Raw genomic sequence first — 50,546 nt, 5'->3', positions numbered from 1 at the left:
AGCCGTGCAGTTCGCCTCAATCATCATCCTGCTTAACTGACGACACGCTGTAAAGCTTGAGGAAATTTTTTAGCAGGCATATGGATAGATGAGTTCTTAATTATTTTCAGATTAATACACCTAGATCTTTACGATGAGATTACGCTGATATAGCCTGAAACTTTCTTTATTTTTAGGTTTTAATATGGCAAATTATATTTATATTGATAATTTTTCAACGACACCGTTGTCGCCATATGCGTTGTCGCAAATGAAGGACGCGTTCTCTTTAACGGGAAATGCGGCATCTCCACATATCGCGGGTGCCCAAGCTTTATTCCGTATCAATGAGGCGCGGGAAAATATCTCGAATTTAATCGGTGCGCTTTCTTCTGAAATTTTTTTTACATCAGGTGCGACAGAAGCAAATAATCTCGCATTGCGAGGTATTGGGCAGTGGGGAATATTGAACGCAAAAGAACGTAATCGTATAATTATCAGTGATATTGAACATAAATCTGTTATTGAAACTGCGCTTTCTTTGACTGATATAGGTTTTGATGTAGTAAAAGCGCCAGTTCTACATGACGGCACGATTGATCTTGTTCAACTTAATGAGCTCATTAATGATCAGACATTACTCGTTTCGCTCATGTACGTTAACAATGAAACTGGAGTTATCCAACCTGTCTGGGATGCGGTGAGGATGACACACCAGCATGGTGCACTCTTCCATTGTGATGCTGCTCAGGCACTTGGAAAATTGTCGATTGACGTGCTTGAGCTCGAGGTCGATTATTTAAGTTTATCGGCGCATAAATGTTACGGACCAATGGGGATCGGGGCATTATATATTGCAGCTGATGCACCTAAGCCGTTAGCTCAGAATGTTGGCGGCGGACAGGAGCGCGGCCTGCGATCTGGTACTGAACCTGTGCCCCTTATTGTTGGATTTGGGGCGGCGGCGCAAGAAGCTGCCGGGAAATTGGTAGATGATGCTGTGCATAGCGCGCGTTTATCGGCGCATTTCCTCGCTAAGCTTGATGCAGCTCAAGTTGAATATAGGCGTATTTCAGGGGATGCTCCTACAATACCGGGGGGATTTGCATTGATCTTTCCCAATATATCTGCAGATGAAATTATCAGTAAGGTATCAAAAACGCTATGCATTTCTTCCGGATCTGCATGTAATAAAGGCGCAGTAGTGCCATCTTATGTTTTTAAATCAATGGGATTTTCAGATGAAGAAGCACGTAGTATTGTGCGGTTCAGTTTTTCAAGATTTAATACTTTAGAAGAGGCTGAACAGGCGTCTTTGATCCTTATAGAAGCCATTTCGGCGCTTAGATCGTGACTGGACGCCTTTACCAGTAAGCGTTAATCTGTGTTGCATGAAGCATGCGTTTAATAATCCTGAGGTGCGTGGTCAGTTTGCCGGACACGAGACCTTTCCTTTACGCTTGTTGTGGCTAAAGAAGGTTTACGATGCAGTCGCACCTTCTGCGCCGGCAGGAATATTTACGGAACAATCGGCTATTGCACGTTTTGGTGTCGGTCGTAATATGGCAGTTTCCATGAGATATTGGGGGCTGGCAACAGGATTTATATCCGAAGCGGAACGCATGCTTGCTCCCACTCCTCTTGGCGAGGCTATTTTAGCGGACGATGGTTTCGATCCATTTTTGGAGCATGCGGCAACGATCTGGCTGGCTCATTGGGGTATTGCTAGTACTCCGCAGTGGACTAGTACGGCCTACTTTGCTTTCAATATTCTGAATTCCATAGAATTTGATCCTGCCATGCTGGGACAGGATATTATGGAACTAGTGCGTGAACGCGGCTGGCGCGTATCCGCCAATACACTCAAACGCGATATCGAAGTGTTTTTGCGCAGTTATGTGCGCCGTGACGGAATGGCTAGTGACGACGCAGCAGAACCCTTGTTGGCGGAGCTGCATTTGGTGCGAGAGGCTCGTCTAGGCGGATGGTATGAATTTGTGCGTGGTCCGAAATCCGATCTGCCTAATGGCATTTTTGCTTATGCCCTGAACGAATATTGGGAACGTATGGGGGCAGCAACAATAGTTACGGTTGAACAGGCCTGTTATGCCCCTGGTTCGCCTGGGCGTGTTTTTAAGCTTGATGAGGGTAGTGTTGTTACTCGGCTCATGCAAATGGAAGGTCTTACAAAAGGTTGCTGGCGCTGGACAGATACGGCGGGGTTGCGACAGTTGCAGAAAATCCGGGCTGTTGACCCTATGGCCCTGCTTGATGCGGGGTATGGCACGCATCAAGCAATAAAAGGGGTGGAGGCATGAGTCTATTGAAGAAACAGGTTACGATTCATCGTCGTTTTGCCCGTTCCGCTCGGATTGATACAGACCTACATGAGACGGATTCTCTCAAGGGTTACGTCTTACAGGCAGGGGTCGCCTATGCTCTGGCTACCATGGCACGTAGTCAGGCTGAAACTACGCAGGGTGCATTTACCTGGACCGGCCCATATGGTGGTGGCAAATCTAGTGCAGCTTTACTTGTTGCTAGCCTAATTAGTGGCAATGCCAAGAATCGAAAACAAGCGAGTCAGATTGTTGGGAAGGAATTACAAGATTTATATGATCTGGCGTTCCCTACCATTAAAGGTCCATGGTCCGTTATTGCCGTTACAGGCAACCGAACTGGATTACGTGAAGCAATTATCGATGCAGCTGCATCGACACTGAACTGGAACCAGTCCACTCGTAAGCGTGCACGCCAGAGTGATGATGAGCTGCTTGCATGTCTTATGAGCTCGGCGGAGGAAGAACAGAGCGGCATTGTCCTGATACTGGATGAATTAGGCAAACTTCTGGAACATGAAGCTGCTTCGGGTGGAGATATTCATCTGCTACAAGATCTGGCGGAATGCTGTGCGCGCAGTAAAGGCCGTCTGGTAGTTATCGGGATTTTGCATCAGGCATTTGAACAATATGCCGCGCGCATGTCGCGTGATGGACGACAGGAATGGGCAAAAGTTCAGGGTCGTTTCCAGGATATTCCTTTTCTTGCGGGTGCGGATGAGACGGTCACCCTGCTTGGGCAAGCTATCAATTGTGAACATCGTCCCCGTTCGGCAAGTCAACAAGCTAATGTTGTTGCGGCTGCTGTTGCAAAACGTAAGCCTACGGACAAAGTTGTGCTGGCACGTGCGCTGGCTCGTACATGGCCACTTAATCCAGTAACATCACTTTTACTTGGCCCCATATCGCGTCAACGTTTTGCACAGAATGAACGTTCGGTTTTTGGATTTTTGAGTTCAGCTGAGCCCGGCGGTTTCCAGGAGTTTCTTAGGCACTCTAAAGGTGACCAGACCTATGGACCGGATAGATTATGGGATTACTTAGTTGCTAATTTTGGTATGGCATTGGTGGCAGATAATGACGGAGGTCGCTTCAGTCTGGCGTTTGAGGCGATTGAACGTGCAGGAGTAAAGGGAGACGACTTACATGTACGTCTGACAAAAATAGCTGCAATTATCGAATTTTTTCGCAATACCTCTGGTTTAGCCATAACAGATGATTTCTTGATCGCGGCTATTCCTGAAGAAAGTTCCAAGGCAATCACCAACGCTATTGCTGATTTGGTTGATTGGGCGGTTCTGATCCATCAACCTCGTCTAGGCAGTTACGCGCTATTCGCTGGCAGCGATTTTGATCTGGAAGATGCGATTAGCCGGGCGTTTAATACGCTTTCTTCTGATGAATTAACGATTTTACCTCAACGTGTTGGATTAGGGTTTGTCACGGCAAAGCGACATTATTTTCGCACAGGTACGCTGCGCACATTCGAAATACTTCTGCAGGCAATTGGTGCGGAAGATGATGTGAACAACATAGTTTCACGTTTGACATCATATAAGACAAAGGGTGCGGGCCTATTAGTACTGACTATCAGCGATGGTACAATCACTTCTGAAGAACTAGACGTTTATTGTCAGCAGATTGCGCGGATTCTGAAAGATACAGATGTCGTTGCTGCAATTGGCGCCGTAAAAGATAGCTTTACACTTCGTAACGACGCTATGGAAATGTTCGCCATCGAGCGAATATTGCGTGAATATCCACAACTCGAAGGAGACCGGATCGCTCGTCGTGAGCTTGCTGCTCGACAGGCCAGAAATATTAATGCTGTCTATCACGAACTCCGGACGGCGCTTGACAATGCTTGTTGGTGGATGACTGCAGTTCCCCTATCATCAATCACAGCGTCGTCTCCGACCGTTATCGCTAGCACGCTGTCGGATACTGCTTATCCTTATGCACCTATCCTGAAAAGTGAACTACTTCAGCGTGAACGTCCATCTTCGAGTGCGATGGCCGCAATGCGCGAGTTATGTTACGCCATGGTTCGTAATGGATCGCAGGAAAATTTGGGGTTTATCGATTATCCAGCAGAGATGGGGCTATATATTACCATTTTGGCGACAGCGGGCCTGCATGGTGCCAATGATGATGGTACATTTGGTTTTCATCCTCCTGATGTAAAAACTGAAGTCGGTTGTAGCCTAATGGCAAGTTGGGCGGTATTAGGGGATATTAGCGAAGCACAATTGGCCGACATCTATACCTGCTGGGCTAGGCCGCCCTTCGGGATCAAAGGCGGAATTATGCCAGTACTGGCATTAGCCATTATTCTGGCACAGCGCGGTCATTTTGCAGTTTATTTGGATGGGGTATTTCAGACTGCCCTTGATGATATTTTTGTTGATAAACTTCTTAAGCATCCGGCGAAAATCCGTATTAAACGGGTTACGCGTGACGTGCAGCAAAAAGCTTTTCTACTGGAACTTGGGCATCAATTCGGCGTGGAAAGTGAGATTACATCGCTTTCAGTTGCGCAAGCCATTTTTCAGCGTTTTGAAGCCTTGCCACCTTATGCGCAGCGCACGAACCACCTGAGTGATCAAGCTCGCGTTATCAGAAACATTGTACTGAAAGCAAATGATCCAGAAGCGCTATTGTTTGAGCAACTGCCTGCGGCATTGAATGGTAACCTCGATGTGCGAGCGATTGCCGATGCGGTTACAGAAGTCGAAAATACTTATCCAGCATTGCTAGAAACTCTCCGTCTTGCACTGGCGCAGGGGCTGGCCGTTGATTCAGATACATTTCACGGTTTACAGGAACGGACAGCCACAATTACGGGCCTGACGAATGATTTTTCCTTTGAAGGGTTTGCCATGCGTGCGGCTGCTTTTGACGGAGGGGCCGGTGATATTGAAGGGGTGGCGAGTGTTTTGTTGCATAAACCATCCCGGAACTGGTCCGATAGAGATCAGGAACAGGCATTAGTGCAGATGGCGCGATATGGTCAGTATTTTCGTGAACTAGAGGCCCTGGCAACAGTAAGGAACAGGCAATCGAATACCGAAGCTCTTGCCTTGGTTGTTGGTGTTGACCCCAATACACCGCCGATGCGCGCATCCTTTACATTGACTGACACGGAAAAACAGGCAGCAAGCGCATTAGCGGATCGGCTCCGCGAAACTTTAGGCTCTAATATAGGACATGAACGTGTGCGTTTGGCAGCTTTAGCGCGTGTCGTTGCGGGGCTGATTGATATGCATGAAGATGAGGTGCCCTGATGACTGAACGACACATCCTGGGACTGTCGGGAGGACGAGACAGTGCAGCGCTGGCCATCTATATGCGCGCGAACCATCCTAATCTTCCAATCGAGTATTTTTTTACTGATACAGGTAAGGAATTGCCCGAGGTCTATACATTTTTGGACCGACTAGAAGGTTTTTTAGGTAAGCCGATTTTGCGTCTTAATCCAGACCGCGGTTTCGATTTTTGGCTGGAAGAATATGGAAATTTTCTGCCTTCGCCGCGAACGCGTTGGTGTACGCGACAGCTTAAGCTACGACCACTTGAACAGTGGATACGTCCCGCATTGAAGGAAGGAACGATCATTCATTCCTATGTTGCAATTCGTGCTGATGAACCGACGCGGGAAGGGTACCAAGCAACGCATCAGAATATGCGCGTTCATTTACCCTTGCGGGATGCTGGAATTGATCGGGCAGGGGTAATTGATATATTACAACAGGCGGATGTGGGAGAGCCAGGTTATTATGAATGGCGGTCACGTTCGGGATGTACATTTTGCTTTTTTCAACAAAAGATAGAATGGGTGCGTCTTGCCGAACGTCATCCCGCAGCATTTGAAGAAGCTATCCGTTATGAAAAAACCGCATTAGAGGATGGTAGCCCCTTTACCTGGAGCCAAGGTGAAAGCCTGACGGAACTTATCCAGCCAGAACGTGTGGCTGCAATCAAAGCAGATTATGCCAAACGGATGGAACGTCTAAGACAGCGTAGGCGACGCAATCCACTTTCTGCGCGTACACTAGATGAATCGGTTGATGATGTTTATGGCATAGAAGAAGCAGAAGGTGGCTGTGTTATCTGTCATAAATAAATTATCTTTTTGGAATAAGATGCCCGATTTTCTAACGTAAAATCGGGCATCTATTATGTTTATTCTGCTGTGCTGATAGCTTGGGCAGCGGCTTCCATATCTTGATCTGAGAGAAAAGGTGCTTGAGCATAAATAATGCATGGTTCACCGCTTAAGCGTGCGGCAAGGTGTCCATGACCCAGTAATTGTTCTGCCCCTTTTATTCCCAATGCGATTTCGGACGTTCCAGCACTAGCCACCTTCAGGATGAGGCGGTTGCCGAGATTATCGCGTAACTGCACCGGCATGACATCTTTATCGGGGCGTTGCGCCGCAAAAATTAGATGAATACCTGCTGCGCGAGCTTTAACACCAAGCCGCGAAACACTTGTGGTCACGGCAGTCTTATATTCATCTATTAACATCCACTCAGCAAATTCATCATGCACCAAAAAAATACAGGGCAGTCGTTCCGCGACAGGAGCCTTGACGTTAAATGTCTGGATGTCACGAGCACGATGAGTCTGGAATAGTTTATAGCGCCGTTCCATTTCCGCAATCAGCTCTTCCATGACTTTAATGGCCTCTGTCTGATCCGTTACAATACCTCCTTGAAGATGAGGCAGTTGCGTAATGGCTGCATAATCTACCCCATTTTTGGGGTCGATCAGATAAATATGAGCTAGGTTACTTGTGTTTGTTGCAGCAATATCCAGAAGCAATGTCTGAATCAGCACAGACTTGCCTGATCCCGTGGCGCCCGCAATAAGGGTATGCGGGTCATGGCGTTGTTCGCCAGCAAATGCGCTGCCAAGGTTGAGGTACAGGATATCTCCATCTAGTTCTTTTAAACCAAGAACAAACGACGTATTCATGCCTGTTTCATTTCGGTTCAATTGCCGTCTGGCCCATATATCCCACAATGATACGATCTGTCGTTCTGGCCGCGCGACGCTAACTACAATTTCTCCTGGCATTGGGGAAACCGCTATAAGACGTAATCCGTGTGTGGTCAGCAGAGCAGACTGTTTAGCTTCAATATCACTGACATGAAGCCGGTCACTGCCACGAAAGCGGATGAGTGCAGCGTTGGGTGTCAGGCGCGTGCCAATAATATTAGCCTGTAGATTATATCCTAGTAATGCGGTGCGTAGTTGTTGCGCAGTTGTTTCTAGCCACAACTGTTCTTCTGCCGAATTGCTATGCATGTGTTCGGTATGAGAACAGATGAGAACATTCAGCGCATTATCTGCTGTAGGAGTAGTAGTCGTTAATATCTGTTCAATATGCTGCGTTGCCGGTACCACAGATGTTGCTGCTTCATGCAATAAGGAATGTGCATCATCTTTCCGCAGCAATGCATCAAGTGTAGGTATCGGTTCAACGGTAGAAGAGGCTTTAGTCGGCATGTCGGATGTATCAACCGTCTTCATTGTCGGAGCGGTTAGGTCTTCAAGGCCGACCGTACTTATCCATTCAACTCGACTGGCAGGTTTATGATAAACCGTCTTTTCCCATACATGATGTTCCCCCAGTGTTTTTCTAACCGTGCTTAAAGGGGTCCCGGCTTCATAAGCTGTGATAAGTTGGCGCAGCCCGCTTCGTGTAAAGGTTTCCTGCAAGCTGTCTGGGATTTCGAGAATGAGTTCCTGGTTTCCAGGTGACTGGTCATTGGAGGGATCAGTAGACGTGAAAACATGTGAATATCCCCGTAGGTCAATAGCAATCTGACCTTGCCGGATACTATTGCGTACATTTTCCAGAAGATTGGTGTGACCTAAGGTTGTATCGCCATCCAATAGCATATCCGCAATCCGTGATAACCACAGGTCTCGATCAAGTCGTCCAGGAGCGCCGAATAGCGCGTCCTTTATCCGGATAACAGTTTGACGTAACTGCTGACGGGATTTACGGGTTGCATCTGCAACACCAGATACATCAACATACTTGGCTTCGGTTACAATTGCACGCAGTTTAGGTGTTTCGTCAATATTGTTCTGTACTACGCTGAGAGCTAGGATGTCAGCAATCCCTTCTTCACGTTGCCCTAGCCATGTTGCATAATCATCCAGCAGGAACCAGGCTGTAGCGGGCGCATTATGCAATTCTTCTGCAACCAGTGCACGGCTTAGAACCAGTCCGATCAACTCTCCGGCTGAAATGCCGCGTTTGGCTGCACGTAGACTGATATCGCCCGAAATTGTATTGGCGTCATCGATCATACGTTTTGCCAGCGCGGACAAGCGTTCATCATCAAGACCCAGAGACAGTTCACTTAGACGACGCTTAACCAGGACATGAAGAGTACGCAGTTCAGAAGTTGATGAGATGACCATATTGCGGCCATTCGTATGCTGGCGGCGATAGCGGATGACTTTAATGCCCATGGCCTCAAGTTGCCGTTTGTCCAACAGGTCATCATAGGTCGCAACCCATTCAGCCAGTTTATGCACTTCATCAAACATCGTTTTCAGTCCGCTGTTCTGAAAGGATATCTGACGTGCAGGCAGATAATGTTCTTCTGCGCTATGTGTCTGCTGGCGAATGATCTGTGCTGCTGCGTCAATGTAAGCCCAGCATGCATCAGGTTGACGCGGACAAGTTAAATAACTACTTGCCTGCAGTTCGTCTTCCGCAGTGACGCGTCGATAGGACCATCGTGCAGGTACATGATCTAGCAGGGTCGGATTATCTGCCATAGCTGGCACACGGAACCATTGTTCGCGTGCCTGGTGGGAAACAACATCATGCAAAAATGCAATATCGACTTCACGCGCGGTTCCCGCAGGGATTGTGGATTCACCTTCCAACATCATGCTGATACGTAGTTTAGACATAAAGTTGCGCGATGTTTCACTAATAACGACCGCATCTCCATCGTTGCCGGAACGTTCGAGGAGATCAGAATAAACGTCAGACAAAGCATCACGTGAACGATGACAAACTAGAATATTACACTGAACCTCTTCTTGTTCGTCTTGTACTGAATTTAAGGCATTGACGGTCGCTAATGGGAGACCAGCTGTGTCGCAATTATATAGCATGATACTGAGATTGGAACATTCATGCGGTTGCAACTCAAGGTATCTATCTAGAAGGCCGCGGATCTGACGTGCGGCTTCGGTCGGATCAACATCTGTTGTAGTGTCAAGTGGAGTAAGCACAGGACGTTCAAACAGGCTGTATTCGTTTAATGTTCCAGTTTCAGTTAAAAGGACGGGTTCATCTTTATTGTAGCCAACTGCGATTTCGGGATAAAGCGGATGAGCTAGTTCATCGCGCAAATCAGAGAAAAATAGTCGCGAGTCACCAAAGTTTATGTCTACATCAGACAGAAGATAATTGGTTAGACCTGCTAAGGAACGCATCTTGGCGGCCGATGCAGCAAGCCGTAGTGGCTGCCATGGCGCTACAATAGCGGATGGAGCTCCACCTGATATACTTACAATCCCTAGTTCAAGTAGGGGAAACCACAGATCGCGGCGGTTGATATCGCCTGTTGCATGCTGACTCATTACCTTAAGCAATCGACCATAGGCTTCAGCCTGCTTGATTATTTTAGGTGATGCATATCCAGTTTTTTGCCATGCTTGTAGAGCTTGCGTATAAAGATTTGAAAATTCGCCCCACGTTTCTGTAATCGCCCTGTAGTTTGCTTGGGTAAGGCGTCCCGTATCTATACTTTTCTTGAGATTTTTTTTGAACTGGGCTTCAATGTTGCTGCTGTTACTGACACGGGAAACTAATGTACCCGAATTTTGTCCAAAAGCTGGCTGAAGTGTACCGACATCTGCCAATGAAACGGATTGAAGTGCCCCTTTGCGGCTGACGGGCAGGCGAGCCACTTTGCAACGTACGAAGGGCCGTTCAATCAGGCGTGATATATCTTCTGGTAATTCGGAGCCAATAGCATTAGGTTGCCCGATCCAGATCAGCTGAACAGTTTCCTGTTCTGATCCAGCAGATAAAGTAACATCGAATTTGATCTGTAAGGCAGCTCTAGCAGTAGAAACATTCGTACGATATTTTTTTGATTTCTTTGCTTTTTCAAGAAGTTTTTCATATTCAAAAATATAATCTATACTTTTATCCCATATGACATTTGGTCCCATTAACGCGGGTAGTCCACGATAACGCTGAGCAAAGGCTAGGCCAATATCGGCATTCAGTGACAACCATTTTGAAGGAGTCCTGTTTATTGGTTTGATTGTAAGCTTACGCGGACCAATTGTTAGATTAACCTGTCCGAATAGACGTTCGATCGCGGATAGCAATCCTTCGAGGAAATCAGTGCAATCAATAGGGCGCCCAAAAATAAAGCGTTCCCACTGAACCCGCAGTTTTTTATCCTGACTTAGATTATCACGATGGGATTCAAAAAAATCACGATCTTCATCTTGCGCTTCTCGGGGCTTACGCCTTTCCAATGTCTGTAAATAGTCGATATCGGATTCAGTAAGTTGTCCGGGTAATGTAAATTCAAAGAAGTTTAAGGTGTCTTGAGCTAAAGTCTGTTTCTGGCGCCGGATGTTTGAGAATAACTGTAATACACCATCTTTTTCCCACTCAAATTGCGATAGTGCGGATGCGGCCTCATTCCATCCTGATGGCGCGTTTATGAAGGCTTCAATCGTTGGGTAAACGGCGGAATCTATATCATCTTTTACAGATTCAAAATGCGTTTGTAATTCCGCACTTTCAATTATTTGTCGATTGGGGCGATATTTATGCAATAACGGCTTACGCTCGGTAATAAGCTTTTCAAACAATTTGCGCCAGCGCGATGCATGACCCATATCCTTTTCACGGACACAGCAAAAATATCCGCTATCGCGGGGCAAATGCAGCGCTGGTAACGCCCATCCTAATGCAAGAGGCACAGGAACGGATTTCTCTGCGATCAATGTACGGGTCAGAGCTACATAATTCGCAATCTGATATAATGTCCATCCATCAGCCTCATTTAAACCTTTCAAAGCAGCGTTCCATGCCTTGAGTTGGTTTTCTGGTAGGCCAAGACCTGCTGATGCGGCTTCAACCCACGGGGCAGATGTTTGCGTTAACTGCTTTGCCCCAATCAAGGTTACATCACTGAGAGATGCGCCCTGATCCTCATCGGTATTAGCCAGAAGTAACGCAGGCCGGTCACATTCGGCATGGCGAACGGCTACAGTACGCTCATCAGTTACGACACTTTCAGGTAACCCATGGCCCGCTACCAGTGAACGTGGCAACGCAATTTTTAGCTGATTTGCTGTATGAGGATCCTTTAACAGTGCGCGAGCGATTGCCACCACCTGTTCACCCGTTAACCGGTCGAGCAGATATCGCGCAACTCCATCGCCTTTGATCAGTTTGTTGAGGTGCATGCGTAAGAAAGCGGCACCTGCGGCGCCGATCAAATCAGTAGGGGTCACGCGTCTTGATCTCGCTGAAAAGGGTTTTCGACATAGGCGCACGAATCAGATAACCGCTTGAGCAATCCAAGACTGGCCAGCCGATCTTCCAGCCTCTGGGCATTGTTCGAGAAATCTTCCTGATCCGCATCGCCTTTTGCAATGATATCATGTGCCTGCGCATCTCCGATTACCAGGCCATAACGCATATGGAGGTAAGCGAGAAATTCTCTGAACTCCATACGTTTTTTTACACAACAGACCACGAGTGTCTTAAGTAGACGATCATTTGGTGCATAGCGTGTACGGCGGCTTGAACGACGTGATGACAGACCAATAGCTCGGGACCATGCAGCATGAATTTTACCCACATGCTGCCGGTGTCGGATGATTGCACGTTCTTCCAGTTGTAAAACTAGTCTATGGGGAGAAGTTATATGATCTTCTTCATTATCTTCCGCCCAATCAAAGGTTTTATGCAGAAGATCTGCAACGCTTAGTCTAGGGTCTGGTGCCGCCATGGCTGTTACCCAGGCGGGTGTATGTGTAATTTGATTGATAAAATGACGAATAGCTTGTTGCGGCAACAGATTATTATGTTGATAGGAATCTCCTGATAGGTCGCGGATAACAGTTTTTCTTGGGGACACGATTTCGCATATCAAACGAACCCGATCGACGCCCAGAACTTCCTGTGCGCGATACAGTAGATAGAGCAGAAGATTAAGACCCGTCATCGTGACTAGATGTGGGATCTTGTCATATGTCGGTACAGGACAAGAAAGAATAGAAATCCAGTCTTCAGCTATTTTATCAAAAACTGGATGAGATGAGCAAGGTAGAAACGCGCCACCATGTTCAGAATTTGCGTATTGTGTCTCTCCTTGCAGGGCATGGGCCATGCTGTCATAAGGTGAAGATGCTTGTATAAAGTGTTCGTCTAATAATGTACGCAGTTTATCTACTTGTCGACTTCGGCAGAGCATAAGATAAAGAATTTCGCCTGTACGGGCAAAGAACCGACGATCATTGGTTAGTGTACCATTCTGTTTGATATTCAGATCTTCATACAATGCATGCGGACCAAAAGGGAAAACGAATTTTGAACTCCATCGTTTATTGCTTGTGCCTTCGATTGCTGATTTTTGCAAAAAATTTATGACTGAAGCGAAATCCTTGAAACTATCAAAATTCTGGCGAAGATAAGAAAAGTCCGGTTTCGTTAGGCCGCCTGCTGTTTCGTTCATACATACAAGCCAATCGTTCCAGGCAGTTTCATCTCCTGTTTTTTGTGCAAGTTTAGTGACGATATAAGGGTTATTAAAAACCAGATTACGTAAACGTAGTTGGATCTGTGGTTTATAGGAAAGGGTATTAAACCCGTTTTCAGACAACAACCGGCCAGCGTTATTTTCTGCTAGCAATACATTGAGGAATTCAAGAACAATAAGCCAGGGAGATTGCTCGTCATGCAAACGGTGTCCCCATATCGCTTCATCAACCCAGAAAGCGGGGCCATTACGTTCCTGTATATGGTGGGGGCGGTCTAGAATTTCCATTGTCACACCCGCACCACAACACGGCGTTCAACCGCTAGTCCGTCGTTATTGAGATCTATAAAACGCAAGACTAGTTCTCCATCTATCATCTGGTCCTCTCCATCAATCTCCCGCCGTTTTTGTGTTTCGCCTAAAAGGCGAGCCTTGAACGCCAGAAAATCCTCGTGGCATTCAAGTGAAAAACTGCTGGGAAGTGCACCTTCAGAAACGCGGCCAAGGAATTCAAATCGTGTTGGAGTTAGCTCAAGAGTAATAGGAGGGATCTGGTCGCCATACATAAGGCGGACAACTATATTAACACCATGAGTTTCATCTGCGCCGAGACTTACGCTTTCTCCTCCATGACGGGGAACGGAGATCAGTTCATCAAGCAATGGACTGCGGGTGGACTGTGAGTAACTACCAGATGAAGCAAGGACAAGTTTATCGTGATTTTGTACGAGCATGCCGGTAAAAATACGATTGAGACCACGCACAATCATATTTAACGCTCGGCGAGGGACAGCTTGCCCCTGTATGATCTTTTCTACAACATCTAGATAAATACCCGCATAATGAAAAACTGTCAGATGCCATAGACTGTATTTTTTCTCCATGTCGTTTGGCATGGTAAAGAACAAGCGCTGCCGTTGTGCACGTAGTTCCGACAGGAAATTATTCTGATTTGTGTTGCTGGTTCCTTCTAGGTAAGCATGCTGAGCAGAAACATAGGCTGGGGTCGCACCATAGATTTTGTCAGATAATAGAAGGGTTTCGTAATCCGTGTGATAACCTGGGTCATCGGCACCATAGACAAGAAGATTATCTACCTGATTACTTGTTTCAAATCCAATTCCAAAAGCATTGAGTTTTCTGAAGAGTTCCGTTTTTTCCACTTTCCTGCGACTTAAATTATCACCAAAAATATTGCGATATATACTAGCTAGATAGGTTTTATAATTTTTCTGTATATCTGGAACATCATCGCAGGTCATAAGGCGATCACGAACATCTGGATGTCCGAGAATGCTGTTGGCGACTAGCGCTAATAGCTGGCGTACGGGAAAATGATTGCTATTGTATTCACTTAGTTCAATGAGAGCGGTTAAGCGGCTACGAAAAGGATGTTCCGGTCCATTGGCCATGAGTCTTCGCCGGTTTTCCAATATAGGGCAGGGATCAGTATCATTATTGGCGCTACAATCTTTGCAACCTTGCCATCCATCATGATGTGTAATTGTATCAATAATTTGATTTAGTAGCTTTGCAGCAGGTGAACGTCCAAGATCAGTCAGCTTTACATGCACATCGCGGTTTGGGTTAATACCTGTGACGAGCATTTCTTCAATTGCTTTACTGACCTCTATGACTTCTTCTGTCTGCTTAGCCGACTTTAGTTTTTCTAATAATTGTCCGTGATTCGCGGCAAGTAGATAATTAGTTGTTGCGGATGGGTTCATTACATCGTGGGCGAAGCGCGCAATTAAAGAAGCACTTTCCTCTTGCTGTAGTTCACTAAGATCTTTGACGATCACTAAAGATCGAACACCAATCGGCAATGTCTGAATCTTGCCCCCTTTATCCCATAATGCGGGATCACCACCAAGAGACATCCAAACTTCGCGACAGTGATAGGTTTTACCATCTCCTGCTGTTCCTGTGACAATTTGTGATATGGGGGCAGGGCTTTTGAAATTATCGACTAATTTATCAATGAGCGGTGCAGGAAGTTTAATAGGCGTAATTGCGTGGCGTTTCAGTGCGCGCTGGATGGATTCGTCATACATGTTGTCATTTGTGGGAATAGGACCGTAATTCCGTAGGAAGCGTATCCATGCTGCTGTAGACGAATTAATTGTCAATTTATTATCCTTCCTTTCATCTCGATAAAGTTTCATAATAAGTATCTTGTCAATACATCATCTGATACATAGTGTAAAATTGACCTTCTGCTACCAATATTAATTCATTTTATTTTTTTATTTACATAAATAATTCGAAAATTTTATAAAATTTTGATTTTCGTTAGGAGGTTGTTGTTAAATTTATGTTTTTTTGGATATTGTAAGAAAATAGAGTGTTTTTTTAAGATGAGGAATTTATACATCTTCTTTTTATAATATTTATTTATAAAATTTAAATAAATTAGGAGAATATATTTTTCATGTTTCAATTTATTTCATCGGTAAGCAATTCTTCATCATGTAGAGGGGGCATGCCTGGTAATGCCGAGCGATCATCGGCTACGAGGGGAGAGTATCCGTAGCATCATGATTTCATTCCAATAGATGAGGAGAATGGGATTATAGCTCGCGCCGCTGAGACCATTTGCGACAAAGTATATCCGTAATAGCCTCATGGAGCACTGCCGGGCTTTTTCACGGAGGTGTGTATCACTCCTGTGTTTGCTGTGTGATTGGAATAGTCGATAATGTTTCTGAATAATCTCTAAATTGCTCTAGATCTTCTTGGTTTATTCCGGAGCGGCAGAGGTGGACTGTTCCGCTTGCTATCCCCCTGATGGTTCCTCTGTGGTGGTGTTTGGCTTCTTTTCTGTGTAACGACATTTTCTATGTGTTGATCGTAGTTGAGTTTAGTGTCGATATAGGTGGCCCGGCATATCTCTTCTACTTCTAAGCCGCGTGCCACTTAGCTTTTGTGTTGGTAAAGGTGAGCATCTTAGGGCGCAGGCGGGACTGAGCTGTTGTTCCAAGTGCTACAGCAGGTCCAGGCTTGCCGGATTGGTTGGGAAATGGAGCCTAGTATAAGCCTCAAGGAAATCTTAATGGGATAGTTATCATTGTAGATTTTATATAGTATTTTTACAAATAAAAAATTATTTGACTTTTCATAAATGATGGTTGAGTTATTCAATTTTTACTTATATTGTTATAAATACATCAAAGGTTTTCAAGAAGGATTTCGGGGAAATAGAAAGGAGAGTGAGCTTTGGTGCTTAAAATAAGTATAACCTGACTGGAAGTTTGCGAATTAATTTATATTTCTGACTAGATAGACACATCTCTTATTTGCGCTGTTTAGCAAGAGTAGTTACAAACCTAGGGGCTGAGCGAGGCAGGTTATGTAAAGCTACATTTAACGCAATATTGGCGTCCCGTACGGGATTCGAACCCGTGTTGCCGCCGTGAAAGGGCGGTGTCCTAGGCCTCTAGACGAACGGGACAAGAGGCTGTGTTGAGGCGCTTTGTAGAGATAATGCTGGGGGGCGTCAAGGCTGGAAATGGACTTTTGTGGAGGTTTTTGAAAAAATAATTTCCAGAATATGCCAACTGATTGTTCTGGTTAAAATGGCATGATGAATCCTGATTAAGGCCAGCAAACGCACATGCCAATCAAGCATTTCATAAAAGGCCTAACGGTTTGTTACTTTGTCTGCGCAGTTACGGTAGCAGCATCTGCGCAAAGCAGCTTGCATAATATTGCAGTCTGTCAGCTTACGGCTGGGCATCCTGTATTTTGCAGTAAGCCTTTTACGGGAAAGGCCGTAATGCCGTTACCATTGGGAAGCGATGCATATTATACATGTTCAATTACAGCAGGAAATATCACATTCTGCGCTGCACCTTATACAGGTAGGACGGTCATTCAGCAGCTCAATGGTGTGTATGCATCATGTTTGATTGAGCTTGGACAGGTAAAGTTTTGTAATCTTCCTTATACCGGCCGCGCTGTTATTCCCGCATGGTAGGGAAGGTTTTACAGGCCAAGTTCTAACAATTTTTTCTGCAGAGAAAGGGGCAAGCCTGTTGGTTGCGTTTCGGTTCCCTGTAAATCAGTGGGTGCATCTTGGCTTTGTAGGTACCGCCATCCTTGAAATGGCCGCATGGCGCGGGGTTCTACGGGAATAATCTTGGGGGAAAGCAAGATAAGTGTGCCCTGTGTACCATCAGCCCGTGTTGTGGTTTGAATATCCAGAATAGGTTGTCGGCACAAAATAAGCCCGTTGATAACGCGATAAAGCGAACCACCATCCAGAAGGGCATCTTTCTGCTTGGGAAAAGAACGCGTATGCACCACAGGTAGGGGCGTATCATAATCAGGGTGGCTGCGCGTATTGAATGGCTGTTTTAACCGTTCACTCAGATCTTCGAGTGATTCAACGCCGACAGCCAGCTTGATCAGATTAAGCATTTTTTCAATGTAGTGTGCTCCTTACGCCAGACAAGGCTCTATTTTTAAAGCACCAACGCGTGCAATAGGGCTTCTAGCCGCAATCGGCCTTCTTCTGTCGCGTATAAATGGGTAGGAGTATGCACAAGGTAGCCTTCTTCCACCGCAGCCGCCAGAATAACCGGGTCTAGGGTTTCGGTTAGTTGCAGGCCTGTGCGGGCCTGGAAGTGGCTAAGAGCAATGCCTTCCTGTAAACGCAGGCCCATGAGCAACATTTCTCGCGCACGTTCCTGCGGTACAAGCGGCTCCTGAGATGTCTGGCCAGAACCCGTGCGTTCTACAAGCTCGGCCCACGGTTCGGGTGCACGGTGCCTGCGTGTGGCATAAAGCTGGCCATCTAGCGTAATGCGCCCATGCGCACCCGGGCCAAGGCCTAGATAATCACCATAATGCCAGTATGTCAGGTTATGGCGGCTTTCACTGCCCGGTTTGGCGTAGTTGGAAACCTCATACGCATTCAGCCCATGTGCATGCGTAATGGCCGTTGTTGTTTCATAAAGTGCGGCGGCTGTTTCCTCATCCGGTAGGCTGAAACTGCCTTGCCGGTAAAGGGCTTCAAACTTGGTGCCGGGTTCAATGGTTAACTGATAGAGCGAGACATGATCTGCCACCAGTTGTAGCGCTGTCTCTAGCTCCGTTTTCCATGCTGCCACGCTCTGGTTGGGGCGGGCGTAAATCAGGTCAAACGTAATGCGGGGGAACAATGAACGTGCAAGTTCCAGCGCAGCCAGTGCCTGTGTGGCGGAGTGCTGACGGCCCAAAAAATGCAAAGTCTCATCATTCAGGGCCTGAATACCGAGGGAAACACGGTTGATTCCGGCCTGCCTGAAATCTTTCAACCTTTCAGCTTCTACGCTGGTTGGGTTAGCTTCCAGCGTAATTTCAAGGTTGGGAGCCGCATCGAATAGAGATGTGGCATCATCTATCAGGTTCGCGACCGTTTGCGGGGCCATGAGAGAAGGTGTACCGCCCCCAAAAAAGATGGATGTCAGGCGGCGGCGGCCCAAACGGTTTGCCTCGTGCGCAAGCTCTGTGCGGAGGGCTTGCGCAAAGCGCGCCTGTGGAATTTCTGCCCGTACGTGTGAGTTGAAGTCACAGTACGGGCATTTGGCCAAACAGAATGGCCAGTGGATGTAAAGGGCGAGTGCGTCCTGTTCCACAGTGTTAGATAGCCACTTTCACGCCCAGTTCCACAACACGATCCGGCGGAATACGGAAGAATTCCATGCTGGAGGTAGAGTTGCGGAGCATGAACAGGAAGATGGACATTCTCCAGCGCGACATGCGCGGCACAGAAGACCGGGTAATCAGTTCGCGGGATGTGAAATAGGATGCCTGAAGGGCATCAAAATCCACACCGTTGGCTTTCAGTTCTTCCAGCGCGCGGGGGATGTTGGGCATTTCCATAAACCCGTAGCGCAGCACAATGCGGTAGATATCTGGGGCCAGTTCTTCCACAGCCACGCGGTGTCCACGTTCTGCTTCTGGTTGATCAAGGTTCTGCACGGTTACGAACAGCACATGATCATGCAGGATCTTGTTATGGCGTAGATTATGCAGCAGGCACGGAGGCACAAAGTCTGGTGTGCTGGTCATGAACACAGCCATGCCGGGCACACGGATGATGCGGGACTGCGGAAGCCGGGCAATAAAGGACCCCATAGGCAGACTATCTTGCCGCTGGCGTGCAATAATAAGGCTGCGGCCTTTTTTCCATGTGGTCATCATCAGGGTCAGCACACAGCCAAGCAGTACTGGCACCCAACCGCCATCAGGAATTTTAAGGGCGTTGGCAGCGAAGAAGGTGCTGTCCAGCAGCAGGAAGCCACCAAATATGGCTCCCACTTTCCATGCAGGCCAGTTGAAGTGGCGATGGAAAACGACAATGGCCAGAATAGAGGTGCAGATGAACGTGCCCGTAACCGCAATACCATAGGCGGAGGCCAACGCATCTGAGCTACGGAAAGCCACCACCAGCAGCACGGCCCCAACAGCAAGGAAGCGGTTGAAGTCTGGTAGATAAATCTGGCCTTCTTCTTCTGCATTTGTGTGGGTAATGCGCAGCCGGGGCATATAGCCTAGCTGGATTAACTGGCGACAGATGGAAAAGCCGCCGGAAATACCGGCCTGACTGGCAATAACAGTGGCAAAGGTAGAAAGCACCACCATTGGCCCCTGCATCCAATGTGGACACAGCAGGAAGAAGGGGTTTGCCAAGGCTTTGGGGTCAGCAATAACCAGTGCGGCCTGCCCAAAATAGTTGAGCACCAACATGGGCAGCACAAAGAAAAGCCACGCATAGCGGATAGGGGCACGGCCAAAATGGCCCATATCAGCATACAGAGCTTCCGCCCCGGTAACGCACAATACGACAGAGCCGAGAGCCAGGAAGGAAAGCTTGCCGTGGTAGAAGATGAATTCCAGCGCATAGGTGGGTGAAAGCGCCATGAGAATAGCTGGGTGGTGCAGAATTTCCATCAGCCCCAGCACACCCAATGTGCCAAACCACAACAGCATGATTGGCCCAAATATGGTGCCCACCTTGCCTGTGCCAATCCACTGCACGCTGAACAGGCTGATGATCACCAATATGGCTACGGGTATCACAAAATCATGCGCCGCAGGCACGCTCACTTCCACGCCTTCAATGGCGGAAAGCACGGAAATGGCAGGGGTAATAATGCCATCACCAAAAAACAGACAGGCCCCAACAATACCAACCAGCCCTAATATCCATCGGGTTCTTTGGTTGATAACCACGCGTTGGGCGAGGGACATAATGGCAAGGATACCGCCCTCACCATTATGGTCCGCCCGCATGATCAGGATGACGTATTTAACCGTGACAATCAGGATCAGCGTCCAGAAAATCAGGCTGGCAACGCCCAGAATTTCCCACGGGGCTACCTGATGATGTCCCGAAATAACCTCGACCGTAGAGCGGAAGGCATAAAGTGGGCTGGTGCCGATATCACCATATACAACGCCCAACACACCCAGCAGAGCGGCAAAGCCAACAGGGGCGGCAGCGTGCTGCGGTTGGTCGGCGTCAAATTCCGTAATGCGCCGCGGTTCCGGCGCTGAAGCCACATGCGGCTGATCTCCTGTAGGGGGAGAACCAGCCGATTTGTTGGCGGGGTCAGTCATGGTGTCTCTGGCTCCACGTCAGTCTTGCAGGGGCACGTTGCCCCGTTCGCCCTGCATAAAGGGCGCAGATAGGTGGAAGCAAGGCATACTGGCCTCCACCCACAAAATGAAAATCAGGGAGAAGGTGGCCGCGGACCAAAAATTGCGGTGCCAACACGCACAAGAGTTGCCCCTTCGGCAATGGCCTGCGGGTAATCGGCAGACATTCCCATGGAAATAACAGGAAGCCCATGTTCCTGCGCCATGCTGCGCAAAAGCCTGAAATGCGGCACAGGGTCTTGCATGGCGGGCGGAATGCACATCAGGCCTTGCAGTTTGTCCCCAAACTGTTGGCGGCAGGTGCGGATAAAGCTATCTGCTTTTTCACGCGGGACACCAAATTTCTGGGGTTCATCACCTGTGTTGACCTCAATCAACAGCTTAGGCAGGCGGCCTTCTTTATCCGCTGCTTTGAGCAGGGCTTCTGCCAGTTCTGGCCGATCCAAGCTTTCTATCACGTCTGCAATGCGCACCGCATCACGCGCTTTGTTTGTTTGCAGGCCGCCAATTAGGTGCAATCGGAGGTCAGGATAAGTTGCCCGCAGGGCGGGAAACTTGCTGGCGGCTTCCTGCACCCGGTTTTCTCCAAACACACGCTGGCCTGCGGCAAGGGCTTCCTGCACGCTTTCAAGCGGATGGAATTTGGAAACGGCAACCAGCGTAACAGAGGCGGGATCCCGGCCTGCTGCGTGTGCTGATGCGTCAATATTCTGGCGAACGGCAGCAAGCCGGTCCGCCAGAACAGATGAGGGAAGGGTGGATGGTGTTTCCATGAGGCGTCAAAATTCTTGAAGATGCGCACTTGGTCAAGTGCCGCAAACGCCGCATACCTATGTTGAGGTGGGAAGATAGTCTTTTCAGGCGTCTAGAAGGTCTTGGTCTAAAGCGCCTGAAGAATGCCTAGTATAAAAGCAATTTTATACTGCAAGAGAATCGACTGTTAAGATAATTTTACCCAAATGGTGCCCATCTTCCATGGCCTGATGCGCAGCCGCAGCCTGTGCCAATGGGAAAGTTTGATGGATAAGTGGGCGTATTGTGCGGTTGGTCAGCAAAGGCCAGACTTTTGCTTTCAGGTCTTGTGCAATGCGGGCTTTGCTGGCGCTGTCACGTGGGCGCAACGTGCTGCCTGTTACAATAAGCCGGTGCGTCATAATCCGCACCAGATTGGCCTGTTCGGCCTTTGCGCCACCTTGCAGTGCGATAATGATGAGCTTGCCATCGAAGGCAAGGCTTTTGAGATTTCGCTCAAAATAAGGGCCACCCACCATATCAAGAATAACGTTTACGCCTTCGCCTTTGGTGTGCTCCGCAATGCGTTCGGCAAAATCTTCCGTCTTGTAGTTAATGGCCTGCGCACCCAGTTGTTCGCACAGAGCGCATTTTTCATCCGTTCCGGCCGTTGCAAAAGGCGTGCCACCAAAAGCTTTAACAAGCTGAATAGCAGTTGTGCCAATGCCGCTACTGCCACCATGGATCAATACCCGTGCATTTTTAGGCAGCATGGTGGGCATGAAAAGATTGGACCACACGGTAAAAAAGGTTTCCGGCAGGGCCGCGGCCTCTATGGCGTTAAAGCCCTCTGGCCAAGGTAGACACTGCCCGGCAGGCACAAGGCAATATTCTGCATATCCGCCCCCATTGGCCAAAGCGCATATGCGGCTCCCTATAGCGGGCATTGTAACGCCTTCTTGCGGCAGACCGTGTGCAATAACTTCTCCAGCTATTTCCAGCCCCAACCTTGGGCTGGCTCCGGGCGGAGGTGGATAAAGCCCTTTGCGCTGCATGATATCCGGCCGGTTTACGCCAGCAGCCATCACGCGTACCAGCACTTCTCCTCGGCCGGGTTGCGGAACCTGAATGGTTTCCAGGTGCAGGACATCGGGTGCGCCTGCCTGCGTAAAGCAGATGGCTTTCATGGTGGAAGGCAGAAGGGTGGGAGCAGGCATAGATAATTCCGCCGTCTGTAGTGGTTAACCAAAAGCATTTAACGTGGCTGCATACCGTATGGATAACGTATGCGACTTCACGTCCACGCTATAATTAACAGTTTTCTCTGGTTTGTGATGTGCTAGCGCCGGTGTTTTTCTCCGGCGAGCTCTCGGCGGGTGCGTTCCAGTTCTTCTGCATAGCGGCGCAAAACATAGCGTTCACTCAGTATGCCAAGCACATTGTGGTCTGTGTCTGTCACAGCCAAAGCGGGCAAGCCTGTGCGTTCAAATGCAGCCAAAGCGCGGGAGAGACTGTCTTCCGGCGCCAGAACCATGCTGTCTGGCGGTAGCAGGTTTTGTAAGGGCTGATTGGCTGGTGTTATCATGGACTGGACTTGCGCATACTCAACCAACCCCATGCAATGGTGCTGTCTATCCAGCACAACAATGTAACGGGGTGCGCGGCCCGTAAACGCAGTGCGCGCTTGGGCCACGGGGGTTTCAGCCAGTAGGGTATCGACTTGCGTGCGCATCATTTGCCCCACGGTGAGCGTGCGCATCCAGCCAACATCTACGCCAGAGCGAATGTTTTCTCCACGTAGGTGAAAGCGCCATGTGGTGAAGGAGTAACCAAAAATACGCCGTGTGGTGAGGGAGGATGTAATGGCTGCCAGCGCTACTGCTGCTGTCATGTTGGCGCTGTGAGTTGTTTCCAGCGCCAACAGAATCATGGTGAAGGGGCCACCAATAATGGTTGTTGCCAGCGCACACATGCCAGCAACGGTGCAAAGCGTAATGGGCAGAGAAAGAAGAGGTGTTGTAAGCCCCGTAAAGGCTGCTCCCGTTAGAACGCCTAGGTAAAGCGACGCAAAAAAGAGACCACCACGAAAGCCACTGCCAATGGAAATGGTGGAGGCCAGAGCTTTCAGCAGAAGTAGACCTATGGCTAGCCATAATGTGGGCGGCATAATCAGCCCTTCCCGCATGGCCATGTGCCCAGAAGACAACACAGATGGGGAAATCAGAGCCAGTAACCCAACCAGTAATCCACCTACTGCCGGACGCAACCAAAGAGGGGGCAGAATACGACGGAAAAGGGATTCCGTCAGTGTCACACTTTTCATCAGCCCAACGCCGATAAAAGCTGTGGCAATGCCCAGCAGTATGAGGAACGGGTATGCCAGCGGTGGAATGGTTTGTGGCAGTATAAGAGAAAGTTCTGGCAGATTGGCTCCGGCAAGATGCACAACAGCCAAAGCGCAGAGAGATGCGCATGCGACAGGTGCAAGTAGGGGAAAGGCGTAAGAGCCAATAACCAGTTCAAATGCGTAAAAAGCTCCTGCTAGAGGGGCATCAAACGCAGCGCCAATAGCGCCTGCTGCACCACACCCTACCAACAGGCGTATATCTGCACGGTGCATGCGGAGGTTTCGCCCAATGCGAGAGCCAAACGCGGCACCAATCTGGCTGAAACCGGCCTCTAACCCAATAGACGCACCACAACCGTTTGAAAGAACAGTTTGCCCGGCAACAATCAGGCTGTCTTTCAGGTTCATGCGGCCGCCATGCAGGGCATTGGCCTCAATAGGGTCTACAGGCCGATGGCGTTGGCGGGTAAGGGCGAGATTCCATAACCCAAGTAGCAATCCCCCAAAGATGGGAACCAGCAGGGCGTGCAAGGGCGTAATGTGTTGCAGGCCAGAGAGTCGGGAATGACCGGGAGCCAGAATCTGATGAACCAGAAAGGTTGCTTTGGTCATAAGGCTGACGGCACCACCAGCCAGCAGACCGATAAGAACAGCCAGCACAACAAGCCATAAAGAGTCCGTACGTACCAAGGCACGTAAGGTCAGCAAAAGGCGCGCAGGTGTTTTATGAGTGCGCAGGTGGTCCAGCAATCCTGTCATGGATCGGACATAACAGGACGGCTGAGCAACGTCCAACACATCACATAAGTGTCATGCACTTTTATGACATATGATGCATGTAGGTTATGGAGCAGGCGGTTTTCCTGCCAAAATAAGATCAGCTTCCTGATCTGTTAACGGATAATGAAAGAACTTGCGATAGAAGGCCTGTGTGGCCTTGTGCATATCCGTATCTGCAAAAAGATCTGGGTGCAGTTTTTGTGCAACCCATTGGAGTTGCAGCAGCTCTTCTGCTCCGTATCTGTCCCACGCAAATACGCCTCGTGGGTTTATCCATGCCCGCCCGTTTTTGAAAGCAGCCAGAGATCTTAGGGGAGAAGCCGCATCTGGCATGCCTGCGGAGGCTCCGATAATAATGACATCCGGGTTCCACACAGCAATCTGCTCAAAAGAAACAGGGCGATGGTTACCGCTGACCGTAGCGGCATTTTGCCCACCAGCGGTTTGTATCCACGCATCTATCAGCGTGTCTGTGCCATCAATCTGCAACGGGTTCAGGCGCGCAATATGCAAAACGCGCGGGCTCTCTTTGGCGGGTGCATTGGCTAAACGGGTGCTTAATTGCTTAAGCGTTGCTTCCATATCCTGTCTGTAGGACTGAGCCGCCCTGGAGGCTTCTGGCGTATCCAGTGCTTGGGCTGTCATGTCCATGGATTTTAGCATTTGCGGCAGAGTTGTATATTCCGCACATAAAGTGGGCACGCCCATTCTACGCAGTTCTTCGGCCTTTGTGGCTGTTGGCACAAAGGCCAGACCGATGTTGAGAGCCAGCAGATTTTCTGCACTGGCGGTATCAGGCCGCACACCCGTATGGGCGTTTTTCATGACAGGTGCGACCTTGAACAGCCAAGGGCTATCTACCGGGTTTTCAGCAGAAACCCGGATGCGGTCTGCTGCCCCCAGCATGACGGAAATTTCGTTATGGGCAAACCATAGGTCTGCAATGGGTGGGTGGTCATCCTTGATCTCAACGGTATGACCACTCATATCCGTAACGCTGCGTGCCATGGCGGCAGGGGCAATAAAAGAGCCTAACCCCGTAATCAGCAGGGTGGAGCAGCAAAGACGTGTCAGCAATGAAGCCATGGAATGTATCCTATTTTTATATACGATAGGATACAGATAAATGCACCACAAGCACCATGTTGACGCGGATATGGTGAAGCATTGGAGGAAAGAGCGTGCGGAAGCACAAGGTTATGCTGGGGGGTAAACTGCTTTATCAGGCATCTCAGCTTTCACATGCTCAACGCTTTGCAAAGGCACGGCAGGCCGAAGGTGTGCCATGCCACGTTGTGCCAGATGAAACGCCTAAACTACCCCGTAAGGTGAGAATCAATAGCCTCACCGGTAAACCGTATCGCAAGGTGACATCGGAAAAAGCAGAGCGTTAACTGCTGCGCTCCGGGCAAAAATTATACAAGCACCGAGCGGTTGTTGCGCCATGCCTCTTCCAGCGCATCTGCCGGGTCTGCATGAGGGGCACTCCAGCTTCCTTCTTTGTCCGGTGCGTGTGTAAGTGCACGCCATGTGGCTTCACCAGTCTGACGTTCCAAAGCAATATGCCAGCCCGGTGGAATACGTGTGAGCAAGCGCTCCATTTTCTGCCCGGATGTAAGCGGTTTAGCGTAATTATGTCCCACTATCTTCTCCCGTAGCGTTTACATATTGGAGGGAAGAGTTCTCAAGCGCGTTAGAATTTCAGCAATCACCTCGGCAGGTTCAGGCAGCACGGAAAAAGTGAGAGCCTGTTCATCTGCCTGTGGTGGCTCCAACGTTTGTATCTGGCTGGGTAGTAAGGAGGCTGGCATAAAATGGTCGGGCCGCGTTTTTAGCCTTTGTGCCAGAACAGATGTATCTGCGCTTAAATAGATAAATAAGGGTTTTACGCCATCTTGCCGAAGTTGATCACGGTAAATGCGGCGGAGGGCAGAACAGGCAAGAATACCGCCTGTTCCGGCTTTTTGTTTTTCTGCCAACCAAGCATGGCAGCGCGTTAGCCAGCCTTGGCGATCTTCATCTGTAAGTGGGATGCCGTGAGCCATTTTTTCAATGCTGGAAGGAGCATGCAGGCTGTCTGCATCCAGCCACGGCCATCCCAACTCATTATGCAGGCCTTCGGCCACAGTGCTTTTGCCAGATCCGCATACGCCCATAACAACCAACAGATGCCGGGTAATACCCTGAGCTGCCGGTTGGGTAGGGAGTGTGCTGTCTGTGGGGTAGGCAGAAGCATTCTGTGGCATGAGTGATATTTTAATCCTGTTGCGGGGTGAGGATGCGTATGCCTTCTGGCCCAGCGGTAATGGTTTGGCACGCCATATGCAGGAACAGCCCGTGTTCAACCACGCCAACAATTTCCAGAATGGAGCGGCCCAGTTTTTCAGGTTCCATCATGGGGCCAAATACGCAATCCATGATCAGGTTCTTTTCATCGGTCAGATAGAAAGATCCATCACGGTTACGCCGTGGTGTGACGTGTGCGCCCAATTCACCCAACTGGCGTGCAACGTTTTCCCAACCAAAAGGAATAACCTCTACGGGCAGGGGGCATTTTGCACCCAGATGATCCACGTATTTGCTGGCGTCGGCCACCACAACAAACTGCTTTGCGGCAGAGGCAACAATTTTTTCCCACAACAGAGCGCCCCCCAGACCTTTAATCAGGTTGAGGGTGCGGGGTTCAATTTCATCTGCCCCATCTATGGCGATATCCAGCTCAGGCTGTTCCCCAAAAGTGGTGAGGGGAATCCCTTCTTCTTTGGCCTGCTTTTCCGTAACACTGGATGTGGGAATGGCACGGATACGCAGCCCTTCTTCCCGCACACGGCGGCCGAGTTCAGCAACAACAAATTTGGCGGTAGAACCCGTGCCAAGGCCAACGGCCATACCATCCTGCACAAGGGATGCGGCCTTGATGGCAGCCTGCTGTTTAAAGGCGGCAGCGGGATCGGGCGGTGTTGCGGTCATGCCTGTTTGTATCCTGTTAGTTCTGCGGTGCTGGAGCGGCTGGTTGATCTAAAAACCAGATCAGATCTCCTGCACTGGTAATGGCACTGGCGGGGCAGGCGGGGTCCTGCGCTCTCACGCGGGCAACGGCTTCTTTTTTATCCGCCCCTTCTACCAGAAAAATAACATGCCGGCTGGCATGAATGGCCGGGTATGTCAGCGTCAGGCGTGTGTGAGGGGCAACGGGAGGCACGCAAGGGGCAACCCATGCAGTACGTTCCTGCAATACCGGCTGACCGGGGAAAAGTGAGGCTGTATGGCCATCAGTGCCCAAGCCCAGCAGGTTCACGTCAAAAAGTGGTTTGTCTGCCTGTAGCGCATCTCCCTGATAGATCTGTTTCAGGGTTGCTTCATATTCCTTGGCAGCCTGTTCTGCCGTGCCTTTGTCTGGCATGGGAAAAATGTTTTCTGCAGGTACAGGCACGCGGGAAAACAGCAGGCGGCGCATCATGCCATAATTGCTGTCTGCATGATCGTGCGGCACAAATCTGTCATCACCCAAGAAAAACTGCATGCGCTGCCACGGAAAGCGGCTGACATAGGGTTCTTCTGTCATCAGGCGGTAAAGGTGCTGCGGTGTGCTGCCTCCGCTAAGTGCGATGCGGAAGGGTGCTTCCGGGCGCTGGAGTGTCTGTTTTACAAGCCAATCAGCCAGATCATGCATCAGGCTGTCTCGTGTTGCAGAAATGTGCAGGGCACCGTTGGCGGTATTCTGTTCTGTCACGATACTGTCTTTCCTGCCGTGTCTGAAAGAGGAGCCACGCGGGGCAATACAAACTGTTCCATAGCTTTGGCCCAGCCATCTTCCGAATTAGGGGCGGTTACGAAATGCGCCGTTTCTGCCACTTCCGGTTTTGATTGCCCCATGGCGATAGAAAGCCCACCAATGGAGAGCATGGGCACATCGTTGTTCATGTCCCCAATGCAGGCCACTTCTTCTATGGAAATATTATAAAAGCTGGCCAATTGGCGCAGGGCATAGCCCTTGTTGGCATCTTTGGGGGTGATATCCAAAAAGCACTGGCAAGAGCGGGCTACGCTGGCGCGGCCTTCAAGCAACTGCCCGATCTCCAGTTCCTGACGCATCAGGGCTTCATAATCGGCGGAAGATCCGGTCACCTTGCCAACATCCTGCCGGTAATCATCAAAGAATGGCACGGCGGTAGGTGTCATGCGCACGGCTTTTGCTTCGGGTTCTACGTAAGCGCCGGTTGCATTGGTTACCAACCATTCGTGCCCACGGAACAGCCAAGCATCAATGTCGTGCACCTTGAGCATATCCAGTGTTTCCTGAACAGCTTCCGGGTCTAATGAAAGGCGAGAGCGAATTGTGCGGTCTGCATTAAAAATGGTGCCACCGTTTAACGCGCCATAAGGCGTGTGCAGGCCCAGCACGTCAAAATACATTTCCATGCCACCCGGAGGGCGGCTGCTAACAAGACAGACAGGCACACCGGCCTGTTTGAGAGTTTGGATAGCGGCAATGCTATGGCGCGTGACCTGTTTTTCAGGCGTAAGCAGCGTGCCATCCATATCAGACACAACAAGGCGGATGCGGGAGGCAGGCGGACGGCCCGGGTTGAGTCCGTTCTGTCCGTTATCTGTCATACTTCCCGACTCCTACCTTGTGTCTAAAATGTTATTTTAGTTCTTGTTTTCTACGTGGCCACCAAAGCCAAAGCGCATGGCAGATAGCACTTTTTCTGCAAATGTGTTGCCGCTGCGTGAACGGAAGCGCGTGAACAGTGCGGCTGTCATCACCGGCACAGGCACGGATTCTTCAATAGCGGCTTCAATTGTCCAGCGGCCTTCACCAGAATCACTGACTTCACCGCTGAATTCAGAAAGCTCACCATTTTTGGCCAGAGCCTGAGCGGTAAGATCCAGCAACCAGGAAGATACCACGCTGCCACGGCGCCAAACTTCGGCAATGTCCGCCATGTTGAGGGAGAAGCGTTCATCTTCTGCCAGCAGTGGGGAATCCTTGCGGTACATCACGTCAAAGCCTTCAGCAAAGGCCTGCATCATGCCGTATTCAATGCCGTTATGAACCATTTTAACAAAATGGCCTGACCCGGCTGGGCCGCAATAGAGGTAGCCCTGTTCCGCACGGGGGTCGAGATCTGCACGGTCACGGCCCGGCGTGCGCGGGATATCACCAATGCCCGGCGCCAGAGAGGTCAGAATGGGGTCAATATAATCAGCGGCTTCACGCGGGCCGCCATACATCATGCAGTAGCCGCGGTCCAAACCCCACACACCGCCAGATGTACCAACATCAATGTAATCAATGCCTTTTTCAGCCAGCACTTTGGCGCGGCGGATATCGTCCTTGTAGTAGGTGTTGCCACCATCAATAACGATATCACCTTTTTGCATCAGGCCAGCCAAGGCCATCACGGTTTCTTCCGTAATGGCACCAGCCGGAAGCATGGACCACACAATCTTTTTGGGTCCGTTCAGCTTTTCTACCACATCGGCAAGGTTGCTGGCGGCAACAGCACGACCGGCTTCTGCGCGGGCAACGGTTTTTTCCACCATTGCGGTATCGCGGTCATAAACGACAACGTCGTGCCCGTGCCGTGTCAGGCGGACGGCAATGTTGCCGCCCATTCTGCCCAGTCCAACAATGCCAATCTGCATCATGTTCTCCTGTTTAATATTTTACAGGGCGTCATGCAGGGCAGAAGCAAGCGCTGCAAGGCCTTCTTTGAGATTTCCTTTAATATGCACCCGCAGGGCACGGCGCTTGCGTTCGGCCAGCACATCAAAATCACCACGGGCCTGAGCGGCTTTTACAACGCCAAAGGAATAGCCAGTGCCGGGCACGGGCAGGTCTCGCGCATCATCTGCCGTAATTTGCAGGAACACCCCTGTGTTGGGCCCACCTTTGTAAGCCTGACCGGTGGAGTGCAGGAAGCGCGGACCGAACTCTGCTGCCGTGGCAATGGTTTTGGCATCACGCACATGCAGGCGCGCATGCTGGATCCATTCCAGTGTTTCACGGTTGCGTTCAATATAAGCCAGAAGCCCCACGTAATCCCCAGCTTTTACGCGGTCAAAATGTGCTTTCAGGATAGCTGTGGCCGTATCTCCCTTAAGGGCGGCCGCATTTGCCTGATCTGCAAAAAACACCAGCGGGCCGTGCTGCGCAAAGGGTTCTTCTGCGGGCAGTTTGCCAGTTTTTTCGTAAGCTTCCATCAGCTTGCGCGTTTCGATCTTGGTGGATTCAACATCCGGCTGATCGAACGGATCAATGTTCAGGAAAGCACCAGCAACAGCGGTGGCAATCTCCCAACGGAAGAATTCCTGCGCAATCTGACGCTTGTTATGGAAATTGATGGTGATAACAGGCTGCCCGGCATCAATCAGGGTTGAAATGGCTTCGTCCTGCTCATGCCGATGTTCTGTTGCAAGGCGCAGATAAACAAACAATCTATCCTTGCCGTAGCGCTTGGGGCCGCCCAGCGTTTCATCATCAATGGGGATGATGCCTTTGCCATGCTTGCCGGTGGATTCAGCAATAAGCTGTTCCATCCAAGCGCCAAAGTCCATGATCTGTGGGGTAGCAATAATTGTGAGCTTATTCCGCCCGAACTGTGTGGCGGCAACACCCATAATAGTGCCGAGCAGCACGCCGGGGTTGGATACGGGCGGTACGCTACCATCGCACATGCGTACGCCACGTAGCGCGTCTTCAAGGAACAGGCGTAGCGGCACACCGGCTGCGGCTGCAGGCACCATACCAAAGTTGGAAAGCACGGAGTAACGGCCACCAATTTGCGGGTCACCAGCAAAAATCTTCCAGAATCCCTCAGCCTTGGCATAGGCCTCCAGCTTGGATCCGGGGTCTGTGATGGCTACAAAATGAGAGCCCGCTTTTTCTTTCAGCGCCCGTTTGGCCAGATCCTGAAAATAGGCCAGCATGATATTGGGCTCCAGCGTGCTGCCGGATTTGGAGGCCACAATAAACAGCGTGTGGTGCGGATCTATCTTTTTCTCAAAAGCGGCAACCTGCTGCGGATCTGTGCTGTCCAGCACGTAAAGATGGCCAAAGCCTTCGTGCTTGCCAAAGGTCATGGCCAGCACTTCTGGCCCAAGACTGGAACCACCCATGCCCATCAGCAGAACCTGATGGAAGCCGCGGGCTTTTACTTCAGCCTGAAAGGCTTCCAGATCCCCAATATGGTTCAGGCGGTCATCTACCGTGTTCAGCCAGTTCAGCCATTTGGCTTCTGGGCCATTGGTCCAGACAGAGGCATCCTTGGCCCATAGACGGCGAATGGAGCCATCCTTACGCCAAGCGTTTAAGCCTTTATTTACGGCTTCCTGAAAATCAGCTGGCAGGCTTGTTTTCAGGGTGGTGAGCTTATCTCCCAGAAGGGTTGCCTGTTTGGCGGCAACAGAACCCAGCAGCCCATCAAAGGCATCTGCAAAGGACTGCACACCTTCATCTACAAGGGTTTTGGTAATACCTTCCAGATCCAATCCAAGGCGCTGTATATCTTCCATCACCTGTCGGGCGTTGGCGATATCTGTGCCCAGTGTTTCTGCCACGGCGCCGTGGTCACGGAAGGCATCCATGGTGGCGGGCGGCAGGGTGTTAACGGTCTGCGGGCCGATCAGGCTCTCAACATACAGCACATCGCTATAGGCTTTATCTTTGGTGCCGGTAGAGGCCCACAGAAGGCGCTGGGTTTGAGCTCCTGCATCTTCCAGCGCTTTCCAGCGCGGTGTCTGCATAATTTCCTGCCAGTACACATAGGCCATCTTGGCATTGGCAATGGCAACTTTACCGCGCAGGGCCTTTAGGGCTGCGGCGTCTTTATCCCCCGCAGCAACGCGCCGATCAATTTCTGCATCAATTTTGCTGTCAATCCGGCTGACAAAGAAGGAAGCAACGGATGCAACGCGAGACAGATCTCCGCCTTTGGCTTTCAGGTCTTCCAGACCGCTGAGCCATGCGTCCACCACGTCTTTATAAGCATTCAGAGAGAAAATAAGCGTGACGTTGACGTTAATGCCCGCAGCAATGCTGGCCCGAATAGCCGGAATGCTTTCTGGCGTTGCGGGAATTTTAACCATCAGGTTGGGCTCGGCCACATCTGCCCACAGGCGGGCAGCTTCATGTGCTGTGCCTTCCATATCCCGCGCCAGATACGGAGAAACTTCCAGGCTTACAAAGCCATCCTTGCCATGAGCCTGTTCATAAACAGGGGCCAGCACATGGGCCGCTGCCTTAATATCGGCAACTGCCAGCTTTTCGTAAAGCACGCCCGGGGCAACAATTTCATGCGCCAGAATATCACGCATTTGGGCATCATATTCCGTGCCTTCTCCCATTGCTTTTTGGAAGATGGCCGGGTTGGAGGTGACACCACGAATGTCATCATCCTGCACGAGGCGCGCCAGTGAACCATCTTCCACAAAGGAACGACGGATAAAGTCCAGCCAAGGGGACTGGTGGGCTTTTGCAAGTGCCCGTAGCGGATTGGCGCTTGGCGAGGCGGAGGATGTCATTGGTGGTTATCCTTTCTCCATCCTGCCCGATCAAAAACCGGGCAGGCCGATGTCATATAACGCGCGGTGAAAGATCAGGTTTGTTTAGCCTGCCTGCCGCTTGGCAGCTGCCAACACGGCTTCTGGCGTGAAACCAAATTTTTCAAGCAGTTTGCCCGCTGGAGCCGAGGCACCAAAGCCGTGCATGGCAATGATTTCACCCTTCGGTCCGGCATAGCGATCCCAGCCAATGGCGGAGCCTGCTTCTATAACCACACGTCCTGTTACAGCGGCGGGTAGCACGCTCTCACGGTAAGATTGTGGCTGCGCTTCAAAAAGTTCCCAACTGGGCATGGAAACAACGCGGGCCGGAACACCTTCTGCGCTCAGGGCTTCATACGCCCCTACAGCCAGAGAAACTTCGCTGCCCGATGCAATCAGGATAACCTTTGGTGTCTGCTCACTGCTTGCAAGAACATAAGCCCCTTTTGTGAGGCCAGAAGCCGGCGCGTAACGGGTACGATCAAGCGTAGGCAGATTCTGGCGGCTTAGAGCAAGAGCGGTCGGGCCATTGCGATGCTGGATCAGAAAACGCCATGCTTCGGCCACTTCATTGGCATCGGCTGGGCGCAGCGTTACCAAGCCCGGCGTAGCACGCAGCTGCACCAGTTGTTCGATGGGCTGATGTGTGGGGCCATCTTCGCCCACCCCAATGGAGTCATGGGTGAAGATATAAGTGACAGGCAGGCCCATAATGGAGGAAAGGCGGATAGGGGCCTTCATGTAATCTGAAAAAATCAGAAAGCCTGCCGCATAGGGGCGCAGGCCATACAGGGCCATACCATTTACAATGGCCCCCATGGCATGCTCACGCACCCCAAAGTGGAAATTGCGTCCAGCATAGCTCCCACCCCATTGAGCAGGCTGGAAGCTTTTTTCACCTTTTAGCAGCGTTTTGGTGGATGGTGCCAGATCCGCAGATCCGCCCAGCAGCCAAGGCAGACGGCCAGCTACAGCGTTAAGCACTGCACCAGAGCTGGCGCGGGAGGCCTCACCTTTTGCGCTGGTTTCATAAACCGGAATATCCGCATCCCAGCCTTCTGGCAGAGTGCCGTTGAAAATTGCATCCAGTTCTGCAGCCAAAGCGGGGTGCGAGGAATGGTAACTGGCAAACAGTTTGTTCCATGCAGCACTGGCGGCGGCCCCACGGGCCCCTAAACCATCCTGCATATGTTGCAGTGCTTCTGCTGGAACAAGGAAGCTACTGTCTTCCGGCCAGCCGAAAAACTTTTTGGTTTCACGCACTTCTTCTGCGCCCAAAGGTTCCCCGTGGGCGGAGGCCATGCCAGCTTTATTGGGTGCACCCCATGCAATAACCGAATGTGCAATAATAATGCTGGGGCGGCTGGTTTCAGCCTTGGCTTGAGCGATTAGCTGAGTGAAGGCTGCGGTATCATTGGCATCATTCAATTCCAGAACCTGCCAGCCATAGGCGGCAAAGCGTTCTGCTACATTTTCTGTAAATGCAATGTTGGTGCCGCCCTCAATGGAGATACGGTTGGAATCGTAAATCCAGATCAGGTTGCCAAGCTGAAGATGACCGGCAAGGGAGGCTGCCTCGCTGCTGACGCCTTCCATCATGTCACCATCACCACACAGGGTGTAAACATGATGGTTAAACAGCTCGAAACCTGGTTGGTTGAAGCGTGCAGCCAACCATTTTTCTGCCATGGCCATGCCAACGGAGTTACCACAGCCAGCACCCAGCGGGCCGGTTGTGGTTTCTACGCCGGTTGTGTGCCCATGTTCTGGATGGCCTGGGGTTTTGGAGCCAAGCTGGCGGAACTGCTCTAAATCAGCCGTTGTAAGGGCCGGAGCATTCGTAACCTTGCCGTTAGTCACCTGCCGGATACCAGACAGATGAATCATGGAATACAGCAGGGCAGATGCGTGCCCAATAGAAAGTACAAACCGATCCCGATTGGGCCACAACGGGTTGGTCGGGTCATAGTTTAAGAGGTTTTGCCATAGAGTATAGGTCAGCGGCGCCATGGACATGGCCGCCCCCGGATGGCCAGAATTGGCCTTCTGCACAGTGTCCATGACAAGTGCGCGAATGGTGTTGATGCACAGCGTATCAAGGCTGGATGCGCCACTGCCCTGCGTTTGTGCAGGTGCGCGAACAGGAGTGGGAAGAGAAACGCGCATGCAGACCTATCCTCCAGACTGGGCCGTAATTACGAATTATGGCCGGAAAGTTATGAGCACCCCTAAGTGGTGTGCCTTGTAAGAGTTCCGCACAATTCCACGGTTAGGCGTTTTTCGGCAAGAGATGATGACGCTTGGGCAGCTTTTTATGTTCAACAAGCCTGCTGTCATAACTCTGTGATTTTATGCCTGAAATGCTCTTTTTGCCTGAGCAGGGAGCAGGCGTGCCACTTGTGCGTTTGCGGTATGGACAAAGGGGCTGATATGGTTCTTTTTCTTAATAACGCGGCAGCGTAAGATAACCGTTGTTGCAAAACCATTCTTTTCCGGAGGTCAGTCATGACAGAAGTTTCTTCCCGGACTCCGTCCGAGCAGGGAACAGCCGCCCCGGCAACCGGTGGTGGCGCACAGGGCTTTACGCGTGAACAGATTGAAGCACTTTTCCTGAACGCTGCGCGGGAAGGGGATGCAGATATGCTGGCCCGCTTTTTGCAGGCGGGTATGGACCCGAATCTGCGGGCTGAAAAAGGCTATACGCCGCTTATCTTGGCTTCTTACAATGGGCATAAGGACGCCGTGAGCGTACTGTTGTCTCATGGAGCCAAGCCCGATTTGCAAGATGAAAAAGGGGCAACGGCGCTGGCCGGTGTGGCATTTAAAGGTGATATGCCTATTGCCACCATGTTGCTGGAAGCTGGAGCAGAGGTGGATATTCCCAACGCGGTTGGGCGCACACCTCTCATTTTTGCCGTGATGTTCGGGCGGGATGACATGGCGCTGTTGTTGCTGAAAGCCGGTGCTAACCCCACAGTGCGAGACGGTGAAGGCCTAAACGCCATAGATCTGGCCCGTAGGCAGGGCAAACCCGTACTTGAAGAAGCACTGAAAGCAGTGGCCGCCAGCCTCTCCTGAAAAAGGAGCGGCGGAATATTTTGGTTTTACACCTTCAGATAAGAAGGGATAAAGCGGCCTGACATCAGGCTGCTTTTGTTTTTTTGGATATAGATAGCATGAGTCGTTTCTGGAGCCCGCTTGTTCATAAGCTGACACCGTATGTTCCCGGTGAGCAGCCCAAAATGACCGATCTGATCAAGTTGAACACCAACGAATCGCCTTATGGTCCATCTCCGCGTGCGTTGGAGGCTATTCGTGCTGCGGATAATGACACATTACGTCTGTATCCAGACCCGGAAGCCTTGGCTTTGCGCACAGCTTTGGGGGCGCGTGTTGGTCTGGGGCCGGAATATGTGTTTGTAGGCAATGGTTCGGACGAGGTTCTGGCCCATGCGTTTCAGGCATTTTTTGCACACGGTGAACCGTTGCTGTTCCCGGATGTAACTTACAGCTTTTACCACGTATATTGCGGCCTTTATTCCCTGCCGTTCCGTACGGTTCCGCTTACGGATGATATGCAGGTAAATATTGCAGATTACGCAGGCCCATGCAGTGGGGTTGTGGTGGCCAACCCGAATGCTCCCACAGGCATTGCCCTGAGCTTGGCAGAGGTGCGCCAGCTTCTGGAACTCCACCCAGACCGTGTTGTGCTGATTGATGAAGCCTATGTGGATTTTGGTGCAGAAAGCGCCGTTTCCTTAATTAAAGATTATCCTAACCTCCTGGTTGTGCAGACTTTCTCTAAATCACGCGCACTTGCTGGCTTGCGGGTTGGTTTTGCATTTGGGCAACCTGAACTCATTGAAGGTTTGGTGCGCATAAAGGATAGTTTTAATTCCTATCCGCTGGATCGTCTGGCGCAGGTAGGGGCAACGGCTGCGGTGGAAGATGAGGCATGGTTTGCCTCCAGCGTGCAGAAGGTTGTTGCCAGCAGAACGGCGTTGTCAGAAGGGCTACAAAAACTCGGTTTTGATGTCTTGCCGTCCAAAGCCAATTTTGTTTACACTCGGCACCCGAACCGGAACGCAGCAGAACTGGCCACCCAACTCAGAGAGCGTGCCATTATTGTCAGGCACTTAAGGGGTGAGCGCACAGCTGCGTGGTTGCGCATTACGGTCGGCACAGATCAGCAGTGTGAAAATTTGCTTTCAGCACTGCGGGATATTCTGTGCAGCAATTCGCTTTAACCAGACCTTAAAAGTCTGCTTTTCTTACGCGTATAAAGGGCTTGCCTGCCGCTTTTTGCGGTGGGTGAACGTCTATGTGCGTTTGGCGCAGGTTTTTAACGGGTCATTTCTGCACTGTGCAGGCAGCGCGGCCATAACGTTGGCCGCGCCTTATTTTGTTGTAATGAGGTTCAGCTCATGCGTGCTTATCGTGGCCAGATGTCTGACAACCAGCCTATTCGTCGTTCTCTGCCAGAAAAACAGAAGCAGCTGCGCGATCTGAAGGAAACGCTGGGGGCAATGAAGGCTCATACCTCTCCGGCACTTAAGGAAAGCATACGTAAACGTATTGCTCAGCTAGAAGCCGAGCTTACAGCAGCACCCGTTCTTAAAGCTGCACGTAAGCAGCAGGATGGCACGCGCTCTGCGCGCCCGGCTGGTGGGGGTGCGAGCCGTCGTTCTGGCAGTTTGCAGACGCGATCATAAGTTAAGCATTGGCAAAAGGTGGTTTACCTGCCTTTTGCCAATTTCTGGCCCATGTTATGCAACCTGACTGGCGCTGGCGCCAAGAACAGGTTTTATTACGCAGCCCGCTTGGGGATATGCCCGTAAGAAAGCAGGGAGACCAGTGATGCCCAACCCACCATCAGCCGGAGCCCTGCCTGATCTTCTTTCTGAAGGAGGCACCCTTTTGCGGGATGGCTTGGTATGGGCCATTTTCTGCCGCCCGGGTAAGGAACCGGTAGAACTGGGGCGTGATGTTGTTACGCAGCGCCTGACAACCGGCAGCTTCCCCCCGGAACTGATGCAAGAGGATGGGTGGGCCTGGTTCCATTTTGATATCGTCCATACCCTTTCTCGCGCGCAGATTGAAAGCATACCTTCGTTACCTGAAGAAGTGCGTCAGGTTCTGACCAACCTGGAACGCAGCACCCGCCTGGAAAGTGAAGGCGATATTGTTTTTGGTGCGCTACCAGCGTTTGATGACACATCGACCGATGATGAAAGAAATGTCAGCACGTGGCGGTTTGCGCTGGAACCTGATTTACTGCTGACCACACGCAGGCACCCCATTCCAGCATTGGGTGTGGTGTATCACGAACTGCAACGCGGACTTGTACCCCGTTCTCCTGCCAAGGTGGTGGATAGAGCTCTTCTGGAATTTGCAGATACATTGCGGCGTGATTTTGCCCGGCTGGATGATCAACTGGATCGTGCAGAAGATGTGCTGCTCATGCTGGACCGCGATACAGATCTGGGCCGTATGAGCGGTCTGTTAGGTGTTGCCCGCCGTCGCTCTACGGAATTGCGGCGTGTTCTGGCTCCGGTAGATCGTATTTTCCGTGATGAAGAACTGGAACTGCCTGAATGGGCTGAGGATGATTTGCGAGATCGTTCACAACGTCAGGTTCATGCAGCACTGGATGACCTTTTGGCCTTGCAGGACCGCGCGCGTTCTTTGCAGGATGAACTCACATCCAATCAGGCGGAAGAAACCAACCGGCGTCTGTATATCGTTTCTGTTGGCACAACCTTGATGCTGCCTGCCACGTTTGTAACCGGGTTTTTTGGTATGAACACGGGCGGCATGTTTCTATCAGGCGGTGCGTGGGACACGGTTATTGCCGGCATTCTGTGCTTTGGCATTATGCTTGGCACATGGTTTGTGCTGAAGCTGACAAAGCTGCTTTAAAAATTATCCGTGCCGTGGGGCCAACAGAATAACGCCAGCACCTAGCAGGCAGATAAGGGCTCCGGTGATTTCCCATTTATCTGGTGTCCGGCCTTCTACACAGCGCATCCATATAAGTGATGCCGTAATATAAATACCGCCATAAGCGGCATAGGCGCGGCTTGCGCTTTCTTCATCTATACGCGTGAGCAAAAGGGCAAACACACATAAGCTGATAAGACCGGGAATAGTCAGCCAGCCTGAGCGGCCTTCCTTGATCCAGAGCCAGACAGCAAAGCAACCTGCAATTTCGGCAAAACCGGCAAGAAGATAGATCCCGAAAGAACGCAGCAGAAAAATAAGGGTATTCATCATTCAGGACCGGTCTTTCTAGGCGTTTTGTTCAGATTCTGTCCGGTATGCATCCATCACAGATTTTACAGGTCCATCCATCCGTATTTGGCCATGTTCCATCCAGATCAGCCGGGTGCACCATTTTTCCAGCACACCCAAGGCATGTGAGGTAATAACCAGAATATCTGTGGAATCCACTACAGAGGCCAAGCGCTTTTCAGCGCGTTCCTGAAAGTGAAAGTCTCCTGCCATAAACCATTCATCCATCAGAAGGATTTGTGGGGTAATGGAGGTGGCAAGGCCAAAACCCAGACGTATGGTCATGCCTGTGGAGTAAAGCCTTACGGGCAAATCCAAAAAGTCATCCAACTGCGCAAAAGCTTCCACGTCTTTTTCAAGCTGGTTGATTTGTGCAGAGTTAAAGCCTTTTTGGTGGCCAAACAGACTTATGTTTTCTCGGCCTGTAAGCTGTGGATTCATACCAGAAAGTAGGTCCAGCAACGGGGCTACTTTGCCATGAATCTGTACGTTTGGCGCTTCCGGCATGTAAATACCCGCCATGACACGCAATAAAGTAGATTTGCCGGCACCATTATGCCCGATAAGCCCTACACGTTCCCCAGCTTTGATGCTGAGAGAAACATCTCGGAGGGCTTCTACATAAACAGTGCCTGTTTCACCTTGCCCGAGGGTGACGGAGCCGCCTGTCTGAAGCCCGCGTGCGCTGGCCAGCAGCGATTTGCCGCGTTTGAGCAGCATTTTCTTAAGTGAGCGTGCGCCCCCATGAAAAATGGGAAAGCTGAGCGAAAGGTCTGTGATGCTGATGGAAGCGGGTTCAGCCGTAGTTTTTGTGCTCGTAGGCGCAGAAGAACTTGTCATATCCAGAACGCCAGTCTGCTACGGGAGCGGGAGAAGGTGAAGAGCGCCAGAATCCATAAAGTGAGGCTGAAGCCTCCGGCAATCATCCATAGCGTTGGTTCTGGAGCCTGCCCCAAAAACGGACGGCGTACAATTTCCAGCAACGCGTAAAATGGGTTGAAGTATAGCCAGAAAGTGGTGTTCCCGAGCTGTTTGGGCTCCCAGATAACTGGGGTAATGTAAAACATAATCTGGAGAATACTGCCCACAATGGGGGGGATGTCTCTAAAACGGGCGCAGGCACTGCCCAGTAACAGGCAAAGGGCTACGTTGTTGGCGAGCCATATTGCAATGGCCGGTATGGCCAAAAGCATTGTAAGGCCCGGCCATACGCCCAATACCAGAAACACCACAATAGGCACGATTATGTTGTAACCAAACATAATCCCGCACCGCACCATAGTGCGGAACGCTTGCACGGAATACGGCATATTAACTGAGCGCAGAGTTTCTGCCGCGCGGGTGAAGGTGGAGCAGCTTTCCTGAATAAGAGAGGAGAGCCCCGCCTGCCATAGAATAAGCGAAATTGCCAAGTATGGTAGGTAATCGTGCAGAACCAGATGGAAGAGCTGAGAATAGATCAGCCCCATGGAGCCAACCATGACACCTGTAGTGAGTGTAAGCCAGAAGGGGCCGATGCGTGACCCATTGAATTGTAGCCGGATATCTAGCCAGCCCAATGAAAGGGCCAACCGCCACAGGCGCAGCCCGCCCGCAATATCATTGCAGGCAGAAACAAGGCGAGAGCGCGAAGCCCGGCCTGGTTGTGTGGGTAACCCAGACCCTGAAAACTGCGCGGAAGAACCGGATGTGGCCGTCATGCTTTATGGCCTATCCGATCAATTCGGTCTCTGCAACAGGCAGTATAATGGGGAGAGAACAACAGCAGCGATTTCTTGCATGAGAAACATCCGAGGTATAAATACCAGCATGAGTTTTATGCCAGATCGTCAGGAAAACTTCCCGACAAGCCGGTGCCTTGCCTTCCATGAATGGGATGACCAGATAGCATGACATCCAGACAGATCAGCCAGCATAAGCGGTGTTCTGTGGCATGGCGAGGCAAAAGGCTGGCCCATGCTGCCAAAGGTTCAGTTATTCTGGGGCTTCTGGCTTTGCTTTCTGCCTGTGCAAATCAGCCCAGTGGGGATGATATTACCATGCCTGTGGCAGAAGAAGCTGCACGGTATCGGGCACACGCGCGTTCCTATTACGCACCTCCGGGCACGGCGGAAGATCCTTGGGGCCCCTATATTCAGGAAGCCTCAAAGCGCTTTGATGTGCCGGATGAATGGATACGTGCAGTTATCCAGCAGGAATCGGGTGGGCGGCTTTTCCATAATGGCCAGCTTGTTACATCCGGGCCGGGCGCTATGGGCCTGATGCAGTTGATGCCACCTACATATGATGAAATGCGCCAAGCCTATAATCTGGGTGACGATGCGTTTGATCCGCATGATAATATCATGGCGGGCACGGGCTATATTCGCCAGTTGTATGATGTGTATGGTTCTCCGGGATTTTTGGCGGCCTACAATGCAGGGCCCGGAAGGCTAGAAGATTTTCTAACGCGCAACCGCACTCTCCCGCGTGAAACCCGTAACTATGTTGCCTCTATTGGGCGCAGAATTGTTGGCATTTCACCCACCAACCGCTCTCAGGCAGATCTGCTGGTAGCCAGTCATGATAGCATGGCTCAATCTTACCAGCCCATTCAGTCTGTAGGGGAAGTGAACTCCGTTAAGTCCGCATGGGCGCAGCGGAGCGGAAATAGTGGTGCACAGCCCGTGCAATTGGCTGAAGTTGTGGGCAGTGATGGAGATTCTGCAACCACTTCTTACACGCCAGAATGGCAGCCGGTTGCCCGTAAGGGACGCATTAACGGGCTGACAGAAAGCCCGGCAGATGTGCGTGCAGCTTGGGCGCAGCGGTTGGGATCTTCTGAAACAGCAGCTTCAACTGCGCCGGTGCAGGTGGCGGATGCGTCTGACCCCATTCCAAACCCGCCAGAACAACCTACGGCACCTGCTCGCCTTGTGTTGGGGAATACATCTTCCCAACGGCGCATGCAGATGTTTCCTGCCGCACATGCAGAGCCAGCACCGTTATTGACGCACCGCACACGCGGCGATGAATCAAAAACATGGGCTATTCAGGTGGGGGCTTTTGGCACGCAGTCCATGGCGCAGAGCGCAACCGGGCAGGCCCGTAATCGGGCAGCTCTTTCTGGGGCCCGTGCGCAAATTGCAAGCGTTCAGGCCAAAACGGGCAAATTGTATCGGGCCCGGCTGACAAATCTTTCGCATGAGGAAGCATTGGATGCCTGCCGCAAGCTTAGCGGTTGTGTGGTTATTTCCCCCGGTTCGCGCTCATAAGGTTTCTATTTCTCTGCCTATCTTGAGGGACAAGTAGAGAAATAGATTCATTTTTCTTATGGTAATGCAGAAGGTGCCGGTTGATTAGGCTGGGCTGGGGGCGCAGCACTGCTTGTGCTGTTAGCAGCCTGTGTCGGCTGCGGCTGTTTTGTGCCAGCTTCCGCTAATGGTGCGTTATCCCGTCCAGAATAGCGGCCGATAATCTGTTTAACGGCAGCGGCGGCTTCCTGCGCAGCAGCAACGGCAACATCCCCCCAATAATTATCTAGGGAATGTGCATCAATATCATGCAGCTGTGTTGCTGCTCCGGCTTCCTTGCCGTCCTTGTCCACAACGCGCCAGACAATTTCGATATGTTGCTGAGGGTGCCCAAGTGTCCCTACGGGGCCGGGTGTGATTTTGACGGTGGAGCTGACTGTGAAATCAGCATTTTCCTTTGAATTCTGGATTGTATCTTCACTGTCCCGGAAAGAGGCGGTGAAAGCACGGGCCAAAGATATATTACCATCACCCGGCGCACCGGTTACACCGGTAAAGTAAACCCGTGCAGCACGATGCTTCAGGCTATGTGGGTCTTTTTCCATATCATCTGCCTGAATACCCGTCAGCACAGAGGAAATGCGTGGCGCTGCATCTTGCGCAACCAGCGTGAAGAAAGGGGCGTCTCCGGCAGACCACTGTGCAGCTGGCACGGCTTGCCCTTCCTGTGTAGCGCGAATCTGGTTTTTGGGCGTCATGATTGTGTAAATTGGCACAACCTGATCCCCTCTCAATTCTGCCCGCATTTTCAGCCACCAATCTCCGGGCCGTGTGGGTTGGGCAATGGCCGGAATGGTTTGCTGAAGCAGTTCCGATGCAACATCCTTGGCCCATATCTGGGCAGACGCATCAGGCAGCAAGGAATCCGTAGGGGTGGGGATATCTAGGCGGGAGGGGGGCGCATTGGCCGCCAGTTTTGAAGCCCCTTTGCCGGGGTTGGAAAACGGATGCGGCACATCCAAGCACCCTGCCAAAAGCAGTAGAGTGGAAAGTGGCAGGGCAGTATGGCGTAAAAGGCGGTTCATCCGTTCCGAGGTCCTGTAGCAATCGCTGAAATCTGGTGTCCAATTTGTCCACCACCCGCCAGAGTGCGGCGGCGATGGCTAAAAAAGCGCTTTTCGTCAGAGAGTGTATCAACGCCTAATGCGGCAGCATTGCGCACACCAGCTTGCTGCAACCTAAAAACACACCACCCTGCCAGATCAAACTGATAATGGCCGGGGCGTATGCCCGGTGCAAAAAAGCGTGCGGCCTGTTTGTCTGCGGTAGTAATGGCTGAGTGCATATCTTCAGCCGTTTCGTAGCTTTCCTGAGCAATGCAGGGGCCAACAACAGCGCTAATACTTTCTGCGTTAGCGCCAAGGGCCTTCATGGCTTCCAAGGTAGATTCCAAAACACCGGCCAAGGCTCCGCGCCAGCCAGCATGGGCAGCGCCAACAACGGTGCCTTCTGCGTTGGCAAACAGTACAGGTGCGCAGTCTGCGGTAATAACGCCAATGGCGATATCTGGCTGATTGGTAACAAGTGCATCGGCGGGTGCGCCGGAGCCGGGCGGCCAAGGTGCTGTGGCGGTAACCACCCCACGGCCATGCACTTGTGTAACGCCTAACAAGTGGTCTGCCTGAACGCCCAGGTGGGCTGCAACCCGCCTGCGGTTTTCAGCCAGATTCTGTGGGTTATCGCCAGATTTTGTCGAGCAGTTGAGGCTGGCATAGGGGCCGGTGGAAACACCACCTTCCCGCGTAAAAAATCCGTGGCGTGTGTGCCCGAGCAAAGGGCTGGTGAGAGGTGAGAGCGTTGTGGTCATACGTCCGCTCCTTTCATGAAGCCGGGAGGTGAGGGCAGGCCGGGAGAGGCAAGGGCCATAACACGGAACAGATGCCCCATTTTTTCAGGGGCTGCTAGCCGATGTGCGGCACTGCGCAATATGGCAGCCTCTTCTGTAGTCGCACGTGTGGCGAGTTGTTCGGTACGTTCCATAAGGCCTAATGTGCGCAAAAAAGCACCTTGCGTTTCTGCGCCATAAATATGGCCACCAGCCTGTTGGGCAGTAGCTCCAAAGGCGGTAAAATCAACATGTGCTGTCAGATCGGCCTCTCCGGCAGCTTCCAACGGGTGTGCTGGACGAGCATGACGTAAGGCCTGCAGGGAATCACCCGTTAGGGTGGAATGGTGACCGTAATCAATAAACAGTGCTACGCCCGGCTGTGCTGCAAAACGTTGCCCCAGATAGCGCGCAACTTCCAGCGCGGGCTCGCATAGTTCTACAATAGTGTCTGGTTCCAGTTTTCTGCCATCTGGCATTACCGGAGCATCACATGGAACAAGGTGAAATGCCTCATCCATAACGTAGCGTTCGTGCCAGCCCGAAGGTGTTTGCACGAACTGGCGGATGGGAAGGGCATCCAGAAATTCATTGCCCAATAGAATGAGCGGGCCAGAAGGAAGATCTTCTATCCGATCATGCCATGTGGGGTGCGCATAAGACGCAAGGGCCTGCTTTTGTGCCTGCCGCATAAGTGGGGATGTTTCTACCAGATGCACATTCAGCACATGTGCAAAATCTGGAGCGCAACGTGTAATCAGGCGCAGGGCATCTGCCATAAGTGTGCCGCGGCCTGGCCCTGCTTCAGCGAGAATAACCTGCGCAGGGCAGCCCATATTCTGCCAGACCGTGGCAGCCCAAGCCCCGAGCAGTTCTCCAAAAACCTGAGAGATTTCGGGGGCGGTAATAAAATCTGAAAGCAAAGGTTTGGATGCATAATAACGCGCATTGGCGCGCGCTATAAATGCATCCAGCCTTTCAGCTTTTGGAGGCAAGGGGGAAGGCATGCGCGTGCTTATGGCTTGGCTTCTGCTTCTGGGGGAATGCCTTCGTAAACAGGGTGGCGGTTGGCATACACCATAAGCGCAATACCCGCTGCCAGCATGGGGCAGCACAACAGTTGCCCCATTGTGATGCCACCGGGCAGAAACCCAAGGAATGAATCCGGTTCACGAAAGAATTCGCAAAAGCTGCGGGCGCAGGCATATCCGGCAAGAAACAGGCCAGCAAGAAAACCGGGATGTTGACGGATAGAGAGTTTACGAGAGGCCGCAAACATAACCAAAAAGAGCAGGAGCCCTTCTGTAAGTGCCTCGTAAATCTGAGAGGGATGGCGCGGGATTGGCCCACCATCGGGAAAGATCATTGCCCATGGCAGAGAGGCCGGAGCCTCACGCCCCCAGAGTTCACCATTGATAAAGTTGGCCACGCGGCCCAGCCCCAAACCAATAGGCACGGCAATGGTGACGCGGTCTGCAAAGGCCAGAAAGTTTAGCTTGTGCCGCCATGTAAACAGCATCATGGCGATAATTACGCCAAGTGCGCCACCGTGGAAGGACATGCCCCCGTGCCATACTTCCAGCATGGCCAGAGGGTGCGTAATGTAATAGCCGGGCTGGTAAAACAGCACGTATCCCAGCCGGCCACCCATCAGAATGCCAAGGGTGACCCAAGCCAGAAAGTCATCTGCCAGTTCTGGCGTGCCTGCACGCGGAGGAAGGTTAACCAATCGCCGCAACAGCGTAATGCCCAGCACAATGCCGATGATGTAGGAGAGCGCATACCACCGTATGGCAAATGGCCCGACATGCACCAGCACCGGGTTAAACTGAGGAAACATCAGAACAGGAAGCATGATGGGTGATCCGGTATGGCTGGGTCAGAGATAGGCATTATTCGTGGCAAGATAATCTTGCACGTAGCGTTTAACGCCCTCTTCCAGCGGTGTGAACTGGCCAGTGTAACCAGCAGCCCGCAGGCGGGAAAGATCTGCCTGTGTGTAGGATTGATACTGCCCATGCAAGCTTTGGGGCATATCAATAAATTCTACCCGGCGTTCGCAGCCAATGGCATCACACACGGCATGGACCATATCCAGATAGGTGCGTGCGGTACCTGTGCCACAATTAAACAGATCTGATACCTCCGGGTTGTCATACAGCCAGAGCATAACGTTTACGACATCACCCACCCATATGAAGTCACGGGCCTGCATGCCATCTGCAATATCTGGCCTGTCAGATCGGAACAGACGTGCAGGCTGGCCGGATTTTACCTCATCATATTTTACCTTAACCACAGAGATCATCTTGCCTTTGTGGTATTCGTTTGGCCCGTACACGTTAAAAAACTTTAGCCCGGCCCATTGAGGCGGCCGTGGTGTGTGCTGATCAAGTGTGGTGGTAACGTGCTGATCAAACACGTGTTTGGACCAGCCGTACAAATTAAGTGGTCTCAGTTGTGAAAGATTGCCCGGATCATCATTGAACAGTTCTGGTCTGTCAGCCGCGCCATATGTGGCGGCTGAAGATGCATAGATAAATCTTGCACGGTTGCGTGTGCACCAGTCCCATAATGTTTGTGAGAGTTCCACATTGGTGCGCCATACCAGATCACCATCTGTTGCGGTGGTTTCACTAATAGCGCCCATATGGAAGATGGTGTCTATTTTTGGGGTTGTGGCCAAAAAGGCTTCCAGATTTTCTGGGGCAATCAGGCGCGTGGGTGCATGTTGGGACACATTGCGCCATTTGCCTTCCTGCCCAAGCCAATCAACAATTATTGTTTCCAGCCCTCTGGCGGCCAATGCAGCCTGTAGGCATGAGCCGATAAAACCGGCTCCCCCTGTAATTACTATCATGGTGCGGGAGTATAAAGGGCGGCATCGCGCACTCCAAGCTGTCAAATGCCTGATGTGCTCAGAAGTGGGGTTTCATCCCGTAGTCAGGGGGAAACATATTGCCTACTATTCACGCGTGATCGCAATTTAGCAGGAAAGAGGCGCTAGCATGAGCGAAGAAATTACAGTTGTTGCTCTTTTGAAGGCAAAGCCGGGCGCAGAGGAAAAAGTGGCACAGGCCATGGTGGCGTGCATCAAGCCATCTCGTGCAGAAAGCACCAACAGCCAGTATGTGCCCAATCGTGATCTGGATGATCCGCAGACATTTGTTTTTGTAGAACGTTGGGCAAGCCGCAAGGCATTGCAGGATCATATGGAAACACCGCATTTCAAAACACTTGCAGCAGAACTGAACACGCTGCTGGAAGCGCCTATTCAGCTTCATATCCTGCAGCCTCTCCCCGGTGCCTAAGCGCACGTAGTGAAAACTGCATAAAAAAACGGCCCTACCTCAATGGGGCCGTTTTTGTTTTCCGTAACCTGCTGGCAATAAACCGGCTATCGCAGCACAAATTGCTGAAAGACAACTACCAACCCGATACAGAATGTTAAAAACAGGCTGTGCTTGAAGGTGCGCGCCAGCACTGTGCCTTCCTGTCCTTTGAGGGATGTTACAGATACGCCAGTGGTGATGTTCTGGGGCGAGATCATCTTACCCATCACGCCCCCTGATGAGTTTGCAGATGCAAACAGCACCGGGTCTAGTGAAAGCTGATGCGCTGCAGCCACCTGCAGGTTACCGAAAAGAGCGTTGCCTGAGGTGTCACTCCCCGTTAGGAACACGGCAATCCAGCCAAGGAAAACAGAAACCAGCGGGAAGACCATGCCAGCGGAAGAAACCGCATATCCCAAAGTATAGGTCATGCCGGAATAGTTCATCAAAAATGCCAGTCCGATTGTGAGTGCAACAGTCACAACGGCCAGCCACCCCTGTTTGAGCGTGGTACGGGCTGCCGCACCAAACTGCTGTAGTTTTGTGCGGGTGAACAGGGCTGTCAGAATGGTGGCAACCAGAATGGCCGTGCCGGTGCCCAAGGGTTCAAACTTCCACACGGCGGCATAAGGCGTTTTATACAAAGAGATAAACACCGCATTATCCAGCCCCGGCCAATGAATGGGCAGGGTGCCAATTTTGGCAATATGCAGCGCATCCCATGCAATCACCACAGCAATAACCGTAATCCACGGAATCCACCCTTGCCAGCGGGGGACAGGAACTGCACTTGCTTGCTGGTTGTTTAGATGGGTGAGATCAATAGCGTATTGTGGATCTGATGCGGGTTTCCAAAAGCGTAGGAACCCAATGGTCGCTACAAGTGCCACGCTAGAAGAAAGTACGTTGCTCAGGCTGTAAAGCCCGGCACCAGAGATAATCAGCAATGTCAGGGCAAAGCTGCCACCAGCCACTAGCAGCACAGGCCATGTCTGCCGGACAGAGCGCCACCCGCCGTAAAGCGCCATAACATAAAAAGGAATAAGCAGTGCAAACGGGGTAAGCTGCCGCCCAATGGTTGCCCCCAGCACATCTGCCGGTAGCCCTGTAATAGAGCCCAGAACGGTAACGGGAATACCCAAGCCACCAAATGCTACCGGTGCGGAGTTAAAGATCAGCACATAGGTAAGGGCATCCAATGCCGGAAAACCGAGCATGATCAGCAACGCACTGGTAATGGCTACAGGTGTGCCAAACCCAGCCACGCCTTCTAGTGCAGCACTAAAGCAGAAGCCCAGAACAACAAGCATGATGCGCCTGTCATTGGGAACGTGCTGGATAATCCAGTCTCGGAAAGCATCAAATCGTCCGTTCTGCACAGCCACGTTGAACAGAAAGAGTGCCGAAAGAGCAATCCACATCACTGGCAGAAGGGAAAACACAACACCGTTGCTAATGCTGGCAACAGCCAATTTGGCAGGCAGCCCCCAAATTGTGGTGGCTACCAGCAACCCTACAATCAAGCCGCCCAGAGTGGCCTGCCATGCCGGGCGACGCAGAATACCCATAACAAAGAGTGTAACAATAATAGGTGAGGCCGCGAGCAGAAATGACAGCACAAGGCTGTGTCCCGCCGGAACAAGTGGCTGTATGAACATGGCAGTTCCTGAATAGGCGTTAATTCCCCTTCTTACGTGGGGGATAAAAACAATCTTAAGGGAACGGTTGCGGCCCGATGCAAGAAAAAATGTCGTTATAACAATATGTTGTGATGGGGGAACTTTTAGAAAGGCAGCTAAACAGCCATCTTTCATGAAAATGACATATTGGTAATAGATGTGGGGAAGCCCCGTAATCCGTGCTTTTTGTCGCAAGTTTATGGGACAAGCCTTATTGGCAAAAGTGCATGCGGAAGGGGACGGCAGGTGTCTTTTCGGATTCAGCAACGGCAAACGGTATGTGCCGCGCTACTGTTGGGGTTGGCGGGGTGCGCTACGCCTGCTGTCAGGCCCGGAGGGTATGCATCCTCCCAGGCGTATTATCAGGCGGCATATGAAAGATCAGAAGCTAACCCGGCAGCCTATAGGCCTGTAGGTCCGGCAGAAGATCCGTGGGGGCCATATATCAAGGAAGCAGCGCAGCGTTTTTCCATACCGGAAAGCTGGATACGTGCCGTGATGCAGCAGGAATCGGGTGGGCATCAGTATCTGGATGGTCAACTTACAACGTCATCCGCCGGTGCAATGGGGCTGATGCAGCTTATGCCCGCTACCTATGCAGATATGCAAAGCCAGTTCAATTTGGGGGGAGACCCATATAACCCACATGATAATATTATGGCGGGAGCAGGATATATCCGCCAGATGTATGATCATTACGGTGCGCCCGGATTTTTGGCAGCTTATAATGCAGGCCCACAACGCGTAGATGACTATTTAACGTCTGGGCGGCCTTTGCCGGATGAAACGGTGAATTACGTTGCATCCATTACGCCTCATCTGGGTACAGAATCCGCACCAGCGGGCAGTTTTGCCCCGGCACCTTCCTCTGTAATGGTTGCCAGTGCTGGTTCATCCGTAGCGGCAGCTCCTGTAGCAGAATACGCACGGGCAGATCTTTCGCGCACGGCCGATGGCTGTTTGCGTGACCCTGATGCAGCATATGA

At 51.1% G+C, this 50,546-nt stretch carries 39 protein-coding genes and 1 tRNA gene (1 of these 40 running past the window's edge); 12 read left to right on the top strand and 28 right to left on the bottom strand.

Annotated features, from left to right (window positions below):
- The first annotated feature begins 184 nt into the window (after positions 1 to 184).
- The 4 genes from APA10_RS02565 to APA10_RS02550 are packed head-to-tail and all read left to right on the top strand — an operon-like array spanning position 185 to position 6,441.
- Complete coding sequence (locus tag APA10_RS02565) at positions 185 to 1,333, top strand: cysteine desulfurase family protein (RefSeq protein ID WP_003630702.1); 1,149 nt, start codon at positions 185 to 187, stop codon at positions 1,331 to 1,333.
- A gap of 37 nt (positions 1,334 to 1,370) precedes the next feature.
- Positions 1,371 to 2,297 (top strand): DUF4007 family protein, encoded by a 927-nt coding sequence (locus APA10_RS02560; protein ID WP_003630701.1) that lies wholly within the window; start codon positions 1,371 to 1,373, stop codon positions 2,295 to 2,297.
- Positions 2,294 to 5,602: a hypothetical protein gene (locus tag APA10_RS02555; RefSeq protein WP_003630700.1), complete on the top strand. Its 3,309-nt coding sequence runs from the start codon at positions 2,294 to 2,296 to the stop codon at positions 5,600 to 5,602. The genes APA10_RS02560 and APA10_RS02555 overlap by 4 nt, the downstream gene beginning before the upstream one ends.
- Complete coding sequence (locus APA10_RS02550; RefSeq protein ID WP_035366325.1) at positions 5,602 to 6,441, top strand: phosphoadenosine phosphosulfate reductase family protein; 840 nt, start codon at positions 5,602 to 5,604, stop codon at positions 6,439 to 6,441. Before APA10_RS02555 ends, APA10_RS02550 begins: the two co-directional genes overlap by 1 nt.
- A 59-nt stretch (positions 6,442 to 6,500) precedes the next feature.
- Here the strand turns inward: APA10_RS02550 and APA10_RS02545 are convergent, their stop codons facing one another.
- The 11 genes from APA10_RS02545 to APA10_RS02490 form a co-directional block, all read right to left on the bottom strand.
- Complete coding sequence (locus APA10_RS02545; protein WP_035366322.1) at positions 6,501 to 11,837, bottom strand: FtsK/SpoIIIE domain-containing protein; 5,337 nt, start codon at positions 11,835 to 11,837, stop codon at positions 6,501 to 6,503.
- A complete protein-coding gene (locus tag APA10_RS02540; RefSeq protein ID WP_003630697.1) occupies positions 11,834 to 13,375 on the bottom strand; it encodes a hypothetical protein in 1,542 nt (513 codons plus the stop codon). The genes APA10_RS02545 and APA10_RS02540 overlap by 4 nt, the downstream gene beginning before the upstream one ends.
- Before the next feature lie 2 nt (positions 13,376 to 13,377).
- Positions 13,378 to 15,252, bottom strand: a complete 1,875-nt coding sequence (locus APA10_RS02535) for a hypothetical protein (RefSeq protein ID WP_003630695.1) — start codon at positions 15,250 to 15,252, stop codon at positions 13,378 to 13,380.
- A gap of 1,210 nt (positions 15,253 to 16,462) precedes the next feature.
- A tRNA-Glu gene (locus APA10_RS02530) sits at positions 16,463 to 16,538 on the bottom strand.
- Positions 16,539 to 17,071: 533 nt separating this feature from the next.
- Complete coding sequence (locus APA10_RS02520) at positions 17,072 to 17,506, bottom strand: DUF1489 family protein (protein ID WP_003629311.1); 435 nt, start codon at positions 17,504 to 17,506, stop codon at positions 17,072 to 17,074.
- 44 nt (positions 17,507 to 17,550) lie between these two features.
- A complete protein-coding gene (gene hemW / locus APA10_RS02515; protein ID WP_003629310.1) occupies positions 17,551 to 18,705 on the bottom strand; it encodes a radical SAM family heme chaperone HemW in 1,155 nt (384 codons plus the stop codon).
- Positions 18,706 to 18,709: 4 nt separating this feature from the next.
- The gene (locus APA10_RS02510) at positions 18,710 to 20,692 is read right to left on the bottom strand and encodes a potassium transporter Kup (RefSeq protein ID WP_003629309.1); all 1,983 of its coding nucleotides are present in this window, start codon (positions 20,690 to 20,692) and stop codon (positions 18,710 to 18,712) included.
- A gap of 113 nt (positions 20,693 to 20,805) precedes the next feature.
- A complete protein-coding gene (locus APA10_RS02505) occupies positions 20,806 to 21,504 on the bottom strand; it encodes a YggS family pyridoxal phosphate-dependent enzyme (protein ID WP_003629308.1) in 699 nt (232 codons plus the stop codon).
- Positions 21,505 to 21,648: 144 nt separating this feature from the next.
- Positions 21,649 to 22,680, bottom strand: coding sequence for an NAD(P)H-quinone oxidoreductase (locus APA10_RS02500; RefSeq protein ID WP_003629307.1), 1,032 nt, complete (start codon positions 22,678 to 22,680; stop codon positions 21,649 to 21,651).
- A gap of 122 nt (positions 22,681 to 22,802) precedes the next feature.
- On the bottom strand, positions 22,803 to 24,569 hold the full coding sequence (locus APA10_RS02495; RefSeq protein WP_003629306.1) for a chloride channel protein: 1,767 nt from the start codon (positions 24,567 to 24,569) through the stop codon (positions 22,803 to 22,805).
- Positions 24,570 to 24,653: 84 nt separating this feature from the next.
- Positions 24,654 to 25,676 carry an ABC transporter substrate-binding protein gene (locus APA10_RS02490; RefSeq protein WP_003629305.1) on the bottom strand — a complete coding sequence of 341 codons (1,023 nt, stop codon included), beginning with the start codon at positions 25,674 to 25,676 and terminating at the stop codon, positions 24,654 to 24,656.
- 95 nt (positions 25,677 to 25,771) lie between these two features.
- On the opposite strand from APA10_RS02490, the gene APA10_RS02485 reads away from it, so the two are divergent.
- The gene (locus APA10_RS02485) at positions 25,772 to 25,984 is read left to right on the top strand and encodes a hypothetical protein (RefSeq protein WP_174714358.1); all 213 of its coding nucleotides are present in this window, start codon (positions 25,772 to 25,774) and stop codon (positions 25,982 to 25,984) included.
- Between the two features lie 21 nt (positions 25,985 to 26,005).
- On the opposite strand, the gene APA10_RS02480 is transcribed toward APA10_RS02485, so the two are convergent.
- From APA10_RS02480 to tkt, 8 genes are all read right to left on the bottom strand, one after another.
- Positions 26,006 to 26,233 carry a hypothetical protein gene (locus APA10_RS02480; protein ID WP_003629302.1) on the bottom strand — a complete coding sequence of 76 codons (228 nt, stop codon included), beginning with the start codon at positions 26,231 to 26,233 and terminating at the stop codon, positions 26,006 to 26,008.
- Between the two features lie 18 nt (positions 26,234 to 26,251).
- The gene (locus tag APA10_RS02475) at positions 26,252 to 26,836 is read right to left on the bottom strand and encodes a gluconokinase (RefSeq protein WP_003629300.1); all 585 of its coding nucleotides are present in this window, start codon (positions 26,834 to 26,836) and stop codon (positions 26,252 to 26,254) included.
- A 10-nt stretch (positions 26,837 to 26,846) separates the two neighbouring features.
- Complete coding sequence (gene rpiA / locus APA10_RS02470) at positions 26,847 to 27,560, bottom strand: ribose-5-phosphate isomerase RpiA (RefSeq protein ID WP_003623559.1); 714 nt, start codon at positions 27,558 to 27,560, stop codon at positions 26,847 to 26,849.
- 16 nt (positions 27,561 to 27,576) lie between these two features.
- Positions 27,577 to 28,323, bottom strand: coding sequence for a 6-phosphogluconolactonase (gene pgl / locus APA10_RS02465; RefSeq protein ID WP_003629298.1), 747 nt, complete (start codon positions 28,321 to 28,323; stop codon positions 27,577 to 27,579).
- Positions 28,320 to 29,207, bottom strand: coding sequence for an HAD family hydrolase (locus APA10_RS02460; protein WP_003629296.1), 888 nt, complete (start codon positions 29,205 to 29,207; stop codon positions 28,320 to 28,322). Before APA10_RS02460 ends, pgl begins: the two co-directional genes overlap by 4 nt.
- A 36-nt stretch (positions 29,208 to 29,243) precedes the next feature.
- Positions 29,244 to 30,242, bottom strand: a complete 999-nt coding sequence (gene gnd, locus APA10_RS02455) for a phosphogluconate dehydrogenase (NAD(+)-dependent, decarboxylating) (protein WP_014457450.1) — start codon at positions 30,240 to 30,242, stop codon at positions 29,244 to 29,246.
- A gap of 21 nt (positions 30,243 to 30,263) precedes the next feature.
- Complete coding sequence (locus APA10_RS02450) at positions 30,264 to 33,119, bottom strand: bifunctional transaldolase/phosoglucose isomerase (RefSeq protein ID WP_003629294.1); 2,856 nt, start codon at positions 33,117 to 33,119, stop codon at positions 30,264 to 30,266.
- A gap of 84 nt (positions 33,120 to 33,203) precedes the next feature.
- Entirely contained in the window at positions 33,204 to 35,306 is a 2,103-nt protein-coding gene (gene tkt, locus APA10_RS02445) for a transketolase (protein ID WP_003629293.1), read from the bottom strand.
- Positions 35,307 to 35,645: 339 nt separating this feature from the next.
- Between tkt and APA10_RS02440 the strand changes: the two genes are divergently transcribed.
- The 4 genes from APA10_RS02440 to APA10_RS02425 all read left to right on the top strand — a co-directional run bounded on the left by APA10_RS02440 (position 35,646) and on the right by APA10_RS02425 (position 39,059).
- Positions 35,646 to 36,218, top strand: coding sequence for an ankyrin repeat domain-containing protein (locus tag APA10_RS02440; RefSeq protein WP_003629292.1), 573 nt, complete (start codon positions 35,646 to 35,648; stop codon positions 36,216 to 36,218).
- A gap of 98 nt (positions 36,219 to 36,316) precedes the next feature.
- Complete coding sequence (gene hisC / locus APA10_RS02435) at positions 36,317 to 37,387, top strand: histidinol-phosphate transaminase (protein WP_035365778.1); 1,071 nt, start codon at positions 36,317 to 36,319, stop codon at positions 37,385 to 37,387.
- Between the two features lie 177 nt (positions 37,388 to 37,564).
- Positions 37,565 to 37,852 (top strand): hypothetical protein, encoded by a 288-nt coding sequence (locus APA10_RS02430; protein WP_003629290.1) that lies wholly within the window; start codon positions 37,565 to 37,567, stop codon positions 37,850 to 37,852.
- Between the two features lie 145 nt (positions 37,853 to 37,997).
- Entirely contained in the window at positions 37,998 to 39,059 is a 1,062-nt protein-coding gene (locus APA10_RS02425; RefSeq protein ID WP_003623577.1) for a transporter, read from the top strand.
- A gap of 3 nt (positions 39,060 to 39,062) precedes the next feature.
- On the opposite strand, the gene APA10_RS02420 is transcribed toward APA10_RS02425, so the two are convergent.
- From APA10_RS02420 to APA10_RS02410, 3 genes are read right to left on the bottom strand one after another with little or no spacing between them, the layout of a single operon-like run.
- Positions 39,063 to 39,413, bottom strand: a complete 351-nt coding sequence (locus APA10_RS02420; protein ID WP_003623579.1) for a YnfA family protein — start codon at positions 39,411 to 39,413, stop codon at positions 39,063 to 39,065.
- 15 nt (positions 39,414 to 39,428) lie between these two features.
- Complete coding sequence (locus APA10_RS02415) at positions 39,429 to 40,271, bottom strand: ABC transporter ATP-binding protein (protein ID WP_003629288.1); 843 nt, start codon at positions 40,269 to 40,271, stop codon at positions 39,429 to 39,431.
- The gene (locus APA10_RS02410; RefSeq protein ID WP_003629287.1) at positions 40,268 to 41,131 is read right to left on the bottom strand and encodes an ABC transporter permease; all 864 of its coding nucleotides are present in this window, start codon (positions 41,129 to 41,131) and stop codon (positions 40,268 to 40,270) included. The genes APA10_RS02415 and APA10_RS02410 overlap by 4 nt, the downstream gene beginning before the upstream one ends.
- Positions 41,132 to 41,320: 189 nt before the next feature.
- On the opposite strand from APA10_RS02410, the gene APA10_RS02400 reads away from it, so the two are divergent.
- Complete coding sequence (locus APA10_RS02400) at positions 41,321 to 42,685, top strand: transglycosylase SLT domain-containing protein (RefSeq protein WP_003629285.1); 1,365 nt, start codon at positions 41,321 to 41,323, stop codon at positions 42,683 to 42,685.
- 56 nt (positions 42,686 to 42,741) lie between these two features.
- Here the strand turns inward: APA10_RS02400 and APA10_RS02395 are convergent, their stop codons facing one another.
- Genes APA10_RS02395 through rfaD form a run of 5 tightly spaced genes read right to left on the bottom strand, consistent with a single transcriptional unit; the run spans position 42,742 to position 47,409 of the window.
- Complete coding sequence (locus tag APA10_RS02395; RefSeq protein ID WP_003629283.1) at positions 42,742 to 43,749, bottom strand: hypothetical protein; 1,008 nt, start codon at positions 43,747 to 43,749, stop codon at positions 42,742 to 42,744.
- Positions 43,746 to 44,531, bottom strand: coding sequence for a peptidoglycan editing factor PgeF (gene pgeF, locus APA10_RS02390; protein ID WP_003629282.1), 786 nt, complete (start codon positions 44,529 to 44,531; stop codon positions 43,746 to 43,748). The genes APA10_RS02395 and pgeF overlap by 4 nt, the downstream gene beginning before the upstream one ends.
- Positions 44,528 to 45,556: a class I SAM-dependent methyltransferase gene (locus tag APA10_RS02385; RefSeq protein WP_003629281.1), complete on the bottom strand. Its 1,029-nt coding sequence runs from the start codon at positions 45,554 to 45,556 to the stop codon at positions 44,528 to 44,530. Before APA10_RS02385 ends, pgeF begins: the two co-directional genes overlap by 4 nt.
- An 8-nt stretch (positions 45,557 to 45,564) precedes the next feature.
- Positions 45,565 to 46,404, bottom strand: a complete 840-nt coding sequence (gene lgt / locus APA10_RS02380; RefSeq protein WP_003623592.1) for a prolipoprotein diacylglyceryl transferase — start codon at positions 46,402 to 46,404, stop codon at positions 45,565 to 45,567.
- Positions 46,405 to 46,428: 24 nt separating this feature from the next.
- Entirely contained in the window at positions 46,429 to 47,409 is a 981-nt protein-coding gene (gene rfaD / locus APA10_RS02375) for an ADP-glyceromanno-heptose 6-epimerase (RefSeq protein WP_003629280.1), read from the bottom strand.
- Positions 47,410 to 47,557: 148 nt separating this feature from the next.
- On the opposite strand from rfaD, the gene APA10_RS02370 reads away from it, so the two are divergent.
- A complete protein-coding gene (locus APA10_RS02370) occupies positions 47,558 to 47,860 on the top strand; it encodes a putative quinol monooxygenase (protein WP_003623595.1) in 303 nt (100 codons plus the stop codon).
- An 86-nt stretch (positions 47,861 to 47,946) separates the two neighbouring features.
- Here APA10_RS02370 and APA10_RS02365 read toward each other — a convergent pair whose 3' ends face one another.
- Complete coding sequence (locus APA10_RS02365) at positions 47,947 to 49,539, bottom strand: L-lactate permease (protein ID WP_035365776.1); 1,593 nt, start codon at positions 49,537 to 49,539, stop codon at positions 47,947 to 47,949.
- Positions 49,540 to 49,719: 180 nt separating this feature from the next.
- Here APA10_RS02365 and APA10_RS02360 point away from each other — a divergent pair, with 180 nt between their 5' ends.
- Positions 49,720 to 50,546 carry the 5' portion of a lytic transglycosylase domain-containing protein gene (locus APA10_RS02360; protein ID WP_174714359.1) on the top strand. Its footprint extends 517 nt past the window's final position, so 827 of the gene's 1,344 nt are visible here — the first part of the coding sequence; its start codon is at positions 49,720 to 49,722; the stop codon falls past the right edge of the window.

It is taken from the genome of Acetobacter pasteurianus subsp. pasteurianus LMG 1262 = NBRC 106471 (genome assembly GCF_000285275.1).
Classification (GTDB): Bacteria; Pseudomonadota; Alphaproteobacteria; order Acetobacterales; family Acetobacteraceae; genus Acetobacter; species Acetobacter pasteurianus.
Note: the sequence above shows the minus strand (reverse complement) of the source record. Positions and strands in the feature narration are given on the sequence as shown.

What these genes read in the sequence shown, in the direction of transcription:
- APA10_RS02385 (WP_003629281.1), bottom strand. Translation starts at nt 45,556, where the DNA reads ATGCCTTCCCCCTTGCCTCCAAAAGCTGAAAGGCTGGATGCATTTATA.
- APA10_RS02440 (WP_003629292.1), top strand. Translation starts at nt 35,646, where the DNA reads ATGACAGAAGTTTCTTCCCGGACTCCGTCCGAGCAGGGAACAGCCGCC.
- APA10_RS02430 (WP_003629290.1), top strand. Translation starts at nt 37,565, where the DNA reads ATGCGTGCTTATCGTGGCCAGATGTCTGACAACCAGCCTATTCGTCGT.
- APA10_RS02490 (WP_003629305.1), bottom strand. Translation starts at nt 25,676, where the DNA reads ATGGCTTCATTGCTGACACGTCTTTGCTGCTCCACCCTGCTGATTACG.
- APA10_RS02460 (WP_003629296.1), bottom strand. Translation starts at nt 29,207, where the DNA reads ATGACAGATAACGGACAGAACGGACTCAACCCGGGCCGTCCGCCTGCC.
- APA10_RS02365 (WP_035365776.1), bottom strand. Translation starts at nt 49,539, where the DNA reads ATGTTCATACAGCCACTTGTTCCGGCGGGACACAGCCTTGTGCTGTCA.
- gnd (WP_014457450.1), bottom strand. Translation starts at nt 30,242, where the DNA reads ATGCAGATTGGCATTGTTGGACTGGGCAGAATGGGCGGCAACATTGCC.
- APA10_RS02410 (WP_003629287.1), bottom strand. Translation starts at nt 41,131, where the DNA reads ATGACGGCCACATCCGGTTCTTCCGCGCAGTTTTCAGGGTCTGGGTTA.
- APA10_RS02425 (WP_003623577.1), top strand. Translation starts at nt 37,998, where the DNA reads ATGCCCAACCCACCATCAGCCGGAGCCCTGCCTGATCTTCTTTCTGAA.
- APA10_RS02495 (WP_003629306.1), bottom strand. Translation starts at nt 24,569, where the DNA reads ATGACAGGATTGCTGGACCACCTGCGCACTCATAAAACACCTGCGCGC.
- tkt (WP_003629293.1), bottom strand. Translation starts at nt 35,306, where the DNA reads ATGCGCGTTTCTCTTCCCACTCCTGTTCGCGCACCTGCACAAACGCAG.
- APA10_RS02370 (WP_003623595.1), top strand. Translation starts at nt 47,558, where the DNA reads ATGAGCGAAGAAATTACAGTTGTTGCTCTTTTGAAGGCAAAGCCGGGC.
- APA10_RS02415 (WP_003629288.1), bottom strand. Translation starts at nt 40,271, where the DNA reads ATGACAAGTTCTTCTGCGCCTACGAGCACAAAAACTACGGCTGAACCC.
- APA10_RS02395 (WP_003629283.1), bottom strand. Translation starts at nt 43,749, where the DNA reads ATGAACCGCCTTTTACGCCATACTGCCCTGCCACTTTCCACTCTACTG.
- APA10_RS02565 (WP_003630702.1), top strand. Translation starts at nt 185, where the DNA reads ATGGCAAATTATATTTATATTGATAATTTTTCAACGACACCGTTGTCG.
- APA10_RS02540 (WP_003630697.1), bottom strand. Translation starts at nt 13,375, where the DNA reads ATGGAAATTCTAGACCGCCCCCACCATATACAGGAACGTAATGGCCCC.
- APA10_RS02475 (WP_003629300.1), bottom strand. Translation starts at nt 26,836, where the DNA reads ATGCCACAGAATGCTTCTGCCTACCCCACAGACAGCACACTCCCTACC.
- APA10_RS02500 (WP_003629307.1), bottom strand. Translation starts at nt 22,680, where the DNA reads ATGCCTGCTCCCACCCTTCTGCCTTCCACCATGAAAGCCATCTGCTTT.
- APA10_RS02510 (WP_003629309.1), bottom strand. Translation starts at nt 20,692, where the DNA reads ATGACTGACCCCGCCAACAAATCGGCTGGTTCTCCCCCTACAGGAGAT.
- APA10_RS02450 (WP_003629294.1), bottom strand. Translation starts at nt 33,119, where the DNA reads ATGACATCCTCCGCCTCGCCAAGCGCCAATCCGCTACGGGCACTTGCA.
- APA10_RS02560 (WP_003630701.1), top strand. Translation starts at nt 1,371, where the DNA reads ATGAAGCATGCGTTTAATAATCCTGAGGTGCGTGGTCAGTTTGCCGGA.
- APA10_RS02555 (WP_003630700.1), top strand. Translation starts at nt 2,294, where the DNA reads ATGAGTCTATTGAAGAAACAGGTTACGATTCATCGTCGTTTTGCCCGT.
- rfaD (WP_003629280.1), bottom strand. Translation starts at nt 47,409, where the DNA reads ATGATAGTAATTACAGGGGGAGCCGGTTTTATCGGCTCATGCCTACAG.
- hisC (WP_035365778.1), top strand. Translation starts at nt 36,317, where the DNA reads ATGAGTCGTTTCTGGAGCCCGCTTGTTCATAAGCTGACACCGTATGTT.
- APA10_RS02420 (WP_003623579.1), bottom strand. Translation starts at nt 39,413, where the DNA reads ATGATGAATACCCTTATTTTTCTGCTGCGTTCTTTCGGGATCTATCTT.
- APA10_RS02400 (WP_003629285.1), top strand. Translation starts at nt 41,321, where the DNA reads ATGACATCCAGACAGATCAGCCAGCATAAGCGGTGTTCTGTGGCATGG.
- APA10_RS02550 (WP_035366325.1), top strand. Translation starts at nt 5,602, where the DNA reads ATGACTGAACGACACATCCTGGGACTGTCGGGAGGACGAGACAGTGCA.
- APA10_RS02535 (WP_003630695.1), bottom strand. Translation starts at nt 15,252, where the DNA reads ATGAAACTTTATCGAGATGAAAGGAAGGATAATAAATTGACAATTAAT.
- pgeF (WP_003629282.1), bottom strand. Translation starts at nt 44,531, where the DNA reads ATGACCACAACGCTCTCACCTCTCACCAGCCCTTTGCTCGGGCACACA.
- lgt (WP_003623592.1), bottom strand. Translation starts at nt 46,404, where the DNA reads ATGCTTCCTGTTCTGATGTTTCCTCAGTTTAACCCGGTGCTGGTGCAT.
- APA10_RS02520 (WP_003629311.1), bottom strand. Translation starts at nt 17,506, where the DNA reads ATGCTTAATCTGATCAAGCTGGCTGTCGGCGTTGAATCACTCGAAGAT.
- rpiA (WP_003623559.1), bottom strand. Translation starts at nt 27,560, where the DNA reads ATGACCGCAACACCGCCCGATCCCGCTGCCGCCTTTAAACAGCAGGCT.
- APA10_RS02505 (WP_003629308.1), bottom strand. Translation starts at nt 21,504, where the DNA reads ATGGAAACACCATCCACCCTTCCCTCATCTGTTCTGGCGGACCGGCTT.